Genomic DNA, 56,550 nt, shown 5'->3' on the forward strand with positions numbered 1-56,550 from the left:
CCCTGGGGCGACCCGGGGTTTCTGGGGCCCCGGGTTGTCCCCCGCCACCTGGACCGGGGGGGGGGGGCGGCGCACGCCCGCGCCCCCACCCCACGTCACGCGGGCCTTGCCGTTCGTGTCCCCGCTGATGAGGCCCGCCGACGGAGAGCTGGGCGCGTCGGGCCTGCCATAGGGGACCACCGCGGCGGACTCCGGGCTGGCAGGGGAGCTGCCCGCCTTGTTCGCCGCCGTCACGGTGAACGTGTAGCTCGCCGTCGGGTCCAGGCCGGCGAACCGGGCGGACGTCCCCGTGATCCCGGTGCGCGACTCCGTTCGGCTGCCCCCTCGGTAGACGTCCACCTGGTAGGCGGACACCGGGTCGCCGTTGTTGGCGGGCGCGGTCCAGCTCACGACGACCACGCCACCGTCGGCGGCCGCGTCCGGCGCGCGCGTGGCTGTCGGGGCGGCGGGCTGCGCCGGAGGTGCCGCCGGCGTCTCGGCCGCGGACGGGTCGGACCAGTCCGAGGGGTCCGGGGCCGCGTTCTCGGCCTGCACCCGCACCGTGTAGGCGGTGCCGTTGCGCAGGCCCCGCCACACGACCTGGTTCCCGGGGACGCACGTCTTCTGGATGCGCCCGTCCGCCGGGGCGGGCGAGATCTCCAGGTTCACGCACTCGATCGGCGACCGGTCCGTGTAGGCCCGGTTCACCCACGTCACGGTCAGGCTCGAGTCGCCGAACGTGAGCGTCGCCGGGGCCGGCGCGTCCGGCTTCGCATCGGGACGGGCGGCGGCCGACGCCGGCGAGGCGCCCGACTCCCCCACCTCGTTCGTCGCGGTGACCGTGAAGGTGTAGAACACGTCGTTGGTCAGGCCGGTGACCGTGCAGGTCGTCGTCGGGCAGGAGGTCGGCCCGCCGCGGTCCGAGCGCACCGTGTAGCCGGTGATCTCCGCCCCGTTGTCCACCGGCGGGTCCCACGAGAGCACCACGGTCCCGGAGCGCACCTCCTCCACTCGCGGAACGCCGGGCGCCTCCGGCCGCCCCAGGACGGTGACCTGGACGCGGCCCTCGACCTCCCGGTCCGGGTCCCTCGTCGCGTCCTGCACGCGGTACCGCACCACCATCACGCCGTGGAAGGTGTCCGACGGCGTCAGGGTGACGCCGTCCGGCGACGCCGCCACGGTCCCGTCCCCGGTCTCGACGCTCGCGCTCACGACGGTGAGCGGGTCCTCGGGGAACGGGTTGGCGTCGTTGGCGAGCACGGGTACCCGCGTGCCCTCGCCCTGGTGGGCGTCGGGCACGACGTCGTCGTTCGCCCGGGCGAGCGGCCGCGTCGAGGCGACCACCTCGACGACGACGGTGCCGGGCACGGGCGGGTGCCCGGCGTCGGACACCGCGACTGGGAGGGTGAGGCGCGAGCCCTTGGACAGGCCCGGCTCGGCGCGGACCATGAGGAGCGTGCCTTCCGTCGCGGCGCTGAGACCGTCGGCGCCGCCAGTGACCTCGGCCGTGAGCGGGTCGCCGTCGGGGTCGGTCGCGTAGGCGCCCAGCTCGAGGGCTGCCTCCTCGCCGGCCGCGACGCGCAGCACGGGCGTGCCCTCGAGCACCGGCGGCAGGTTCTCCCGGGCGACCACCGACACCTGCGCCGTCAGCAGCGCCACCTGCGCCTTCGGGTCGTCCGGGCCGGAGGCGTCGGTGACCTCGAAGGTGACCGCGGCCTGGCCCACGTAGCCGGCGGCCGAGGTGTAGACCATCGTGGTGGGCCCCGTGACCTCCCGCGTGCCGTGCAGGGCGGTGACGCGCGACTCCTCGGTCAGGCGCGGCGCGCGCCCCTCGGCGACCACGACGAGCTCGGTGATGTCGATCGCGAGCGGCTCGCCGCTGACGACCTCGAGCGGGTCGAGGCCCGCGCGCAGGTGCGGCGCCGTGCCGTCCGGCGGCACACGCAGGAAGGCGCGCGCCACCAGCCCGTCCATGTCCGTGACGGCGTAGGTGATCAGCTGCGGCTCGGCGCCCAGCGTGACCGTCACCTGGCCGTCCTTGCCCACGACCGCGGTGTCGCCGTCGACGCTCACCTCGAGGTCCGAGGCCAGGCCGTCCGGGTCGGAGTCGTTGCGCAGCACGTCCACCGTGACCGCGCTCCGGGTGACGTCCCCGGCCGCGACCACGTCGTCGCGCGCCACCGGCGGGCGCAGCGGCGCGTCGGCGGCCACCGTGACGGTCACGGCACCGGTCGCCTGTGCGGCGAGCGCGTCCTGGATCCCGTAGTAGAACGCGTACGTCCCGTCCTCGCGCGGCGTGGTGACCACGACGAGGGAGTCGACGGCCTCCGGGCCGAGCTCCTCCGCGCCCTGGAACGCGGAGCCGACCAGCGCGATCTCGTCGCCGTCCGGATCGGAGTCGTTGGCCAGGACGTCGACGGCCACCGTGCGGTCCGGGCGCACGACCGTCTCGTCCGCCGCGGCGAGCGGCGGCTGGTTCTCCTGCGGCGGGGGCGCGATGCCGACGCGCACGACACCCTCCGCTACCGCGCCGCGCGTGTCCACCACCCGGTACGTGAACGTGTCCGCGCCCAGCGAGCCGGGCGCCGCGTGGTAGTCGAGGTAGCCGTCGACCACCTCGGCGGTGCCCTGGACCGGCGCCGAGCCGACGGCGGACAGCGTGACGTGGTCGCCGTCCGGGTCGACGCCGTCGAGCGGCAGCGCGATGCGCACGCTCGAGCCGCTCAGGACGCGCGCCTCGACGTCCGGTGGTTGCGGGGCGCCGTTCTCCTCGCCGTCGACGACAGTGATCGTGAGCTGAGCCGAGTCCTTCTGGCCGTTCGGGTCCCGCACCTCGTAGACGGCGTGGTAGGTGCCCGCGACGGACGGCGCGCGGAACCGGACGGTCTCCTCCGAGACGAAGGCCTCCCCCGCCTCCGGCTGCTCCACGAGCTCCCCCGCGACGGCCAGCTCGAGCCCGTCGGGATGCGTGTCGTTGCGCAGGACGGGGACCGTCACGACGTCCCCGGCCCGGACCGTGGCCTCGTCGGGCGCCGCGTCCGGCGGGCGCAGTCGGTCGGGCGCCGGGACGGGCACCACCCGCACCTGCCCGACGGCGGTCGCCCGCCCGTTCGACACCGTGTACTCCACCGTGACCGGGCCGTCGAGCCGCCGCACCTCGGTCACCCTCAGCACGTGGTGGGCGAGGACCGCGACCGTCACCGGCGCGCCAGCCGGCGCTCGTACGCCCTGCACCACGAGCACGCCGCCCGCGAGATCGGTGTCGTTGGCGAGCACGTCCACCAGCGCCGAACCGCCGGCCGGGAGCAGCACCAGGTCGGGCACGGCGACCGGCGGGCCGTCCACCTCAGGCGGGACCACGACGTCGATCCGCACCAGGCCCGTCGTCGCGTCCGGGCCGTCACTGACCTGGTAGGTGAGGTCGTAGCTGCCGGGCTGCGGGCTCATGAAGCGGAACGTGCCCGCCGCGTAGTTGGGCGTGATCTCGGCGGGAGACTGCTCGGCCACGTTCACGAGCCGCAGCGGGTCGCCGTTCGGGTCCGTGTCGTTCTGCAGCGGGCTCACCGTGACCGGCTGGCCGGCGAGGACCACGACGTGATCGCCCACCGCGACCGGCGGCTCCTGGGCGGCCACGACGTCGACGAGCAGGCGGCCCTCGACGGTCAGCCCCAGGGCGTCGGTCACCGTCAGGCTCACGACCTTGCGACCGGTCGTGGTGCCGCCGTCCCGGAACTCGACCGTGCCGTCCGGCCGGGACCGCACCTCGTCCCCCGCGACCGAGGAGGTTGCCGAGGACAGGACGAGGTCGTCCCCGTCAGGGTCGCGGAACGACGGGAGCACCCGCGTCGTGGCCACGCCGCCCTGGGCCACGCGCAGCACGGGCTCGCCGACCTGTGCGGGCGCGTCGTTCTCCGTCAACGGCACCACGCGCAGGTCGACCTGGGCGGGCGCCTCGCCGCCGCGGCCGTCCGAGACGGTGTAGGTGAAGGACAGCAGGCCGGCGGCCTCGGGCGGGACCGCGGCCTGCAGGGCCTTCCCGCCGAGCACGCGGTCGACCGTGACCGGCCCGTCCGGCGCCTGCGACACCGCGGCCGTCATGACGTCGCCGTCCGGGTCGACGTCGTTCGACAGGACATCGAGCACCGTGGTGCGCCCGGGACGCACGCCGAGCGCGTCGTCGGAGGGCTGCGGCGGCCGGTTGGGCTGCTGCCGGTCCACGACGAGCTGGTCCACCTGCTCCGGCGTCGTGGTCTCCGAATCCTGTCGTTCGCCCTCGGCGTCCTCGGGCAGCTTCAGGTCCCAGTCGTCGACCTTCTCGTACTCGTCCGCGGCGAGCCACAGGGTCCCGGCCGACAGGTCGTTCAGCACGATGACCTTCCGGTTCACCCGGTAGGCGAGCACCGTGCTCGGGTCGACCCCGTCGAGCCGCGTGTCGACGTCCCGGTCGGTGCCCGGGCAGTCACGCAGCACCTGGCCCGTGCTGGACCATGCGCCGTACGTGCAGTCACCGAGCTGGACGGGCGCGGCCGGCGAGCCCTCGGCGCGGCGCACGACGGCGGTCCCGCCGCCCAGCGGCTGCGTCACCAGGCCGTCGGGCGTGGCGACGACGACGGACCCGTACTCGGCGGAAGGCTGCTGCAGCCGCGCGTCCGCGCCGTCCGGCACCTCGACGGTCCGGCCGCCCGGCAGCACCAGCACCGACGCGGTCCGGTCCAGCACCACGGGCACCTCGCCCACCGCGCTGACCTCGATCTCGGCCCGCTCCGACACGGGCAGGTCCAGCGTCTCGACCGCGCCCGGAACGCCCTGCGACGTCGTGGGCACCGTGTACAGGGTCCCGTCGGCGGGCACGCCGACCAGCACCGTGCCGCCCTGGGTGACGGCGAGGGCCCCGCCAGGGGCGAGCTCCGCCGTCGGCTCCGACTCCGCCGGGTCGAACGACGTCGCGCCGTCGAAGGGCAGGACCCAGAGACGGCCCGTGGCCGGGTCGAGCACCGCCGTGGTCGCGGCGCCCGAGGCGACCTGCGCGCCGACGGGGAGGCGCAGGGTGCCGTCGAGTGCCAGGTGCGCCGGGTTCACGGGGCTCGCGGTCCAGCCACCGCCGTCAGCGAGCAGGACGCGCTGGGCCGTCTGTTGCACGTCGAAGTCCGCCGAGCCCGCGAGGAGCGTGCCGTCGAGCGCCTGTGCCTCGTAGTTGAAGCGCCCGAGCAGGCCTGCGGAGGTCTTGGTGACCCACACGCCCGAGTCGTTCAGGTCGACGTCGGCCGTGGGCTCGCCCTCGTACGTGACGGCCAGGACGGCGAGCGCGCCCGCGAAGAGGACGACCACGCACCCGGACACCATGGAGCGCCACTCATCCCGCAGCCATCCCGGCACGTCGACCAGTCCCCCCGACACGCGCGGCCACTCCCCCGGTGGTCGACGGCCCGCGCGTGAACCCTACTCACCAGGCCCGACACGAACCGTCAGCGACACGGGGGAACTGTCCGTCACCCGCGGCCGTCTGCCCGCGACGAACCCGGACCCGTCAGACCGTCCGGTCCGCCAGGGCCGTGGCGAACGCCGCCAGGGCCTCCTTCACCGGCCCGTCGGGCACGGGGTCGAGCTCGGCGGCGGACTGGGCCGCCCACCGCGTCGCGAGCGCGCGCGTCTCGTCCAGCACCGGGTGGGCGCGCAGCGCGGCCAGGGCCGCGGTCAGCGCGTCATCGGACGACAGGTCCCCGTCCAGCTGTGCCAGCAGCTCCCGGTCCGCGTCGGTCGCCTCGGGCGACGCGACGCGAGCCCGGAGCAACAGCACGGGCATGGTGGGCACGTGCTCGCGCAGGTCCGTTCCCGGCGTCTTGCCGGAGGACTCGGACGGCGAGGCGACGTCGAGCACGTCGTCGGCGAGCTGGAACGCCACGCCGAGCTTCTCGCCGTACTGCGTCACGGCCTCGACCACGGGCTCCGGGCACCCGCCGAACATCGCGCCGAACCGCGCCGACGTGGCCAGCAGCGACGCCGTCTTGTCGGAGAGCACCTGCAGGTAGTGCTCCACCGCGTCCTCGCCCTCCCGCGGGCCGAGCGTCTCGTGGAGCTGGCCGAGGCACATGCGCTCGAACGTGCCGGACTGCAGCACGACTGCTTCGGGCCCGAGCCGGGCCACGCGGGACGACGCCCGCGCGAACAGCATGTCGCCCACGAGGATCGCGACCGAGTTGCCCCACACCGAGTGCACGGACGGAGCGCCGCGGCGCAGCGGCGCGGAGTCCATGACGTCGTCGTGGTAGAGCGACGCGACCTGCGTCAGCTCCACCACGACGGCGGCGTCCACGAGCTCGGGCCGCGAGCCGTCGCCGAGCTCGCCCGTGAGCAGGGTCAGCAGCGGCCGGAACCGCTTGCCGCCGGCCGAGACGAGGTGCCGCGACGCGTCGTCCGCGAGTGCGTCCGCGCTGGCCACGGCGTCCGACAGCGCCTCGTCGACCGCCTCCAGCCTGCGCACCAGCCGGGCGGCCAGCTCCGGGTCCGGGACGGGGATCCCGAGGGCAGAGGCGGTCGCGGCCGGGTCGGGGACGGACGCGACCGGCGGCGTCGTCGAAGGCTCGGTCGGCAGGTGCGCAGAGGTCACGGCACGAACTTAATAGCCTGACCCGCAAGTTCGAGAACCGGACCAGGAAGGAGGCCCAGCAGGATCGTCGCCGCAGCGCAGATCGCGACGGCGACAGCCGCCGGCCCACGGGACCCCACGACGGTGACGACGGTGCGGGCTGCTTCCGTCCGGGTCGCCGTCGCAACGCCGCCACCAGTAGTTTCGGCCCCCTCGCCGGCGACCTCCACAGCGGTGCCCGACGCCGGGGCGGCCCCGGGCGCACCTTCACCCGACAGGCGGCGGGTCACCTCGGCGTCGGGCGCCGGTGTGAAGACCATGAGCACGATCACGCGGACGTAGAAGAAGACGGCGACGACGGACGCGAGCACGCCGACCACGGCGAGCCACGTGAGGTCGCCGGAGACGGCCGCGGAGAACGCCGTGAACTTCGCGACGAACCCGGCGGTGAGCGGGATGCCTGCCATCGACAGGAGGAACAGGGCGAAGGCGGCGGTGAGCCACGGGGCCTTTCGTCCGAGACCGGCCCACTGCGACAGGTGGGTCGCCTCACCCAGCACGACGCCGTCGTCGGCAACCTCGCCGTCCGCCCCGGCCGGCTCGGCGGACCCGTCGGCGGACCCCGTCAGCCGGGTCTCCCGCACCAGCGTCACGACACCGAAGGCGCCGATCGTCGCGACGCCGTAGGCGACCAGGTAGAAGACCACGGCCCGCACCGAGAACCCGGTGTACCCGGCGACGGCGACGAGCAGGAAGCCCGCGTGCGCGATCGACGAGTAGGCGAGCAGCCGCTTCACGTCGGTCTGCACGGCACCCGCGACGGTGCCGACCACCATGGTCGCCACGGCCACCGTCACCACCACGACGCGCAGGTCGTTCGCAACGTCCGCCGGGACGCTCACCACCACGGTGTACAGCACCTTCACCATCGCCCCCGCGGCCGCGACCTTGGTGCACGCCGCCATGAAGCCGGTGACCGGCGTGGGCGCACCGGTGTAGACGTCGGGCGTCCACGCGTGGAACGGCACGGCGCCCAGCTTGAACAGGAGGCCCACGAGGACGAGCAGCACGCCGCCCACGAGCAGCACCGTCATGCCCTCGAGCGGGGCGGCTCCCGACGCGATGTTCTGCCGCAGCACGTCGAGGCGCACGGTCCCAGCGAACCCGTAGATCAGGGCCACGCCGAAGATGAACAGGGCGGACGCGAACGCGCCGAGCAGGAAGTACTTCGCGGCGGCCTCCTGCGACAGGAGCCGGCGCCGCCGCGCCGTCGCGCAGAGGACGTACAGCGGCAGGGACAGCACCTCGAGGGCCACGAACAGCATGAGCAGGTCGTCCGTCCCGACGAACAGCATCATGCCGCCCGTCGCGAACAGCAGGAGCGGGTAGATCTCCGTCTGCTGCAGCCCGGCCCGCCGGGCCAGGTCCTCGTAGGAGGTGCCGGGCACGGCGGCGGCAGTGGGCGCGAACGCGTCCTGCCCGGTCGACGTGCGGTCGGCCACGACGAGGACGCCCAGGAACGCCAGCGCCGCGATCGTGCCCTGCAGCGCGAGCGCGAAGGGCGTCACCATGACCGTGCCGCCCACCAGCACGTCGGACACGCCCGCGGTCTCGGGCGTGCCGACGACGACGGGCCAGCGCAGGACCACGAGCGCCAGCGCCCCGGCGAGCGCCACGAGCGTGAGCACGACCTGGACGGCGCGCCGGACGGCGTCAGGCACGAAGGCCTCGACGAGGACGCCGGCCACGCCGGCCCCGAGCACCACGAGGAGCGGCGCGAGCGCCGCCCAGTCGATCAGCGGCACGACGAACCCGGTCACTGGTTGCTCCCTTCGACCGCCGCGACCGTCCGGTCGGCGGGCGAGTCCACGTAGGTGAGGGCGAGCTGCGGTACGAGGCCCAGCACGAGCAGGGCCGCGACCAGGACGCCGGCCACGGCGCGCTCGCGGCCACCGACGTCGGGCAGTGCGCCGAGCCCCTCAGCAGGCTTCCCGGTGAAGATCCGCTGGTACGTGAGGAGCACGTACACCGCGGCGAGGACCACGCCCAGGATCGCGACGAGCGCCGCGGCGGGGGAGCCCTCGAAGGAGCCGACGAGCACCATGATCTCGCTGGCGAACGTCGCCAGGCCCGGCAGGGACAGCGTCGCGAGGCCCGCGACGAGGAACATCCCGGCGAGCACGGGCGTGACCGTGCGCAGCCCCGAGTACTCGCTGATGAGCTGCGAGCGCGCGGGGTGCCGCGCGATGAGGAAGCCGGCCACCAGGAACAGCGCCCCGGTCGCGAGGCCGTGGTTGAGCATCATGAAGCTCGACCCGGCGGTCCCGAGCGGGCTGAACGTGAAGATGCCCAGGATGATGAACCCGAAGTGCGACACCGACGTGTATCCGATCAGGCGCAGCAGGTCGTCCTGCCCGATCGCCATGATCGCGCCGTACAGCACGCTGACCACCGCGAGCGCCACGATCACGGGGGCTGCCCAGCGGGACGCCTCCGGGAACAGCGGCAGGCACAGCGTGAGCATGCCGAAGGTGCCGACCTTGTCGAGCACGCAGATCAGCAGCGTGGAGGTGCCGACGGGCGCGTTCTCCGCGACGTCGGGCAGCCAGGTGTGCACGGGGAAGAGCGGCGCCTTGATCGCGAACGCGAGGAAGAAGCCGCAGAAGATCAGCCGCTCCGTCACCGGGTCGATCGCCAGGCCGGTCAGGTTGTCGGTGAGGAACGCGTCGCCGGCACGCAGGCCCGTCGTCGGGTCCGCCGGTGCCTGGAAGTAGAGCGCGAGCACCGCCGCGAGCATGATCAGGCCGCCCGCGAGGGAGAAGATCAGGAACTTCACCGCGGCGTACCGGCGCTGCGGCCCGTGGCCGAACGCGCCGATCATGAAGTACGCCGGGATCAGCATGGCCTCGAACAGGACGTAGAAGAGGAACACGTCCCGGGCGGAGAACACGGCCACCATGAACGCCTCGAGGATCAGCACGAGGACGAGGTAACGGCGCAGGCGCGTCATGTCGCCGCCCTGCTCGCGCCACGCCGCCGCGATCACGAGCGGCACCAGCACCACCGACAGCGCCACGAGCAGCAGGCCGACGCCGTCCACGCCGACGGCGTACGACGCCCCGATCTGCGGGATCCACGAGTACGTCTCGGCGAGCTGGTGCTCGGCGGCGGCGCCGGTCTCGAACTGGGCGAACGCGCCCACGAGGAGCGCGACCTCGACGAGCGCGCCCGTCAGGGCGGTCGCCCGCGGCCCGGGGATGCCGGAGCGGGATCGCCCGCTCGCCGCCACGGCGGCCGCCGCGACGAGCGGCCACGCGATGAGGGCGGTCAGCCAGGGGAACATCTCTCCTCCGTTCACTGGGTCACCGCCGCGGCGATGCCGGCGACACCCGCGATGACGAGCACGCCGGCCAGGGTCATGGCCGCGTAGGACCGGGCGTACCCGTTCTGCGCCTTGCGGATCTGGTCACCCGCGCGGGTGACGGAGCCCGCGAGGCCCAGCCAGCCGCCGTCGACCACCGCCTTGTCGGCGTAGACCGCGGTGCGGGTCAGGACCTGGCCGGGGAGCATCACGAGCGCCTCGTTCGCCGGGTCCTGGTAGAGGTCGCGGCGGGCGGCGCGGGTGAGCGCGGAGCCGTGCGGCGCCCGCGCGGGCACACGGCGCGCCGCGTACTGCAGGAACGCCAGCGCGGCGCCGCCCAGGACGAGGACGAGCGTGAGGGTCGTGATGACCCAGACCGGCAGCACGGGCTCGTGGTGCTCCACGTGCCCGGTGACGGGCTCGAGCCACGTCGTGAAGGTGCCGCCGATCGCGAGCAGCCCGCCGAGGGCGACGGAGCCGACGGCGAGCACGATCATCGGCGCCGTCATGAGGAAGGGCGACTCGTGCGGGTGGTGGTCGTCGTCCCACCGGCGCGTGCCCGCGAAGGTCATGAAGAACAGGCGGGACATGTAGAAGGCCGTGATGCCGGCGCCCACCAGCGTGACGGTGCCGAAGACCCACGGCTGCCAGCCCTCGCCCACGAACGCCGCCTCGATGATCCGGTCCTTCGACCAGAAGCCCGAGAACGGCGGGACGCCGAGGATCGCGAGCCAGCCCAGGCCCATCGTCACGGCCGTGACGGGCAGGAAGCGCGAGAGGCCGCCGTAGCCGCGCATGTCGACGTTGTCGTCCATCCCGTGCATCACCGAGCCCGCACCGAGGAACAGGCCCGCCTTGAAGAAGCCGTGCGTCAGCAGGTGGAAGATCGCGAACGCGTAGCCGACCGGGCCGAGGCCCGCCGCGAGCATCATGTAGCCGATCTGCGACATCGTGGAGGCGGCCAGCGCCTTCTTGATGTCGTCCTTCGCGCAGCCGACGATCGCCCCGAACAGGAGCGTGATCCCACCGACGAGCACCACGACGAGCTGCGCCGTCGGCGCGGCCTCGAGGATCGTCGCGCTGCGCACCATGAGGTACACGCCCGCGGTGACCATCGTGGCCGCGTGGATGAGGGCGCTGACCGGGGTGGGGCCCGCCATGGCGTCGCCGAGCCACGCCTGCAGCGGGAACTGGGCCGACTTGCCGCAGGCCGCCAGGAGCAGGAGGAGGGCGATCGCCGTCCACGTGCCCGTGGACGGTTCGAGCCGGCCCGCCGGCCCGGCCTCGCCGGCCGCCGCGGGCAGCACGTCCGCGAAGCTCACCGAGCCGACCGTCGCGAACATCAGCGCCATCGCCGCGATGAGTCCCATGTCGCCCACGCGGTTCATGACGAACGCCTTCTTCGCCGCCACCGCGTTGGTCCGCTCGTGGTCCCAGAACCCGATGAGCAGGTAGGACGCCAGGCCCACGCCCTCCCAGCCGACGAACAGCAGCAGGTAGGAGTTCGCCAGCACCAGCGTGAGCATCGCCGCGACGAACAGGTTGAGGTAGGCGAAGAACCGGCGGCGGTGCGGGTCGTGCGCCATGTACGCCACCGAGTACACGTGGATGAGCGTGCCGACGAACGTCACGAGCATCACGAACGTCACCGACAGCGGGTCCAGGCGGATCCCGAGGTCAACGTCCAGGCCGCCGGCGGACAGCCACGTCCACAGGTGGTGGTCCAGGACGCGTCCGTCGTCGGGCAGCCCGAGCATGGCGGCCAGGAGGATGAAGCCGACCACTCCTGAGGCCGCCGAGGCCGCGACGCCGAGCCAGTGCCCCCACCGGTCGGCGGCCTTGCCGCCGAGGAGCAGGATCGCCGCGCCGAGCAGGGGGAACCCCACGAGCCAGGGCGCCAGCCCTATCACGTTGTCCATGTGCCTCAGCCCTTGAGGAGATTGACGTCGTCGACCGAGGCCGAGCGGCGGGTACGGAAGATCGTCACGATGATCGCGAGCCCGACGACGACCTCGGCGGCGGCCACGACCATGACGAAGAACGCGAGCACCTGCCCCGTGAGGTCGCCGTGGAGGCGGGCGAACGTCACGAAGGCCAGGTTGGTGGCGTTGAGCATCAGCTCCACGCCCATGAAGACGACGATCGCGTTGCGGCGCAGCAGCACCGTCGTGGCGCCGATCGCGAACAGGACGGACGCCAGGACGGCGTAGTTGGTGACCTCCATGTCACTCCCCCTCGACCGTTGCGCGCTCCGACTCGAGCAGGGCGCCCACCGAGCGCTGCTGCCCGCGGATGCGCAGGACGCGCGGCACCGACGCCTCGACGGGCTCGCCCGCCGGGTCGAGCGCGGGCGTGTCCATCGCGTTGTTCAGGGCGTAGACGCCGGGCGTGGGCTGCGGCGTGAGCGACACGCCCCGCGGGAGGGCGCGGACCCGAGACTCGGCCATGGTCCGCTGCGTGCGCCGCGGCTCCAGACGGCGCCGGTGCGTCAGCACGAGCGCCCCCATCGCGGCCGTGACGAGCAGGACGCCGACGGCCTCCATGGCCAGGACGTAGTCGCCGAACAGGATGCGCGCCAGCCCCACCGGGTTGGTGACCTCGTTCGCGAGCCCGAGGCCCGCCGCGGGCGGGAACGCCGCCTGCGCGACGACGCCCGCCAGCACGATCCCGAGGCCCAGGCCGAGCAGCAGGCCGATCCCGCGCTGACCCTTGATGGTCTCGGTCAGCGAGTCCGACGCGTCCACGCCGACGAGCATGAGCACGAAGAGGAACAGCATCATCACGGCGCCCGTGTAGACAACGACCTGGACGACGCCGAGGAACGCCGCCTCCTGCGCGATGTACATGATCGCCAGGCTGACCATGACGAACACGAGGCACATCGCCGCGTGCACCGCCCGCCGCACGAACAGCAGGCCCAGCGCGGCGAGCACCATGAGCGGTGCCAGCACCCAGAACAGGGCGGCCTCGCCACCGGTCGCGGTCATGCCCTCACCCCCGCCGGCCTCGTCGCGGTGCCGCGGCCCGCCGACCGCGGCCGCCCGGTCGTCGCGACCTTCTCCGCGGCCGGCAGGGTCGGGTCGTCCGGCCGGTGCTCCGCCACCCAGGAGACCTGCACGGGCGTGGGGCCCGTGACGTCTCCGCGGTAGTAGTCCGTGTCGGTGGTGCCCTCGACCATGGGGTGCGGCGCGGCGAGCATGCCCTCCCCCAGCGGCGCGAGCAGGTCCTGCTTCTCGTAGATCAGCCCGGCCCGCGTAGGCCCGGCCAGCTCGTACTCGTTGGTCATGGTCAGAGCGCGCGTGGGGCAGGCCTCGATGCACAGCCCGCAGAAGATGCACCGCAGGTAGTTGATCTGGTAGACGGCGCCGTACCGCTCGCCGGGGCTCATGTGCGCACCGCCGGAGTCGTCCGCCGTCACGACGCGGTCCGCGTTCTCCGGCAGGGCCGAGTTGTCCGCGCCCTCGACGTAGATCGCGTCCGCCGGGCACGCCCAGGCACACAGCTCGCAGCCGATGCACTTCTCGAGCCCGTCCGCGTAGCGGTTGAGCTGGTGGCGGCCGTGGTACCGCTTCTGCGGCGGCACCTTCTGGCGCGGGTACTGCTCCGTGACGGTCGGCCGGAACATCGACGACAGCGTCACCCCGAAGCCCGCGACGGGCGCGAACAGCTCCTTGATCGGCCCCGCCTGCGGGCGCAGGGGCTTGTACTCGTCACTCACCGGTGACCCGTCCCTTCTTCTGGAGGACGCCGCCGGTCTCGGTCGCCGCGGAGCCTGGTCCGGCTCCGGCGGCGTCCGCAACGGCTCCGGCGGCGTCATGCTCGATCGGCGTACGGCGGCCGCGCGGCGACGGCGGCAGGGTCTGGCCGGGCAGCGGCGGGACGGGGTAGCCGTCCGCGAAGGCGTCCAGCACGGCCTCCTCGCCGCCCTTCCGGCCGATGGGCCTCGGCTTCTCCGGCCAGAACCACACCAGAGCGAGCAGCACCGCGAAGACGCCGCCGATCACCCACAGGGTCGCCGTGAACGGCAGCTCGACGACGCGGTTCGCCCACTGGATGAGGGCGACCACGACGGCGAACGAGAGAGCCACCGGGATGAGGACCTTCCAGCCGAACACCATGAACTGGTCGTAGCGCAGGCGCAGCAGCGTGCCGCGGACCCACACGAACACGAACATGACGGCCCAGAGCTTCACGAGGAACCAGAGGACCGCCCACCAGCCCTCGTTGAGCATCCCGGCGCCGACGGCGGACAGCGGCCAGGGTGCGCGCCACCCGCCGAGGAAGAGCGTGACGGCCACCGCGGAGACGTTGAGCATGTTGATGTACTCGGCGAGGAAGAACCAGGCGAACTTCATCGAGGAGTACTCGGTCATGTAGCCGGAGACGAGCTCGCCCTCGGCCTCGGGCAGGTCGAACGGGAGGCGGTTCGTCTCGCCGACCATCGAGATCACGTAGACGACGAACGCCGGCAGCAGCGGGATGAACCACCACAGCCGCGTCTGCGAGTCCACGATCTGCGACGTCGACATCGAGCCCGCCATGAGGAACACGCTGACGAGCGACAGGCCCATGGCGAGCTCGTACGAGATCACCTGGGCGGTGGACCGCACCGCGCCGAGCAGCGGGTACGTCGAGCCGGACGACCAGCCGCCGAGCACGATCCCGTACACGCCGAGCGACGCGCACGCCAGGACGTACAGCACCGCGACCGGGAAGTCGGTGAGCTGCGCCGGGGTCGAGTAGTCGGTGAACGGGATCGTCACCTCGGGCCCGAACGGCACCACCGCGAACACGAGCAGCGAGCAGAACACCGAGATCATCGGCGCCAGCAGGTAGGTGAACTTGTCCGCCGCGGTGACGGTCAGGTCCTCCTTGAGCAGCAGCTTCATCGCGTCGGCGAGCGACTGGAGCAGGCCGAAGGGACCGTGCCAGTTGGGGCCGGGGCGCACCTGCATGCGCGCCACGACCTTGCGCTCGAACCAGATCGCGAACAGCACGCTGGTCAGGAGGAACACGACGATGAGGACGGCCTTGACCACCGTCGTCCAGATCGTGTCCTGCGAGAAGTCCGCAGCGATCCCGGGGATCATGCGTCGCTCCTTCCGGCGGCGGCCTCGCCGTCCTGGCCAGCAGGCCCGCCCGGCACCGCGGGCACGACCCGCACCAGGTCGCCGGGTGCCGCGCCCAGGGTGTCGTGGACCCGGCAGCCCGCCGACTTCAGCGGGAGCCACACGACGCCGTCCACCATGTCGGTCACGGCGACGGGCACCGTCACCGAGCCGCGGTCGGTCGAGACGGTCACGGCGTCGCCGTCGTACGCGTCGAAGGACGCCGCCGTGGCGGCGGACATCCGTGCCAGGGCCCGCTTCGCCGTCCCGGCGAGGAACCGCTCGCCGTCCTGGCCGCGGGCGTCGTCCAGCAGCAGGCGCCAGCCCGCCAGCACGGCCAGTCCCGGCCCGACGACGGGCGGTCCCGCGGGAGCACCGTCGGGGGCGGGCACACGGTTGCCGGCCCAGCGGCCGAGCGCCGCGATCGCGAGGTGCGCCTGCTGCGGGGTGGCGGCGGAGAGGTCGGCCCCGAGCTCCGCGGCGAGGGCGTGCAGCACACGGTGGTCCGGGAGCGCGGTCGACTCGATCGCCTGGCCGAAGGCCCGCACGCGGCCCTCCCAGTTCCAGTACGAGCCGGCCCGCTCCTGCGGGGGCGCGACCGGCAGCACGACGTCGGCGAGCTGAGCGGCCTCGGACAGCCGGACCTCGAGGCTCACGACGAAGCCGGCACCCGACAGGGCGCGGCGGGCGTGCGCGGGGTCGGGCAGGTCGGCGAGCTCGACCCCGCCGACCAGCGCGGCGCCGAGCTGACCCACCGAGAGGGCGTCGAGGATCTCGCCCGTGTCCCGGCCGGGGGCCTCGGGGACGGAGCCCCAGGCGGCGGCGACCTCGGCGCGGGCCGCGGGGTCCACGACCGGGCGGCCACCCGGGAGCAGTCCGGGCAGCAGCCCGGCCTCGACGCCGCCGCGCTCACCGGCGCGGCGCGGGATCCACGCGAGCCGTGCGCCGGTGGCCTGCGCGAGGGCGAGCGCCGCGGCGTAGGCACCGGGCGAGGTCGCCAGGCGCTCGCCGACGAGGATCACCGAGCCGGCCTGCGCGAGTGCGTCGATGCCCTCGTCGAGCACCGCCGGGGCGGCGTCCGCGGGGAGCAGCCCGCCGGTGAGGCGGGTGCGCAGGCCGTCGAGCCACTCGGCCTCCGTGCCGGGCGCGGCCGGGAGCAGCGTCCCGGACAGGCGCTCGAGCCCACGCGAGGCGTACGGCGCGACGGCGAACACCCTGACGCGGCCCTTCGCGACGCCCTTGCGCAGCCGCAGGAACGTGACACCGGCCTCCTCCTCGGCCTCCAGGCCGACGAGCAGCACGGCGGGCGCGCTCTCCAGGTCGGAGAACGTGACGCCCACTCCGCTACCGGCGACAGCGTGCCCGAGGAACGCCTCCTCCTCCAGGGAGTGCACGCGCACACGCTGGTCGACGTCGTTCGTGCCGAGCACCGCCCGCGCGAACCGCGACCACGCGAACGCGTCCTCGACGGTGAGCCGGCCGCCCGGAAGCACGCCGACGCCGCCGTCGGCCGTCGCTGCGGCCAGGCCTGCCGCCGCCACCCCGAGGGCCTCCGCCCAGGAGGCGGGCCGGAGCTCGCCCTTCGTGCCGTCCTCGGCCACGTCCCGCACCAGCGGGGTCGTGACGCGGTCCGGCGCGGTCTGCCACGTGAACGCGAACCGGTCCTTGTCGGTGATCCACTCCTCGTTGACCAGCGGGTCGTCGCCGGACAGGCGGCGCAGCACGACGCCGCGGCGGTGGTCGATCCGGATGGCGGACCCGCACGCGTCGTGCTCCCCGACCGCCGGCGTGCTCACCAGGTCGAACGGCCGCGACCGGAACCGGTAGCCGGCCCCCGTCAGGGCGCCGACCGGGCAGATCTGAACCGTGTTGCCGGAGAAGTACGAGGCGAAGGGCTGCCCCGACGTGTCGGGGTAGGCCTCACCGACCGGGCGGTCCACGGGCCCCGGCGTCGCCGGCTCGTCCGCCGGCTCGGCGAAGCCGAGAACAGACTGGTCGAAGCGGCCGATCTGCTGCCCGGCCCCGCGATCCTGCAACGCGATGAACGCGTCGCCCGCGATCTCCTCGCTGAACCGCGTGCAGCGCTGGCACAGGACGCAGCGCTCGCGGTCGAGCAGGATCTGCGTGGACAGGGCGATGGGCTTGGGGAACGTGCGCTTGACGTCGATGAACCGCGTGTCCGCGCGCCCGTTCGTCATCGCCTGGTTCTGCAGGGGGCACTCGCCGCCCTTGTCGCACACCGGGCAGTCGAGCGGGTGGTTCATGAGCAGCAGCTCCATCACCCCCTGCTGCGCCTTGTCGGCGACGGGCGAGGTCAGCTGCGTCTTCACGACCATGCCGGGCGTGGCCTCCAGCGTGCACGAGGCCTGCGGCTTCGGCATCGGCCGGACGTTGCCCTCCCGGTCCGGGGTGGCCACCTCGACGAGGCACTGCCGGCACGCGCCCGCGGGCGCCAGCAGTGGGTGGTCGCAGAACCGCGGGATCTGGATGCCGGCCTGCTCGGCGGCCCGGATCACGAGGGTGCCCTTGGGGACCGACATCTCGATGCCGTCGACGGTGAAGGTCACCAGGTCGACGGGCTTCTCGACCGGTCCGGACCCGGTCTTGGGGGTGGTGACGGTCATCGGTGACCTCCCGCGCCGGCTCCGGCCAGGGCGGCCGCCGGGCGCGTCTTCGGGGTGTAGGGGAACAGCGCCGACGCCACCGGGTCGAACGGGCACCCGCGGGAGTCGATGTGCGCCTGGTACTCCTCGCGGAACAGCTTCACGGAGGACGTGATCGGCGAGGTGGCTCCGTCGCCGAGCGCACAGAACGCCCGGCCCAGGATGTTGTCGCACAGGTCGAGGAGGAGCTCCAGGTCTCCGTCCTGGCCCTGCCCCGCCTCGATGCGGTGCAGCACCTGCTTGAGCCAGTACGTGCCCTCCCGGCACGGGGTGCACTTGCCGCACGACTCGTGCGCGTAGAAGTCGGTCCACCGGCTGACCGCCCGGACCACGCACACCGTCTCGTCGAAGATCTGCAGCGCGCGCGTGCCGAGCATCGACCCCGCCGCGCCCACGGACTCGTAGTCGAGGGGGGTGTCGAGATGGTCCGCCGTGAACAGCGGCGTCGAGGAGCCACCGGGCGTCCAGAACTTCAGCTCGTGGCCCCTGCGGACGCCGCCCGCCAGGTCGAGGAGGGTACGGAGCGTGATGCCCAGCGGCGCCTCGTACTGCCCGGGCCGCTTGACGTGCCCGGACAGCGAGAACAGGCCGTGGCCCTGCGAACGCTCGGTGCCCATGGACGCGAACCAGTCCGCCCCGCGCGCAAGGATGCCCGGCACCGACGCGATCGACTCGACGTTGTTGACCACCGTGGGCCGCGCGTACAGGCCTGCGACGGCGGGGAACGGCGGCTTGAGACGCGGCTGCCCGCGCAAGCCCTCGAGCGAGTCGAGCAGCGCCGTCTCCTCGCCGCAGATGTACGCCCCGGCGCCGGCGTGCACGGTGACCTCGAGGTCGAACCCGGAGCCCTGGACGTCCTTGCCCAGGTAGCCCGCCGCATACGCTTCCTCGACGGCCTTGATCAGGCGCCGGTACACGTGCAGCACCTCGCCGCGCACGTAGATGAACGCGTGGTGGCAGCCGATCGCGTAGCTCGTGATCACGATGCCCTCGATCAGGTGCTGCGGGCTCGCGAGCATGAGCGGGATGTCCTTGCAGGTGCCCGGCTCGGACTCGTCCGCGTTGACGACGAGGTAGCGGGGACCGCCGTCGGGCGGCGGCAGGAAGCCCCACTTCATGCCCGTGGGGAAGCCTGCGCCGCCGCGGCCGCGCAGGCCGGAGTCCTTCACGGCCTGGACGACCGCGCCGGGGTCCATGCCCAGGGCGGCGCGCAGGCCGTCGTAGCCGCCGCGGGACTCGTAGGCCTCGAGCGTCCAGGACCGCTCGGCGTCCCAGGTGTCGGTGAGGACCGGGGTGAGCGTCACTTCTCGGCTCCCTTCGAGGCGCCCGGGGCCGCGCCGGGCGTGCCCGGCTTGCCCCCGGGCAACGCGTCGGACGGCGTGGTGGGCGTACGGGCCGCGCTCGACCCGGGCTCGCCGGGCTTCGGCGCGGTGGCACCTGCCGGACCGCCGGAAGCCGCACCCGCAGGTGCTCCTTCGGCAGGTTCCTTCTCGGCGGGAGACGGAGCGGTCCACATGTTCTCGCGCGCGATCCGCAGCCCGATCAGCGTCGGGTCGCCCGCGCCCGTCCCCTCGTCGGCCCGGCCGTCGGAGAACCCGGCCAGGACCCGGCTCATCTGCTTGAACGTGCACACCGACGCCGCGCCGCGCGTCGGCGCGACCGCCTCGCCGGCGCGCAGCCGGTCCGCGAGCGCCGTGGCCGACTCCGGCGTCTGGTTGTCGAAGAACTCCCAGTTGACCATCACGACGGGCGCGTAGTCGCAGGCCGCGTTGCACTCGATGTGCTCGAGCGTGATCGCGCCGTCCTCCGTCGTCTCGTCGTGGCCGACGCCGAGGTGCTCCGACAGCTCGTCGAAGATCGCGTCGCCGCCCATGACGGCGCACAGCGTGTTCGTGCACACCCCGACCGTGTAGGTGCCGTTGGGGTGGCGCTTGTACTGGGTGTAGAAGGTCGCGACGGCAGAGACCTCGGCGGCCGTGATCCCGAGCTGCTCGGCGCAGAACAGGATGCCGTCGCGGCTGACGTACCCGTCGACGGACTGCACGAGGTGCAGCATCGGCAGGAGGCCGGAGCGCGGGTCGGGGTAACGCGCCACGATCGCAGCGGCGTCGGCCGTCAGGGACGCGAGCGTCGCGGCGTCGTACCTGGTCCGGGTCGGCGGGGCCGGGATGGGCATCGTCGGCACCGGGGCGCCCATGGGTTCGGCGGTCATCGGTCCACACCTCCGAGGACGGGGTCCAGGGACGCGACGGCGACGACGACGTCGGCCACCTGGCCGCCCTCGCACATCACCGACACGGCCTGGAGGTTGTTGAACGAGGGGTCGCGGAAGTGCGCGCGGTAGGGGCGCGTGCCGCCGTCGGACACGACGTGCACGCCGAGCTCGCCGCGCGGGTGCTCCACGGTCTGCCACGCCTGGCCGGCGGGGACGCGGAAGCCCTCCGTGACCAGCTTGAAGTGGTGGATCAGGGCCTCCATGGAGGTGCCCATGATCTTCTTGATGTGCTCCAGGGAGTTGCCCTGGCCGTCGGCGCCGACGGCCAGCTGAGCCGGCCAGGCGATCTTCCGGTCGGCCACCATGACCGGCGCCCCGGCCGTCGCGTCGAGGCGGGCGAGCGCCTGCTCCACGATCCGCAGCGACTGGTAGCACTCCTCGAGGCGGAGCACGGCGCGGGTGTAGCAGTCGGCACCCGTGCCGGTCGGCACGTCGAACTCGTACGTCTCGTAGCCGCAGTAGGGCGCGGCCTTGCGCACGTCGTACGGCAGGCCGGTCGAGCGCAGCACCGGGCCCGTGATCCCGAGGGCCATGCAGCCCGCGAGGTTCAGCGCGCCGACGTCGGTCAGCCGCGCCTTGAAGATCGGGTTGGCGAGCATGAGGTCGCCCAGCTGGCCCAGGTAGTGCCGCACGTTCTCGAGCGCGTCGCGCGCCTGGGCGGTGAAGCCCTCGGGGACGTCCACCGCCACGCCGCCCGGGCGGATGTACGCGTGGTTCATGCGCAGGCCGGTGACGGCCTCGAAGAGCCGCAGGATCTCCTCGCGGGCGGTGAACCCGACGGTCATCACCGTGGTGGCGCCCATCTCGTTGCCGCCGGTGCCGAGGCACACGAGGTGGGAGGTGATCCGGTTGAGCTCCATCATCAGGACGCGGATCACGGACGCGCGCTCCGGCACGTCGTCCGTGATGCCGAGCAGGCGCTCGGTCGCCAGGCAGAACCCGGCCTCCTGGAAGAAGGGCGCCACGTAGTCCATGCGGGTGCAGAACGTGGTGCCCTGCGTCCACGTCCGGAACTCCATGTTCTTCTCGATGCCCGTGTGCAGGTAGCCGATGCCGGCGCGGGCCTCGGTGACGGTCTCGCCGTCGATCTCCAGCATCAGGCGCAGCACCCCGTGGGTGGACGGGTGCTGCGGGCCCATGTTGACGACGATCCGCTCCTCGCCCACGGCCTCGCGGGCGATGTCGTCCCAGTCGCCGTCGCCGTAGGCCTCGAAGGCGCGGACGGTGGCGGCGAGGCCGTCGTCGGCGGGCAGGGTGGCGTGCGGCACGGAAGCAGTGGCGCTCACGAGTACGACCTCCTCGTGTCCGGCGGGGGAATGGTGGCCCCCTTGTACTCGACGGGGATGCCGCCGAGGGGGTAGTCCTTGCGCTGCGGGTGCCCCACCCAGTCGTCGGGCATCTCGATGCGCGTCAGAGCGGGGTGACCGTCGAAGACGATCCCGAAGAAGTCGTACGTCTCGCGCTCGTGCCAGTCGTTCGTCGGGTACACGCTCACCGTGGACGGCAGGTGCGGGTCCTCGTCGGGCGCCACGGTCTCCAGGCGCAGCCGGCGGCCGTGCGTCACCGAGACCAGGTGGTAGACGGCGTGCAGCTCGCGGCCCGTCTCGTACGGGAAGTGCACGCCGGAGACCCCGAGGGACAGCTCGAAGCGCAGGTCCTGGTCGTCGCGCAGCGCCTGGCACACCGGCACCAGGTGCTCGCGCCGCACGTACAGGGTCAGCTCCGCCTGCGGCGCGTCGGCGGTGGCGGCGCCGTGCAGGTCCACCACGACCTTCTCGACCGCGTCGTCGAACGCGAGCCCGCCGTCGGCGAGCACCTCCCCGAGGATGTCCACGACGTCGTCGAACCAGCTCCCGTACGGGCGGGCCGACGGGCCGGGCATCACCACGGGGCGGACGAGGCCGCCGTAGCCGGACGTGTCGCCGGAGTCGCCCGCGCCGAACATGCCGCGGCGCACCTCGGTCACCTCGAGCTGCGTCGCCGAGGCGGGGGCGGCGGGGCCCTTCGAGACCTCGCTCATCGCAGCAGACCCTTCATCTCGAAGGTGGGGGTCGCCTCCAGGGCGGCGGCCTCGGCGGCGGTGGCCGCCTCACGGCGGTTGGCGCCGAGCGGCGCCTGCTGGATCTGGTCGTGCAGCGCCAGGATCGCGTTGATCAGCATCTCCGGGCGCGGCGGGCAGCCGGGCAGGTAGATGTCGACCGGGACGATGTGGTCCACGCCCTGCACGATCGCGTAGTTGTTGAACATGCCGCCGCTGCTGGCGCAGACCCCCATGGAGAGCACCCACTTGGGCTCGCTCATCTGGTCGTAGACCTGGCGCACCACGGGCGCCATCTTCTGGCTGACGCGCCCCGCCACGATCATGAGGTCCGCCTGGCGCGGCGAGGCCCGGAACACCTCCATGCCGAACCGCGACAGGTCGAACCGCGACGCGCCCGCCGCCATCATCTCGATGGCGCAGCACGCCAGGCCGAACGTCACCGGCCACAACGACGCCTTGCGCAGATACCCCGCAAGGTCCTCGATCGTCGTCAGCAGGAAACCTGACGGCGCCTCCTCGAGCCCCATGCCTCCTCCTTCCGCCCGGTCACCCGGGCGCTACCGCCCGGGCCGGGGCCCGGGCACGAGAGTCACACCCAGTCGAACCCGCCCCGCCGCCACTCGTAGACGAACGGCACCGTGATCAGCGCCAGGAACGTCAGCGACGCCACCAGGCCGAACGTGGCCAGAGTCGTGAAGTCGACGGCCCACGGGTAGAGGAACACGATCTCGATGTCGAACACGATGAACGTCATCGCGACCAGGTAGTACTTGATCGGCAGGCGGCCGCCGCCCGACGCGTGCGGCGTCGGCTCGATGCCGCACTCGTAGGCATCGAGCTTCGCCCGGTTGTAGCGCTTCGGGCCGATCACGGCGCTCGCCGCGACGCCGCCCAGCGCGAGGACTGCCGCCACGGCCATCAGGACCAGGACGGGCAGGTACGGGTTGGTCATGCTCGGATCTCCCTCATGAACGAGGCACCACCCTGGTGAGCCCCGCGATGACGCGGTCCACCCAGTCGCCTCCGCGGGGCTCGTAGCAGTCGGACAGGAGCTTGAGAGTGAACTGCATGACGACCTTCCGGGGAAGGCCGTACCGGACGCACACCCGCATCACCTCGGGGTGCTCGATGAGCCGCACGAACCAGCGGCCCAAGGTGTAGTAGCCGCCCAGGTCGTCGCGCATGCGCGCGCCGTACGTGGCGAGCGTGGCCTCGCGGGCCGTGTCGGTACGGCGCGCACGGGCCTGGCTGATCGCGTCCGCCGCGACCCGGCCGGCCTGCAGCGCGTACGCGATGCCCTCGCCGTTGAAGGGGCTGACCATGCCTGCCGCGTCGCCGGCGAGGATCACGCCGTCGGCGTACAGCGGACCACGGTTGAAGCCCATCGGGAGGGCGGCGCCGCGGATGGTCGCGCGCTCCTCGTCGGGGACGAGGTCCCAGCCCTCCGGGGCGCTGTTGGCCAGCCAGGTCTCCTGCAGGCGGCGGTAGTCGATGCCGGCGGCGGACTGGCGGGCGGGCGTGCTGTGCACCGACCCGAGGCCCACGTTCGCCGTGCCGTCGCCCAGCGGGAAAACCCAGCCGTAGCCGGGGAGCAGGTCGCTCTTGCCCGGGGCGCCGGACCACAGCTCCAGGTGGGACTCCATGAACGGGTCCTCGTGCCGCGGCGTGCGGTAGTAGGCGCGCACCGCGGTGCCCATCGGGCGGTCGTCCCGGCGCTCGCGCCCGACCCCGAGCCCGAAGCGGGAGCTCACGCCGTCCGCGGCGACGACGACCGGGGCGCGGAACGTGCGCTCCGGGCCCTCGGCCCGGCCGCGGCCGTCCAGCGGCTGGGCTGTCACGCCCAGGACGCGCCCGGTGCGCTCGTCCCGGACCGCGCCCGTCACCTTGGTGCGCTCGAGCAGCTTGGCTCCGTTGGCCTGCGCGTGCTGTGCCAGCGTCTGGTCGAGGGACGTCCGGGCGCGGGCCATGCCGTAGCCGGGGTAGCTCGTCAGGTTCGGCCAGTCCAGCTCGTAGGCGCGACCGCCGCCGTGGACGCGCAGACCGCGGTTGCGGATCCAGCCGTCGTCCTCGCGGGTGCTCACGCCCATGCGGACCAGCTCGGCGACCGCGCGCGGCGTCAGGCCGTCGCCGCACACCTTGTCCCGCGGGAACTCGCCCTTCTCGAGCAGCAGCACGTCGAGCCCCGCGGACGCGCACCAGTGCGCGGCGGACGCGCCGGCAGGGCCGGCTCCCACCACGATGACGTCTGCGTCGTCGCGTACGTCGTTGTGCACGTGCTCACCCCCAGGTCGTGAACTCGCTGCATTGTCACAGGGCCTTGTGAACCCTGTCACAACACCGTCACCCTAGCCACACATGCGGTGATCCGACTAGCAAGGCATACCTAACCCCGGGGGTGCCTCGGGACGGTCTTTACGCAGGTCGCAGCCGACCCGGCCCGCTCAGGCCGGGCGGACCGCGCGGTGCAGGGCGACGACGCCGCCCGTGACGTTGCGGTAGGCGACGTGCGACCACCCGGCGCCGAGCATGAGGCGGGCCAGCTCCACCTGGGTGGGCCACGCGCGGATCGACTCGGCGAGGTAGTCGTAGGAGCCGCGGTCCTTCGTGATGGCGCCCGCGACCGGGGGCAGCGCCCGCATGAGGTACTCCTGGTACAGGGTGCGGAACGGGCCCCACGTCGGCGTGGAGAACTCGCAGATGACGACGCGGCCGCCCGGGCGGACCACGCGCAGCATCTCCCGCAGCGCCGCGCTCGTGTCGACCACGTTCCGCAGGCCGAAGCTGATCGTCACCGCGTCGAAGCTCTCGTCGGCGAAGGGCAGCCGCGTGGCGTCGCCCGCCACGAACGGGAGGTCGGGGCGGCGCCGCTTGCCCACCTGGAGCATGCCGAACGAGAAGTCCGACGGGACCACGTAGGCGCCGCCGTCGGCGAACGGTTCGCTGCTCGTGCCTGTCCCGGCCGCCAGGTCGAGGACACGCTCGCCCGGCATCGCCGCGACCGCGTCGACCGTGAGACGGCGCCAGCGGCGGTCCTGGCCCAGGGAGATCAGGTCGTTCGTCAGGTCGTAGTGTCGGGCGATGCCGTCGAACATCGACGCGACCTCTGCGGGGTTCTTCTCCAGGCTTGCGCGAGACATGGCTCGATCTTTCCACGTGTGACCCGGATGGGTGACGGGCGGATCCGTGCCGTGTGAGGTGAGCCACGGGCGTCCGATCACGGGGCGGCGCGCGCATATCCTGAGGCTGATGACCGCACTACCCACGGGCGCCGCACTGCGTCACGACGTGCCCGCCCCGAGCGCCGCCCTCGTGGTCCGCACGGTGCCCCTCGCCCTCGAGGGCCCGCTCGTGGACCTCCTGCCCGACACCCGGCCGCTCGCCTGGGTGCGGCGCGGCGACGGGCTCGTCGGCTGGGGTGAGGCGCTGCGGTTCGAGACGTACGGTCCCGGCCGGTTCGCCGACGCCGACGAGGCGTGGCGCTCCGTCCTCGCCCAGGCCGTCGTGCGCGACGAGGTGGGCCTGCCCGGCAGCGGCCCGGTCGCGTTCGGCTCCTTCGCGTTCGACGACGTCGAGCCGGGCGACGAGGCCGAGGACCCCGCGCGCGCGGGTGGCGTGCTCGTGGTGCCGCGCGTCGTCGTCGGGCGCCGCGGCGGTGCCACCTGGATGACCACGATCTCGCTGTCCGGCGACCTGTCCGCGCCGCCGGGGGCGGCGCTGCTCGGCGCCACCCGCCGCACCCCCGTGGCGTCGCCCGGTGCGGTCACGCTGCACGACGGCGCCGTGGCCGCCACGGACTGGCCGGCGGTGGTCGCGGAAGGGGTGGCCCGGATCCGGGCCGGCGAGCTGGAGAAGGTCGTCCTCGCGCGGGACGTCGTCGCCTCGACGGAGCGGCCCGTGGACCCGCGGTACCTGCTCGGGCGGCTGTCGACCGGGTACGAGGCCTGCTGGACCTTCAGCGTCGACGGCATGGTCGGGGCCACCCCCGAGCTGCTGGTCCGCAGCGAGAAGGGGCTCGTGACGTCGCGGGTGCTCGCCGGGACCATCCGCCGGTCCAACTCCCCGCACGCCGGGTCGCCAGAGGCTCTTGTGGGCGGAGCAGGTGCCGGGTCGCGGCGCGCGAACCCGGCACCTACTCCGCCCACAGCGCCTTCGGAAAGCCGCGACGACGCCGACCTGCTGCGCGCCGCCCAGCTCGCGCGGTCCTCGAAGGACCTCGAGGAGCACGAGTACGCCGTGGCGTCCGTCGCCGCGGCCCTCGAGCCGTTCTGCTCGTCGACGAACGTGCCCGAGTCGCCCTTCGTCCTGCACCTGCCGAACGTGATGCACCTGGCGACCGACGTCACCGGCGTGCTCGACACGTCGCGCGACGCGCCGCCGTCGTCGCTGTCCCTGGCGGCCGCGCTGCACCCCTCGGCCGCGGTGTGCGGCACCCCGACCGTGGCGGCCCGGGCGCTCATCCGCGAGATCGAGGGCCTCGACCGGTCCCGGTACGCCGGCCCCGTGGGCTGGCTCGGCGCCGACGGCGACGGCGAGTGGGGCATCGCCCTGCGCTCGGCGGAGCTGTCGGAGCGCGACCCTCGCCACGTGCGGCTGTTCGCGGGGTGCGGGATCGTCGCGGCGTCGGACCCGCTCGCCGAGCTCGCAGAGTCCGAGGCAAAGCTCGAACCGATGCGCCACGCCCTCGGCGCCTGACGCGAGGTACCTGCCGGAGCAGCACGGCCGGGCCGCCGGGCCGCGGCACGTCCTGCTCCGGCAGGTTCTACCTCGGCGGGGAGGCCGGGTCGCCCCAGACCTGCTCGCGGAAGCCGGTCCACACCTGCTGGTCGGACGTCGCCCCGAGGAGGCCGATCGTCGGGTCCACGAGGGCGAGCAGCGCCGCCGTGATCGACTGCGGCGGGCTCTCGGCGTCGAGCTGCAGGTCGTCCTCGCCCGGCAGGTCCGCGGAGATCGACGAGATGTACATCTGCACGTTCCCGTCGAGCGTGACCCGCTGGGCGTGCGTCTCGGTCCCGCCGCCGATCAGCCCCTCCTGGTAGACGTACGTCTTGAGCCAGAAGCCGGGCAGCTCGGCGCGGTCGCACACGATCTTGAGCGCGTTGCGCCGCCCCGACGGGGTGGCCGCCGGCACGGAGACGATCGAGATCGACCGCAGCCCGCTGAGCGTGAGGTCGTCGCTGCGCAGCTCGGCGGGGACCGAGAACACCGAGACGTTCTCGGTCCCGCCCAGGAACACCGGCAGCTCCTCCTCGCCGGGCGCGCCGTCGCCCGGGACCGGCACGGTCACGTCGGGGTCGGCGACGCCGCCGGTGGACGAGTTGTCGTCGGTGCCGGGGGCCGCGCCAGGGTCCTCGACGGGGCCCTCGCCGAGACCGTCGACGACGCCCCCGATCAGGTCGCTCGGGAAGGGGCTCGGGGACGACGACGGACCGGGCGTCGCGCCGGGCTCGCTGCAGGTGACGCCGAACATCCAGCACAGGATCGGCTCGCTGGTCACCCCGGAGCCGACCGTGGGCGCCGCGGCGGGTGCGATCAGCGCGGCGGCGAGGACCACGGCGGCGCTCTTGCTCGGGTTGCCGAGCGGCTTGCTCGGGGTCGTCGCGGCGCCGTCGGGCGCCCCATCCAGGAGACGACGATCACCCCTCCGACGATACCGAGGAGCATGCCGACCACGAACCCGCCGAGGTTCACGAAGACCAGCGACGACACGGCCACGACGAGCGAGACGATCCCGTAGAACAGGTGCTGGACGGGGTGCGCGATCGCCAGCGCGCCGAGCACGATCAGCACCGTCGGCAGCACGGTGGCCTGTGACCCGGCGAAGCCGACCTGGAGCTGGATGTGCTCCAGGTCGATGGGCCCGGAGAACAGCATCTCGACCCCCGCGAGGATCGTCAGCACTCCCCCGAGGAACGGCCTCCGGCGCCGCCACGGGCCGAAGCCCCGCAGCGCGGCGTCGGACCGGGCTCGTGCGGCGGCCCAGAGCGTGCGGACCCGACCGGGGAGGCCGGCGCTCGGGCCGTCCCCGCTCAGAAGCACTCCTGACCGTCCGTGACCTTGAGGCTGAGGTCCGTCAGCTGGAAGACGGACGCCTGCGTCGACCACGAGACCTGCTTGAGGTTGTCGATCGTGATGGAGTCGGAGTCCATGGCGAAGTCGCCGGCGTCGCCCTTGGCGCCGGTGCTGACCGTCGAGGCGTCCACGCCGATGCGGATGTTGCTGAACACGGCGGTGCCCTGCAGGTCGTTCATGCCGATCTGCAGGTCGGTCGCGGTGGCCGGGGCGCCCTCGGCGGTGCCGGCGGAGATGAGCAGGCCGACCTTGCCGAGCGGGGTGTCCTGCACGACCGACTGGCACAGGTTGTAGAGGTTCGCCTGGCCGATGTTCGCGATGGCGGTGGGGTGCTGGCTGCCGTCCTCCGCGGTGGCGAGCCCGGCGTACTGCGAGAAGCCGGTGCCCTCCAGGAGGTCGGCGGAGATCTTGAACTGGCTGCCCGAGATCGCGAACGACACGGGCACGGCACCCTGAGCGACACCGCCCAGGAGCACGCTGATCGCCACCGTGACCGGGATGACGGCTAGCGCCACGCGACCCTTGCGCGACGCCGTGAGCTGACTGAGCTTCATGGTGTTCCCCCTCAAAGGCGCACGAGACGACCTCGATGTCGTCACCGGAGACCCTAGGACAATTACTGACCTGCGGTCAATTGGGCGCGCGTGGTGCTCACCGACCGTCCGGGCCGTCCGGGCTTCAGCAGCCGCCCGATATGCTCACGTCATGGCTACTGGTCGCCGCACACGGCTCCGTCCCGAGGAGCGCCGCAACCAGCTCGTCGCGCTCGGAGTGGCAACCCTCGCGGACCGCCCCCTGGCCGAGGTGACCGTCGAGGAGATCGCCGCCGAGGCAGGCGTGTCGACGGGCCTCGTGTACTACTACTTCGGCTCCAAGAACGGGCTGCACCACGAGATCGTGCGCCGGGCGCGCGACTCGATGCTGCACGCCTCCGAGCCCCGGCCGGAGCTGCCGCCGATCGAGCGCCTACGCGACACGCTGGCCCGGCTCGTCCAGTACGTGCGCGAGCACGGCCCCACGTTCTACTCGCTCGTGCGCGGCGCGGCCAGCGGCGACGAGGAGGTCCGCGGCGTCATCGAGGGTGCGCGGCGCGAGCAGACGGAGCGCGCCCTCGCCGGCATGGTCGAGCTCGGCACGCCCGACACGCCGCTCGTGCGGATCGCCGTGCGGTCCTGGGTCGCGTTCGCGGAGCAGACGCTCGTCGACGGCGCCCTGGGTACGGACCTGCCGGCCGGCGAGCTCGTGGCCTTCCTCGAGCGCAGCCTCCTCGGCGCCGTCGCCGCGGCGTCCGCGACGCCGGCCGGTACGCCGGAACCGGCGGTGACCGGGGCCTGACCCCGGCGTCGGCCCCCGCGCCGTCCCCCCGCGTGGCTCAAGGCCCCGGCCGCGACGGCCGCGCCGCCCTCGGTCAGAGCACCTTGACCATGAGCAGGCAGGGGTCGTTCGGCCACAGGTCCGGGAACTCCTCGACCGGCAGGAAGCCGCACGCCTCGTAGAACGCGCGCGTCTGGTCGTAGCCGTCCGGGTCCGGCCGCGACGGGCCGAGGGTCTTGACGCTGAGCAGGCGGACGCCCCGCGCCCGCAGGTCCGCCTCGACCTGGCCGAGCAGCGCCCGCCCGATGCCCGCGCGGTGGTGCGCCCGGCGCACCGCCAGCAGGTGCACCTCCGCCGACGTGGGGAAACGCTGGCGCAGCAGCAGGATCCCGAGGGCGTCGGGCAGCTTCAGCTCCGGCTCACCGACCGACGGCGGACGGAAGCCCGCGAGGACCTTGTCGGCGCTCGCGGCGACGTAGTTGGCATACGAGTCCGCGGCCTCGACGTACTCGGACGTGTACTTCTCGAGGCCGAACCACTCGGGCAGCTCAGCGAGGATGTCGTGGGCGACGTCCGACCGGCCGAGCGTCCGGACGACGGTGAGGGACGCAGTCACCGCGCAACCGTAACCCCCGTTCACGGACCTCACCCGGCGGAAGTGGCTTTCGGCAGGAATGCACCTTTCCGCAGGTCAGAGCCCTGCGGTCCGCGCGGGAGGGGCTTTACGGCGGGTCGCCGGGCGTGTCGGCGCCGAGGCCCCGGGGGCAACGGCCCCGGGACATGAGGACGGCCCGCGCGTGCCTGGAGGCGAGCACGCGCGGGCCGTCGGGACCCCGCGCGACAAGGGGAGGGACGCGCGGGGTGTCCCGCCGGACGCACCGGGCCCGTGACGGGGCCCGTGAGGGAGGGGTGAGCGCCCGGCGAGAGGTCTGTCAGCCCTGGCCGAGGAGGTCCTGGAGCCACTCGGGGATGTTGTTCGGCTGCGTCGGGTCGCTCGAGCCGTCCTGGCTGTCGCCCTGGTCTCTGCCGCTCCCCTGGTCCTCGGGCTGCTGGGTGGTCGGGGTCTCCTCGCGCACCGCCAGGGTCACGTCCACCTGGGTGGCCTTGCCGTCCCGCACGAGGGTGATCGTCGCGTCGTCGCCGGCGGCGCGCTCGCGGACGAAGGCCGTGAGCGACTCGGCGCCGTTCACGGCGTCGCCGTCGATCGCGACGATGACGTCGCCCGCCTGGATGCCCGCGTCGGCGGCCGGGGAGCCGTCCGTGACCTCCTCGACCTTCGCGCCGCGGCGCGTGACGCCGTCGGCGGTCGCGGTGCCGTCGGAGAGCGCGACGCCCAGGAAGGCGTGCTCGGCGGTGCCGTCGGCGATGAGCTGGTCGCTGACCGACGTCGCCAGGGCGGCGGGGATCGCGAAGCCCAGGCCGATCGAGCCGGACTGGCTCGACAGCCCGCTCGAGAGCGTCGCGATGGACGACGTGATGCCGATGACCTCACCTGACGCGTTGAACAGCGGACCGCCGGAGTTGCCCGGGTTGATGGCCGCGTCGATCTGGATCGCGTTCGTCACCACCTGGTCCGAGCCGTCCTCTCCGCTCGCCGTGACGGGGCGGTCGAGGGCGGAGACGATGCCCGTCGTGGCGGTGTTGGCCAGGCCGAGGGGGTTGCCGACCGCCAGGACCGCCTCGCCGACCTCGACCGCGTCGGAGTCGCCGAACGTGGCGGGCTGCAGGTCGTCGGGTGCTTCGTCGAGCTGCACGACGGCGAGGTCGCTGGTGGCGTCCGTCCCGACGATCGTCGCGTCGAACAGGCGGCCGTCGCTGAGGGTGACCTGGACCTTGCCGTCCGTCGCGCCCGAAACGACGTGGTTGTTGGTGAGCACATGGCCCTCGGCGTCGAGGATGACGCCCGAACCCTCGGCGCCGCCCGAGGAACTGGCCACCTGGATCGCGACGACCGACGGCGCGACCGCCGCCGTCACGGCCGGCCAGTCCGGGTTCGTGACCGTCGAGCTCTTGACCGGCGCGCTCTCCTGCTGCGTGGTGTCGACGTCCGCGAGGCTCACGCTGCTCGGGTCGTCGCCGGTCGCGACGAGCACGCCCGCGGTGCCCGCGCTCGCCAGGACCGCGGCGATGGCGGCGGCGCTCACGACCGGAACCCAGGTCCGGTTCTGGCGCTTCGGCTGCTGCGGCGGGGATACGGGGAGCCCGTAGGGGTTCGTGTACGACGACGTCCCGGCCGGGCCGGTCCCGGCAGGCACCTCGGCGGCGGGCGCGCCGGGCGCGCCGACCGTCTGCAGGACGTGCGCCGGCTGCGCGGCCTCAGCGTGCGCCGGGGCAGCGGCGTGGGCCGGGGCTGCGGGCGCCGAGGCCGCGGCGGCGGGGGCCGGGGCTGCGGGCGCCGGGGCCGCGGCGGAGTAGACCGGGGCGACGGCAGGGGCGGCCGCAGCGGGCGCCGGCACCTGGGCCGGGAGCTGCTGCGTGGCCTCGGCGGGGGCCGGGGTGGCCGGTTCGTCGGCGGGCCGGGGCTCGGGGTTCTGCTCTGTAGTCATTGGTGTCCTCCTCGGTGACTGAGACCAGTGGACACCCCCAGACTTGCGGACCCCTTGAGTGTTGCTGTGAGTTCGCTGCGACCGACCGGCACTACCGATCCGACGAGATCCCCACCGCGCGGACCGCAGCCACCACGCGCGCCGCCAGGTCGCGCGACTCGGCCAGGCGGGCCGCGCGCGGGACGTGCACCTCGATCACCTGGATGCCGTGGCTCGGTGCCTGCAGGGCGTGCCGCAGGCTCGGGACGTCCAGCACGAGCTGGTGATCCACCCCGTAGCCCGCGCAGAGCTGACCGAGGTTCGCACCGTGCGGCGTGCCGAAGACCCGCTCGAACGCGGCGGCTCCCGCCGGTGAGGCCGCCGCCAGCGCCCCGTGCTCGAGGGTCGCGAAGATGGAGCCGCCGTCGTCGTTGACCACGATGACCTGGAGGTTCGCGTGCGGCTCGTCGGGGCCGCACAGGAGGCCGCCGGCGTCGTGCAAGAACGTGAGGTCCCCGAGCAGGGCGCGGGTGCGGCGCCCGTCGCGGGCCGCGGCGAGCGCGACCCCCGTCGCGGTGGACACCATCCCGTCGATCCCGGCGAGCCCGCGGTTGGCGAGGATCGTGGGGGCGGCGCCGTCGAGCCCGAGCACGAGGTCCAGGTCCCGTACGGGGTTGGACGAGCCGACGACGAGCAGGTCGCCCTCCCCGAGCGTCGCAGCGACCGCCCGGGCGACCGCGAGCGCCGCATACGGGGCGCTGAGCAGACCAGCAGCGACCGCCTCGTCGGCCGTCACGGAGCCGAGGACCCCGGCGGCAGCGCGGCCCGCCTCCCGCCAGGCGGCCAGGAACCCCGGCGGATCAGGAGTGACCCCGCCGGTCTCTGCGGTCGCCGGTCCCTCGAACCACGACGGCGCCAGCCCCGGGACGACGAGCGCGGCGTTACGGGCGGGGTCCGGCCACGGCCCGCCTCCGGGCGTCACCACCGTCACCGCCACGTCCTCGCGGCCGAGCAGGCGCTGCACCGGCCGGGACAGCGTCGGCCGGCCGAGGACGACAACCTGCTCGATCGTCGCCGCCAGCTCGTGCGCGCCGAGCACGAGCCGGTACCCGGCGACGGCGTTCGGGCCGCCGCACGCGCCCGACGACGGCTCCGCGAACAGTGGCCAGCCGTGCGCCTCGGCGAGCCGGCGTGCCTGGGGTCCAGCGCCGTCACCCGCGACGACGACGGTGCGCGGCGGGTCGCCCGGGAGCGCGGGCGCGTCGGTGTACCGGGGGACCGCACGGCCGACGACGGGCTGCGACCACGCACCTGACGCCGGCGATGCCGCGCGTTCGCCCCCGGGAGCAGCGGATGTACCGCCCTGGTGAGTCCCGGCCGAGGCGCGGTCGGCCGCCCGGGGCGAGCGACCGGCGTCGGGCACGAGGGGCGAGGAGGGCTGCAGCGGCTCGCGAAACGAGATGTTGAGGTGCACCGGGCCGGGGTGACCCGTGCGCGCGCCGACGGCCGCCGCGACCGCGCGCGCGGCGACGGCGACCAGGTCGCGGTGCTCGCCGGCGCGGCCGTCGGGTGCGGGGACGTCGGCGGCGAACCGGAGGGCTCCGGCGAAGATGCCGACCTGGTCGGTGGTCTGCGACGCGCCGGTGCCGCGCAGCTCGTGGGGCCGGTCCGCCGTGAGGACGAGCAGCGGCACGCCCGTGTGGTGCGCTTCCAGCACCGCGGGGTGCAGGTTGGCCACGGCCGTCCCGGACGTGGTCACCACGGCCACGGGGACGACGGTTCCCCCGGGGCCGGGGACGGCGTCGGTCCCCCGCGCCGGGGCGGCCTCGAGAACACCATCCGTCCCGACGGCCCTCTGACCGTGACTGATGGTGTTCTCGAGGCGGACCAGCTCCGACCCCCGGGCGAGCCCGAGGGCGAGGAAGCCGGCGGTCCGCTCGTCGACCCGGACATGGAGCGTGAGCTCTCCGGCTGCGTCGGCCTCGGCGAGCGCATAGGCGAGCGGCGCGGAGCGGGAGCCGGGTGCGAGGACGACGTCGCGCACCCCGCGGGCGGCGAGGTCCCGGACGAGCACGCGGGCGGCCGCGATGGCGGGGGGCAGGCCGCGGTCTCTCGGGTTCCCGGAGGCCGTCGTGCGACCCGTCGCGGAACCGGACCCCGGGCCCGTCGCGGAACCGGACCCCGGGCCCGTCGCGGAACCGGACCCCGGGCCCGTCGCGGAACCCTCCGCCGCCGTCACTTCGTACCGTCCAGGATCGCCGCGAGCCGGTCGTACCGCGCGAGCCAGGCGTCCCGCGTCGCGTCGGGCGGGGCAGCGGACGCGAGCGCCGCCGGGTCGGGCACCGGCCGGCGCACGGGCAGGGCCCCGGCGACGGGCAGGAGCGGCTCGGCGACGACGTCGTGCACGAGGAGCTGCGACGTCGCGAGGCCGCACGCGTACGGGAGCGACGGCAGTGCGGCCGCGAGCGCCACGCCCGCGGCGAGCCCCACGGACGACTCGAGCGCGGACGACACCACGACCGGCAGCCCCACCTGCTCCGCGAGGTCGAGGCACGCCCGCACCCCGCCGAGGGGCTGGACCTTGAGGACGACGATGTCGGCGGCCTCCTCGCGGACCACGCGCATCGGGTCACCCGCCCGCCGGATCGACTCGTCGGCGGCGACGAGGACGTCCTGCTTGCGGCGCAGGAACGCGAGGTCCTCGACGGCGGCGCACGGCTGCTCGGCGTACTCCAGCCCGCCGGCGGCTCGGTCGAGGACCGGCAGCCGGTCGAGCGCCTCCTCCAGGGTCCAGCCGCCGTTCGCGTCGACGCGGATGCGGCCGCCGGGGCCGCCGGCGTCGAGCGCCTCACGCACGGCCTCCAGGCGCGCCGCCTCGGCCACGAGCGGCTCCAGCTCGCCGGACGACGACCGCTGAGCCACCTTCACCTTGGCGGTGCGGCACCCGCCGGACGCGAGCACGATCTCCCGGGCACGCGCGGGCGCGACGGCCGGGACGGTCACGTTGACGGGCACCTCGTCGCGGACCGGATCGGGAAAGCCGAGCTCGGCCGCCTCGCGGGTGGCGCGCAGCCACGTCGCGGACTCGGCATCGTCGTAGTCCCAGAACGGCGACAGCTCGCCCCAGCCGGCGTCGCCGCGGACGAGCAGCCCGTCGCGGACGTCGATCCCGCGGAACCGGGTGCGCAGGGGCGAGGACCAGACGACGGGATCGCGCAGCACCCCTCCAGGCTAACCGCGCGCCGGAACCTCGCCCGACGCGACCCCGGCGTGACCCCGCCCGGCGAGGGTGCGCCGGGGGCGACGCCCCGCCGTCGGTCGGGACGCCGACGCGCCTCTCCGACGCTACTGCTATCTACCTACTTTCATAAAGTGAATGCTAGCGTTCAGTTTATGAAAGTAGCTTCACCCACACTGCTTCCTCTGCTGAGGTCCCGGACGCAGGGCGACGTGATGGCCGAGGTGCTGCTCAATCCAGACCGCGAGCACAGCATCAGCGCGATCGCCGCACGCGTCGGGGCGTCGAGCCCCACCGCGCTCCGTGAGGTCGAACGCCTCGAAGCCGCAGGCCTCGTGGTCACGAGGAAGCGCGGGAACACCCGCCTTGCACGTGCAGTCACGGACGGTCCGGTCTACGGTCCTCTAGTACAACTACTGGCCGTCACATTCGGACCCCTTGCCGTGCTCAGGGACCTCCTGACCGAGGTCGGCGGTGTCGAGCGCGCCTTCATCTATGGCTCATGGGCAGCCCGATACCACGAGGTGCCGGGCGCTGTCCCCGGCGACATCGATGTTCTCGTCATCGGCGCACCGGATCGCGACACGCTCGCCGACGCCATCGAGTCGGCCGAGCACACCTTGCACCGTGAGGTCAACGTACGAGGCGTCTCGTCCCAGGCATGGGCCGATGACAACGGCCCCTTCAAGCGGACGGTCATGAGTTCGCCGATCGTGGAGCTCGTCGACGACAGAGGAGAGACAGATGGACGGGAGCACGCCAAGGAGGACCCGCTGGCCGGTCGGTGAGGCGGAGGTGCAGAACCTCATCGACGAGGGCGAGCTCCAGGAGATCGCCCCCTCCACCGATCACGCGCAACTCCTCCTGTCCCAGGCCGAGGCCCATCTGCGGTCGGCCTCGAAGCTCCTCGACGAGGACCCGTACGGAGCCCTTGCCCTCCTGTACGACGGCGCACGGAAGGGCGATGACCTCTGTGCTGGCGCAGCAAGGTCTCCGCCCGACGAACAAGAACGGCTACCGCGCGGTCCAGGAAGCCCTTGAGGCTCAGCTCGGGCCGAACGCGCGCAAGGTCGTCCGACCGTTCAGGACGCTGCGGCTACGCCGTCATGACTCCGAGTACCCGGGCGTTCAGACGCCGCCGGTTACGACCGACGAGGCGGGTCTGGCGCTCGAGGACTCCCAGGGGATCGTCGACGCGATGCAGCGCTTCCTGCCAAGCGTGGGTCCGTGGAGAGCGTGACGAGGTGCACCCAGGCGAGCCTCTCCGTCGTCGGGCAGCGGCATCCAAGGGCCCAACTAGGCTGGCGCCCGTGAACGCTGAACTCCCCCGCAAGGTCTCCGAGACGTTCGACCCGACGCAGTGGCGCGACGTCGCGGGCTTTGGCGACCTCACGGACATGACGTACCACCGCGGGGTGGAGCGCGGGCCCGAGGGCTCTCGCGACCTGCCCGTCGTCCGCGTTGCCTTCGACCGCGCCGACGTGCGCAACGCCTTCCGCCCGCACACGGTGGACGAGCTGTACCGGGTGCTGGACCACGCGCGCATGACGAGTGACGTCGGCACGGTCCTGCTCACGGGCAACGGCCCGTCGTCGAAGGACGGCGGCTGGGCGTTCTGCAGCGGCGGCGACCAGCGCATCCGCGGCCGCGACGGCTACCGCTACACCACGGACACCGACGCCGAGACCGCCGACGCGATCGACCCGGCGCGCGCCGGACGGCTGCACATCCTCGAGGTGCAGCGCCTGATCCGGACCATGCCGAAGGTCGTCGTCGCGGTGGTGGACGGCTGGGCTGCGGGCGGCGGGCACTCCCTGCACGTCGTCGCGGACCTGTCGATCGCCTGCCGCGAGCACGGGAGGTTCAAGCAGACGGACGCGAACGTCGGGTCGTTCGACGCCGGCTACGGCAGCGCCTACTTCGCCCGCCAGGTGGGCCAGAAGCGCGCCCGCGAGGTGTTCTTCCTGGCCCGCGAGTACTCCGCGGACGACGCGGAGAGCTGGGGTGCCGTGAACGAGGTCGCGTCCCACGAGGACGTCGAGTCCCTCGCGCTGGAGTACGCACGGACGATCGCGACGAAGTCCCCGCAGGCGATCCGCATGCTCAAGTTCGCGTTCAACCTCGCCGACGACGGCATCGCCGGCCAGCAGGTCTTCGCCGGCGAGGCCACCCGTCTGGCGTACATGACGGACGAGGCCGTCGAGGGCCGCGACGCGTTCCTCCAGCGCCGCGACCCGGACTGGTCGGGCTTCCCGTACTACTACTGACGCACGCGCTGCCCGGACGGCGGCCCGGCGCGCAGCTCAGCCGATCGCCCAGCTCCCCGACCCCGCCGGCACCAGCTCGATCCACGTATTGCCCGGGTCGAGCAGCGCCGGCTTCCCGTCACCCAGGGTGACCACGAGCAGGTCCCCGACCGATGCCTTCGACCAGTTCACCGGCACCGACTTCCCCCCGGTCGCGAGCACGCCCGTGCCGGCGGCGACGAGCTTCGTCTCCGGCACCGGCGCCCCCGACGGGTCGAGGAACGGCGTGTTCACCACCTCGACCGAGAGGAGCAGCACGTTCCTGGCGGACAGCCGCGTGCCGGCGGTCGACACGGCCGGTGTGCCGCCGTCGCTGCGCAGGTAGGTGCCGGAACCGGCGTCCCAGTCCCACACCGTGCGCTGCGTCCGGGAGAGGGTGATGTCGAGCCGGTTCGCGGGCGTCCCGGCCGTCGCGGCGCTCCCCTTGCCGACCTCCCGCGCGTACCGGAGCTGAGCCGGCGGCGGGACAGCGCGGTTCCCGTCGGCCTGCCCCCAGAACGCGGCCATGTTGCCGATGACGTTGTGCGGAGCGGCACGACGGCGGTCGCGGCTGAAGCCGGCGTGGCCCTTGTCCATGATGATCGACTGGATGCCCGCCGCGTTCACCGCGTCGATGAAGGGCTGCTGCGCCCCGGAGTACGCGAGGAGCCCGCGCAGCGGCGCCACGATCGCCGGGTCCATCGGCCGCACCGACCGCACCGGCTCCACGACCTCCGGCGCCTGCGAGTGGTACACCGCGACGAAGCGCGTGATGCCGCCCTCGACGACTTCCTCCCACACCATGTCGGCCTGCTCCAGGCCGGTCTGCGGACGGGAGACGGTGGAGTTCTCGATCTTGACGGCGAGCGCGGGCCGGGCCGCGACCTCTGCGGTCTCGACGCCGGTGAGCGGCCAGGTCAACGGCACGACGGGCGCCGGCGGGGCGGCCTTCGCCGCGGTGACCTCGGACTCTGCCGTCGTGGTGGGGGCGGGGCCCGGCGGCTCGGCGCTCGCGCACGCGCTCAGACCGAGCACGAGGGCGAGGGCTACGCCCGAGGCGCGTGCCGCCGTCGTCCACCGCGAGCTGCGGCCGGCAGTGCTGGACATCGTTTCCTCCGGTTTCCGACACCTGTGACCGCGCACACCTTACCGAGCCCCGCGGGGCGGCGCCCTCACCGCGTCTACCCTGGCGAGGTGAGCACGGACCTCCTCGCGATCATCGCCGCCGTGCGCGACGCGCTCGACGGCGGGCGGGCGTTCGCACCACGGAGTCGCCTCGGCGACCGCCCCCTCCCTGACGGTACCGCGCTGGTCCTTCGTACCTCTGGCTCAACGGGGGTGCCGCGCGAGGTGGCCCTCGGCGCGGCGGCGCTGCGTGCCTCCGCAGACGCGACGCACGCGCGCCTCGGCGGCCCGGGGCGCTGGCTCCTCGTGCTGCCGCCCACGCACGTGGCCGGGGTCCAGGTGGTGACGCGGTCGGTCGTCGCGCGGACGCCGCTCACCGCGGCACCCGACGGCCCGTTCACGGCCGAGGGCTTCGCCCGCCTCGCCTCGGACTTCCTCGACGCGCAGCCCGCGCTGCCCGACGGCGGCCCGGGCGGTCGCGTCGCCCGGGCGTACGTGTCCCTCGTGCCGACGCAGCTCCACCGCCTGGTCGACGCGGCCGCCGCCGGGTCGCCCGCCGGTCTGGCCGCCCTCGCCCGGTTCGACGCCGTGCTCGTCGGCGGCGCGGCGACTCCGGCGCCGCTGCTCGCGGAGGCCCGGGGGGCGCGGGTCCGGGTCGTCACGACCTACGGGATGTCCGAGACGAGCGGCGGCTGCGTGTACGACGGCGTGCCGCTGCCCGGTGTCCGCGTGCGCCTGGTGCGGGGTGACGGGACGGGTGCGGAACCCGCGGGCGCGTCCGGCGCCGGGGCGGGCGCCGTCGGGGTGATCGAGCTGTCCGGGCCGGTGCTGGCGCTCGGGTACGCGGGCGACCCCGCCGCGACCCGCGCCGCCTTCCGGACGGACCCCGACGGCACGAGGTGGTTCCGCACGTCCGACCTCGGACGGCTCGACGAGGGCCGGCTCACCGTCCTGGGTCGCGCCGACGACGTCGTCGTGACCGGCGGGGTCAACGTGGCCCCGGCCGCCGTCGAGGCCGTCCTGGCCGAGGTGCTGCCGGGCGTCCTCGGCCTGCCCGCCGAGGCGTGCGTGGTGGGCGTTCCGGACCCGGAGTGGGGTCAGGCGGTCGTGGCGGTCATCGCACTCGCGGGCGAGGGCCCCGGCCTGACGTCGGTGGACGACGACGTCCTTGTGCGCGTCCGGACGGCCGTCGCGGAACGGCTGGGCACTGCGGCTGCCCCCCGTCGCCTGTACGTCACGGGCGCACTGCCGACCCGCGGACCGGGCAAGACGGACCGCAGGGCGGTGGCGGACGCCGCCCGTGCCGCCGTCGGGTAGCGATCGCCCCCGCTGTCCCCGGGCTTTCAAAGCTCTCGGGGAACTGCTCATGTCTGCCGGAGGCCGTTGGGGTTGGGGCCGCATTCGGCGCCGGGGGCGGGTCCCGCGTACGGTGACGTCGGTGCCGGGGCGAGGATCCGGCGTCGGGCACGAGGATCGAGGAGCGAGCAGATGGCGACAGGCGCCGAGTGGATCTCCGGGGCGCGCCCCCGCACGCTGCCGGCGGCCGCCGCGCCGGTGCTGGTCGGTACAGGCGCCGCGGCACAGGTCGGTTCGGCGGCGTGGCTGCCCGCCCTGCTCGCGCTCGGCGTCGCGCTCGCGCTGCAGGTGGGCGTCAACTACGCGAACGACTACTCGGACGGCGTGCGCGGCACGGACCTCGACCGTGTCGGCCCGATGCGGCTCACGGCCTCCGGCGCGGCGCGGCCGGGCCTCGTCAGGAACGCGGCCTTCGGGGCGTTCGGCGTCGCCGGCGTGCTCGGGCTCGCGCTCTGCGCCGTGAGCGGGCACTGGTGGCTGCTGGCCGTCGGGGCGCTGTGCGTGCTCGCGGCCTGGTTCTACACCGGCGGGCGGCGGCCCTACGGGTACCTGGGGCTGGGCGAGGTCGGCGTGTTCGTGTTCTTCGGGCTCGTGGCGGTGCTCGGCACCACGTACACACAGGCCGACCGGGTGACGTGGCCGTCCGTCCTGGGCGCCGTCGGCGTCGGGCTGATCGCCTGCGCGCTGCTCATGGTGAACAACCTGCGCGACATCCCCACCGACGTGCTCGCCGGGAAGCGGACGCTCGCCGTCCGGCTCGGCGACCACCGCGCGCGGCGCTGGTACGTCGCCATGGTCTGGGTGCCGGTCCTGCTCGGCGCGGCGTGCGTGTTCTGGGCGCCGTGGACGCTGGCCGTGCTCCTGCTCCTCGGCCCGGCGGCGTTGCTGTCGCTGCCCGTCGTGGCCGGTGCGCGCGGGCGGCTCCTCGTGCCGGTGCTCGCCGGGACGGGGCTCTTCGAGCTCGGCTACGGGATCCTGCTGGGTGGCACGCTGGCGCTCTGAGCCCTACGTCGAGGCCCTACTTCGGGGTGTCCAGGGTGGCGTCGACCGCCGCGTCCTCGACGTCGGCGTCGGCCACGGCATCGCGGCTGAAACCCCGCGCCTCCGGGTCGCCGGCACGCGCGCGTGCGCCGCGTTCGGCAAGCCACTTCGCGGCGGCGTCACGCGGGCCACGCAGCAGCAGATACGACAGCGTGAACGCGACCACGGCGGCGACCAGGACGAGGAGCCAGCCGCGCATGCCCATCACGTAGAGCGCGCCGAGGGCGCCCGCGAGGAGCGCGAGCCGCAGGAGGGTGTAGGTCACGAGAGGCACCCCTCCAGGGTAGGTGCCGCGCAGGGATGGTTGCCGCCGTCCCGCTGGGTCGGTTCGCCCGCCCTCTCTCGAACACCGTGGCGCGGACGCCCTACGCTGGAGGCATGTTCGTTCGCGTGATCCTGCCCCTCCTGCTCATCGGCCTGCTCGTGTACGCGCTGGTCGACGTCGCCGGTGCGGACGAGGACGAGCTGGGCGGTCTGCCGAAGTGGCTCTGGGTGATTCTCATCATCTTCCTGCCGCTGGCCGGCTCGGTCGCGTGGATCCTGGTCCGGACCTCGTCGCGCCGCCGCTACGCCGGTGGGCGCACCACCGGCCACCGGCCGGCCGGGCCGGCAGCGCCCTCGGCACCGGGCCCGAGCCGCCCCGCGGAGGGTCCGGTCGCGCCGGACGACGACCCGGAGTTTCTCTGGCTCCTGGAGCAGGCCCGCCGCAAGCGTGAGCGCGAGGCGAAGCAGCGCGGCGGCACCCAGGACGACACCTCGGACGACGTCAGCGATCGCCCCGACGACGCGACGCCGCCCGACGACGGCACGACCCGCTGACCACACCCCGCTGACGCGCGAACAGGGCAGCGCCGCGTCGGCTCGCAGGCCCCGTCACAGCCCCGAGTACGAGTGCTTCCCGTTGAAGATCAGGTTCACGCCCGTGAAGTTGAACAGGACGCACGCGTACCCGACGACGACGAACCACGCCGCCGGGCGCCCGGACCACCCGCGCGTCGTGCGCGCGTGCAGGTAGGCGGCGTACACGACCCAGATCACGAAGCTCCAGACCTCCTTGGGGTCCCAGCCCCAGTAGCGGCCCCAGGCGTCCTCGGCCCAGATGGCGCCGCCGATGATCGTGAAGGTCCACAGCACGAATCCGACGGCGTTGAGCCGGAACGACTGCGCTTCGAGCGCGGTGGGCGTGGGCAGCGAGTCGAGCCAGCGCCACGACGCGAGGTAGGGCGAGCCGGAGTCGCGCCCGTCACGCAGGAGCTGCAGCGCGGAGGCCACGAACGACACCGTGAAGATGCCGGTGGCGGAGATGGCCACGCCGACGTGGATGACGAGCCAGTACTTCTGCAGCGCGGGCTGGACGCCCATGGCCTCGATGTAGAACACGTTGACCCCGAGCACGAGGAACAGCGTGCCGAGGCCGGCGACGAACGCGCCGAGGAACCTGGCGTCGCGGCGCAGGTTGACGCCGAGGAACACCGCGAGGGCCACGAACGTGCCGACCAGCGTGAACTCGTACATGTTGGCCCAGGGCGTGCGGCCCGCGGCGATACCGCGCAGCACGATCGCTGCGAGCAGCAGCAGGGCGCCGAGCCACGTCGTCGACATCCCGATCCCGGCGGCCCGGCGTCGGACCGGCGTCGGACCGGCGTCGGACGTGCCCGGCCCGTACGCGGCCCCGGCGGAGGTCGGTCCCGCCCCGACGGCCACGGCCTCCCGCGCCGCGCGCGCGACAGCGCGCGCTTCGGACCGCGTGCCCGACAGGCGCGCGAGGTCCGTCGCGAACGCGACGAGCGCGATGGCGAGCGCCGTCGCGGCAGCCCAGACGAGCAGCACGCTCAGCTCGGCGATCTGCATGGTCAGCCTTCCTGATGTGTTCCAGGGACCGCGGCGAGCACCCGGTCCACCTCGGGCTGCAGCCCGGCGTCGTCCCCGCGTGCGAGGCCCGCGACGCGCACCACCGTACTCCCGCCGTCCGACACGGTGGCGCGCACCCAGACGCGCCGCCGCGGCGTGAACAGCGACACCGTGAGCCCGCCGAGCGCGAGCAGCGCGAAGACCAGCACGTACGCCAGCGAGGGGTCGTGACGCAGGTCGAGCGCGACGTACCGGGGGATCTCCGCGCCGAGCGAGACGGTCCCGAGGCCGTCGGGCAGCTCGACGGTCTCGCCGGGTCGCACGAGGAGCCGCACCCGCTCGCCGGTCTCGTCCACGGACGTCGTGAGGGAGGCGGTGTCGAGGCGGTAGACGTTCTGCGGCACGCCCTCGTCGAGGCCGAGGTCGCCGCGGTAGACCTCGAGCACGAGCAGCGGGTCGGTGGGCTGCGGGAACCCTGACCGGACGGTGCCGTCCTCCTCGAACACGGCGGTCGGCAGGAAGTACCCGACGAGCCCGATCTGCTCGAGCCCGGCCGACACGTCCGGCACCTTCACGACGCCGCGCGAGGTGTACATCGTGTCCTCGGGCAGGAACGGCACGCGCCCGCTGAACGCCACCTCGCCGTCGGCGTCGGTCACGGTGATGTCGGGCGCGAACCCGTTGCCCTGCAGGTAGATCTTTGCGCCGTCGACCACGAGCGGGTGGTTGACCTTGACGGTCTCCGCGTGCGAGTCGCCGGCGGGCTCGGTGACGGTGACGTACGCCGTGAAGTCCCTGGCCTGCCCGAACGCGACCGTGTCACTGGCAAAGTCCGACTCGAACGCGTCGAGCGTCATCGAGAACGGCGACAGCGACGACGCCTGGAACCAGGCGCCCTTCTCGAAGGTGTCGTAGTCGACGACGGCGTTCGCGAACCCGCGCCCCTCCGTCACGATCGCCTGGCCGCGGTAGTGCAGCAGCTGCCCGGTCGCGACGGACACGAGGAGCCCGACGAGCGCCAGGTGGAACACGAGGTTCCCGCTCTCGCGCAGGTAGCCGCGCTCGGCGCTGACGGTCGCCGCGGCGGGACGCGTGTCCGTCGCCTGCTCGGCGGCGACGTCCACCCGGAACGTGGGCAGCCACGGCCGCCCGCGCAGGTGATCCGCCACGGCGGCGACCACCTCGTCCGGCGTCGCGGAGCTCGTCACCGTCCCCGTGGCGGGGAATCGCCCGAAGCGCGAGGGCACGCGGGGCGGCCGGCCGCGCAGCGCGCGCCAGTGCGCCGCCGACCGCGGCAGGATGCACCCGACGAGCGACACGAACAGCAGCAGGTAGATCGCCGAGAACCAGGCCGACGAGTACACGTCGAAGAAGCCGAACCGGTCGAGCCACTCGCCCGCCGTCGGATTGTCGGCGAGGTACTCGAGCACCTTGGCCTGGTCCTGGTTGCGCTGCGGGAGCACCGACCCGGGCACCGCAGCGACCGCCAGCAGCATGAGCAGCATGAGCGCGACGCGCATCGAGGTGAGCTGCCGCCAGATCCAGCGCAGCGCCCCCACCCAGCCGAGGGAGGGCAGGCTCGGGCCGCCCGACGGCGGTCGCCCGCCTCCGGCCGCCGGCTCGCGGACACCACGGGCGCCCTCGGCGAAGGCGTCGGAGATGCCCTCCGGCACGTAGCCGCCGGCGGCGCGCCCGGCCTCACGCGGTTCGCGTTCCACCTCGGCACCTTCTGCCTCGGCACGTTCTGCCTCGCGCATCAGAGCACCGTCTCGAAGCCGGCGATCCAGCCCTGCATCAGCCCGGTCACCTGGCCCCACAGGCCGGTCACGAGCGCGAGGCCGACCAGGACGAGCAGCCCGCCGCCGACCCGCAGCATCGCGAGCCGGTGCCGGCGCAGGAAGCCCATCATCCGGTCGGACGCCCCGAGGCCCAGAGCCACGAGGAGGAACGGCACGCCGAGGCCCAGGCAGTACGCGACGCCGAGCACGGCACCACGGCCGGCGGACGCCTCGTCGAGGGCGAGCACCTGGACGGCGCCCAGGGTCGGGCCGATGCAGGGCGTCCAGCCGAGGCCGAACACGACACCGAGCAACGGCGCGCCCCAGAGCCCGGCGCGCGGGGTCGCATGGAACCGGGCCTCGCGCTGCAGGAACGGCAGCAGGCCGAGGAACCCGAGGCCCAGCAGGATCACGACCACGCCCAGCACGCGGCTGATGACGTCCGCCCACTGCACGAGGTGGACGCCCACGGCCCCGGCGACGGTCATGAGGCCGACGAACACGACGGTGAAGCCGAGCACGAAGAGTGCGACGCCCGCGACGATCGTCCCGCGGCCCGGGTCACTCCCTGCGACCGAGCCGCGGTCCCGCCCGGCCGTGGCGGCCGCCATGCCGCTCACGTAGCCGACATAGCCCGGGACGAGGGGCAGGACGCACGGGGAGGCGAACGACACGAGCCCGGCGAGGAGCGCGACCGGGATCGCCAGGACCATCGAGCCGCTGAACGCCGTGGCGGCGAAGCCGTCGCCGACGGACGTCACGAGGGACGGGGCCATCAGGCCTCCCCCGCGAGGACGTCCTCGATCAGCGCCTCGAGGGTGGACGACTCGACCTCGCCGACGACGCGCGCGGCGACCATGCCCTCGCCGTCGAGCACGACGGTCGACGGGACGGCCTGCAGCGGCACGATCCCCGACAGGCTCGCGATGATGCTGCCCGTCGTGTCCTGCACCGAGGGATACGGCACGGAGTAGGTGCGCTGGAACGCCTGTGCCGTCGGCGCCTCGTCCTCGGTGTTGATGCCGAGGAAGCGGACGCCGTCGTCGGCGAAGGCTCCGGAGAGCTCGACGAGGCCCGGCGCCTCGGCCCGGCACGGCGCGCACCCGGCGTACCAGGTGTTGACGACGACGACGTCGCCCGCCCAGTCGGCCGTGTCGACGGCGGAGCCCTCGAAGTCGGTGCCCGCGATCGTCACGGGACCCTCGCGGTCGCCCGCGTCCCACGTCCGCACGGACCCGTCACCGGAGACGAAGCCCTGGTCGACGGCGTCGGTGTCCGCGCCGGAGTCGGCCGCGCAGCCCGCGAGCGCCACGAGGCCCACGCCGAGCCCGGCGCCGAGCGCGAGCGCCCGTCGGGTGAAGGTCGTGCCCACGGTCACGCTCCGGCGACCTGGCTCGCGCCCGGGAGGAGCTCGGCGGCGGGCTCGGTGTAGTGCAGGCCGACGAAGCGGCCGTCCTCGAAGCGCAGCGACGTCAGCGAGGCGAGGCTGCACTGGCGCTTGCGCGGGTCGTGCCAGAGCCGGCGCCCCTCGAAGCTGCTGCGGGTCAGCCAGACCGGGAGCTGGTGGCTGACCAGCACGGTCTCGTGCCCCTCGGCGGCGGCACGCGCGTCCTCGACGGCGGCGCGCATGCGCGCGACCTGCTCGACGTAGGGCTCGCCCCACGACGGCCGGAACGGGTTCCACAGGTACTTCCAGTGCTCGGGGTGGCCCAGCGAGCCGTCACCCACGCCGAAGGTCAGACCCTGGAAGTGGTTCTCCGCCTCGATCAGCCGGTCGTCCGTGGCGAGGTCGAGCCCGAAGCCGGCGGCGATCGGCTCGGCCGTCTCCTGGGCGCGCTGCAGGGGCGAGGCGACGACGCGGACCACGTCCCGTCCCTGCTCGACGAGGTGCTTCGCCACACGCTGCGCCATCTCTTGGCCGCGGTCTGAGAGCCGGTAGCCGGGAATGCGGCCGTAGAGGACGCCTTCCGGGTTGAAGACCTCGCCGTGACGGAGCAGGTGGACCGTGGTGGAGACCATGCCGCCCAGTGTCCCATCAGAGCCTGGGTGCTCGCGTCCGTCCAGGCGCGGTCAGCGGCAGCTCCGCATCACGTCACATCGCGCCGAGGTCCCGGTCGAACACGACCTCCGGGCACGCGGGCTCGTCGTCACCGTCCGGCCCTGAGCTGGTGACGGCACCGGACGTCGGGGTGGTGTCCACCGGGGTCGTCGCGGCCTTCGAGGCTGCGGCCACCTTCGCCATGGCGCGGCCGAGGACCGCGAACTCCTCCGGGTCGAGAACGTCCACCATGAGCCGGCGCACGGCCATCACGTGCCCGGGAGCAGCATCGACGATCGCGGCCCAGCCGGCCTCGGTCATGGTGCAGTTGACACCCCGGCGGTCTCGCTCGGCCGCACAGCGCGTCACGAGCCCGCGGGCCTCCATGCGCTCGACCGTGTGGCTGAGCCGGCTGCGGGAGAGGGCGAGCCTCTCGGCGAGCGTCGACATGCGCAGCGTGCGGCCAGGCGCCTCGGAGAGGATCACGAGCACGGTGTAGTCCCCGAGCGAGAGCGGGAGCTCCGTGGCGTGGAGGTGACCGAGCGCCTCGACGAACCGGTTCGTCCCCTCGAGGTAGCTGCGCCAGGCCCGTTGCTGGGCGTCGTCCAGCCAGGGCACGTCGCCCGTCGTGCGGGACGTCGTCGCACCGGAGTTCGTCGCACCAGATTTCGTCATAGCCGCCTTCGTCACGGTCGTTCACAACGAGCCGCCGACCTGCTGCGTTCCCGCGACCCGTTCTCCCGACGCCTGGGAATACCGTACGGGACCCGCATGTTGGGCGAGGGGAAGGTAGTTGACTCCTCAACTACCTCGCCCCAGAACGGACCGTCAGGTCCGGCAGACCGACACCAAGGAGATCACTCATGGCCACCCCTCTGCCCGCAGGCCTGACCGCCGGCGCCTACGAGATCGACCCGTCGCACAGCACGGCCTCCTTCACGGTGCGCCACGCGGGCATCGCGAAGGTCCGCGGCACCATCGCCCTCACGACCGGCAGCATCAGCGTCGGCGACGACCTCGAGTCGTCGTCCGTCAGCGCCGAGCTCGACGCCGCGTCCGTCAACACGGGCGACGCCAACCGCGACGGCCACCTCAAGAGCGCCGACTTCTGGCACGCCGAGGAGCGCCCGGTCTGGTCGTTCATCTCCAGCTCCATCACCGCCGACGGCGACGACTACGCGATCACCGGCGACCTGACGATCAACGGCGTCACCAAGACGGTCGAGCTCGAGACCGAGTTCGAGGGCACCGCGGTGGACCCGTTCGGCAACCCGCGCGCCGGCTTCTCGGCCGAGGTCGAGATCTCCCGCAAGGAGTTCGGCCTGACCTGGAACGCCGCCATCGAGGGCGGCGGCGTCCTGGTGGGCGACAAGGTCAAGATCGCGCTGGACATCTCCGCGATCAAGAAGGGCTGACCTCAGCCCCACCCCACCCGCAAACGCTGTGGGCGGAGTAAGTGCCGGGTTCCGCGCTCCGGACCCGGCACTTACTCCGCCCACAGCGGTCGGGGGTGGTGCGGGCGGTCACGGGGGCCCCATCAGCCGCGTTCGTGGGTCGTGCGGCCGGTCACGGGTGCACGATCAGCCACGTCGCGACGGCCGGCCGCGGGCCCGCGTTGCGGATCCGGTGCGGCACCGAGCACGGGTAGCTGATCGAGTCGCCGGCCGCGAGCACGACGACGTCCTGGTCCAGCTCGACGGTGAGCTCGCCCGAGACGACGTTCCCGATCTCGTAGCCCTCGTGCTTGAAGAGGCCGACGTCGCCGATCGTGGCCGTCACCCCGGGCGGGTACACCGACTCGAAGAAGTCGAGGCCCTGCGTGCGGTGCGGGGAGAGCCTCCGGAACGTGACCCCGCCGTCGAGCGTCACGGGCGACGACTCCCAGGCCCGCGTGAGCGCGATGCCGGCGTGCTCCAGCTCGGACGCCCCTGTCCGCCGCTCGGACGTGGCGCCGGGCGCCTCGAAGACCTCGGCCAGCGGCACGCCGAGCGCGTCGGTGATGGCGATCAGGCGGGCGACCGACGGCCGCATCACGTCCCGCTCGATCTGCGAGACGGCGCTCGCCGAGATGCCGAGCGCTTCGGCGAGGCTGCGTGCGGACATGCCGCGCGACTCGCGCAGGGCGCGAAGGCGGGCACCCAGGGACTGCTCCGTGGTCACGGGCCGATCCTACGAGCCCTTCGGAGCGCGACATGGCTGTTTACACGCGTGAAGTCATCACTGAACAAGAGCCTTACAGCCTGGTTACACGGGAGAAACCGGAGCCCAGGAGTTAACCCATAACTTCATGGCTACCACGGTCCCCTCTTCCGGAAGGCATCGCTCATGACCGAGAACACCGAGGTCGCGGCCGCCACGGCGGCCGCCTCGCCCGCATCCCCGTCCGGCACGGCCGGCGACGACTTCTCCGCGCGCGAGGCCGACCTCGTCGAGGCCGCCGGGCATCCGGTGGGATCCGGCAACGTCAAGCCCGGCTACGACCCGCGCCTCGCCAACGAGGACCTCGCTCCGCTGCGCAAGCAGACCTGGTCCTCCTACAACATCTTCGCCTTCTGGATGTCCGACGTGCACAGCGTCGGCGGCTACATCACCGCGGGCAGCCTCTTCGCGCTCGGCATCGCGAGCTGGCAGGTCCTCCTTGCCCTGCTCGTCGGCATCGTGATCGTGCAGGTCTTCACCAACCTGGTCGCCAAGCCGAGCCAGAGCACCGGCGTGCCCTACCCCGTGATCAACCGGGCCGTGTTCGGCATCAAGGGCGCCAACATCCCGGCGATCATCCGCGGTCTCATCGCCGTCGCCTGGTACGGCGTCCAGACCTTCCTCGCGGCCGAGTCGCTCAACATCGTCTTCCTCAAGTTCGTGCCGGGCGCCGAGAACCTCATCGAGCCGTCCTTCCTCGGGCTGAGCGCCCTCGGGTGGATCTCGTACGCGATCCTCTGGTTCGCCCAGGCCGCGCTCTTCTGGAACGGGATGGAGACCATCCGCAAGTTCATCGACTGGGCCGGCCCCGCGGTCTACGTCGTCATGATCGCGCTCGCCGTCTACCTGGTCTCCGAGGCCGGCTGGTCGAACATCAGCCTGAGCCTCGCGGAGGGGCCGGCGCTCAGCGGGTGGGAGCAGGTGGGCGTGTTCTTCACCGCCGTCGCGATCGTGGTCTCGTACTTCTCCGGGCCCATGCTGAACTTCGGCGACTTCGCGCGGTACGGCCGCTCGTTCTCCGCGGTGAAGAAGGGCAACCTGCTCGGGCTGCCGGTCAACTTCCTGTTCTTCTCGCTGCTGACCGTGATCACGGCCTCCGCGACGGTGCCCGTGTTCGGCGAGCTCCTCACCGACCCCATCAGCACGGTCGAGCGGATCGACACCCCGTTCGCGATCCTCCTCGGGGGCCTGACCTTCGTCACGGCCACCGTGGGCATCAACATCGTCGCCAACTTCATCTCGCCCGCGTTCGACTTCTCCAACGTGGCGCCGCAGAAGATCAGCTGGCGGGCCGGAGGCATGATCGCCGCCGTCGGCTCCGTGGTGCTGCTGCCGTGGAACTGGTACAACAACGCGGACGCGATCCACTACACGCTCGGCGTGCTCGGCGCCCTCATCGGCCCGCTGTTCGGCATCCTCATCGCCGGCTACTACGTCGCGGCCCGTCAGCGCGTGCTCGTGGACGACATGTTCACCATGTCGGAGTCCGGCGCCTACTGGTACTCGAAGGGGTACAACCGCAACAGCGTGCTCGCCATCGTCCTGGCGGGCGTGCCGACGGTGCTGCTCGCCATCGTGCCCAAGCTCGTCGCCGACCTCGGGTACCCGGACGTCTCGTGGATCGGCAACTTCACCTGGTTCATCGGGTGCGGCCTCGGCTTCCTCCTGTTCTGGTGGCTCGAGCGCCTGAGCCCGCAGGTCCCGAACCTCGAGGGAATCACCGAGGGCGTCGCCGACGGCGCCACGGGCACCGGCGCGTGAGGCGGGCGCGACAGTGCTGATCCGCGTGATCAACCCCAACACCTCCCGGGCGATGACCGGCAAGATCGGTCGCACGGCCCGGGAGGTGGCGGGGCCCGGCGTCGAGATCGAGGCGACGTGCCCCGCCCCCGGCGACGGCCCCGCCGCCGTCGAGAGCCACACCGACGAGGCGTGGGCCGCGCTCGCCGTGGCCCGCCAGGTCGCGGCGTCCCGCGCCGACGGGTTCGTCCTCGCCTGCTTCGGCGACCCGGGCCTGGACGCGGCCCGCGAGCTCACCCCGGCGCCCGTCGTGGGCATCGCCGAGGCGGCGATGCACGTCGCGACGCTGTCCGGCCGCACGTTCGCCGTCGTCACGACGCTCTCCCGGACGCTGGGCCGCGCTCACGACCTGGTGCGGCGCTACGGCTTCGATGACGCGTGCGTCGCGGCCTACGCCGCCGACGTGCCCGTGCTCGCCCTCGAGGACGCCGGCTCGGACGCCCACGAGGCGATCGCCGTGCTCTGCGAGCGCGCGGTCCGCGACGACGGCGCCGACACCGTGGTGCTCGGCTGCGCCGGCATGACCGACCTGTGCGCGGACCTCACGAAGCGCGCCGGGGTGCCGGTGATCGACGGCGTCGCCGCGGCCGTCGGCCTGGTCTCCGGGATGGTCCGCATGGGGGTCGGGACGAGCAAGCGCGACGAGTACGCGAGGCCGCCGCGGCTCCCGCCGGGCGTGCCGGGGACCTAGGCGGCTACAGCGCCGCGGCGCGGGCCGCCGCGTGGAAGGCGAGGATCTGCAGCTCGCCGCCGACGTCGACCGAGCGGACCACGACGTCGTCGGGCACCTGGAGCGCCAGCGGCGCGAAGTTGAGGATCTCCCGCACCCCGGCCCCGACCACGCGGTCCGCGACGTCCTGGGCCACGTGTGCCGGGGTCGCGAGCACCACCATCGAGACATCGTCGCGCGAGATCACCGCGGCCAGGTCGTCCACGTGCTCGACGACGTGCCCCGCGACACGCGTCCCCACGACCTCGGGCGAGGCGTCGAGCAGGGCCGCCACCTGGAAGCCGCGCGCCTCGTACCCGGAGTAGTTCGCGAGGGCATGCCCGAGGTTGCCGATGCCCACGATCGCGAGCCGGTGCTCGGTCTCGAGGCCGAGGGCGACCGTGATGTAGGAGGCGAGCGACTCGACGTCGTACCCCACGCCGCGCGTGCCGAAGGACCCCAGGTAGGACAGGTCCTTGCGGAGCTGGGCGGAGCTGACACCCGACCGTTCGGCCAGCTCGGACGACGACGTCGTCGTCACCCCCTGGGCCGCGAGGTCGCGCAGTGCGCGCAGGTAGTAGGGCAGTCTCGCGACCGTTGCTCCCGGCACTGCGGCATCACTCGGCTCGCTCACCATGCGCACTCCCTCCCCATGACGACGTCGTCCGGGCGACCCGTACACACACTCGTGGACAGATCATGCCAGGCGGCGTGCCAGCCGCGCTGCATCCACGCGCCAGAAGCCCTGCTGGACGCCGTCGACCTCGACGACGGGGACGTACTCGCCGTACTTCTCCACGAGCGCCGGGTCGGTGTCGACGTCGACCTCGCGCCACGCGGTCCCCGCCGCAGCGCACACCGAGGCCACGACCACGCGCGCGTCCTCGCACAGGTGGCAGCCCTCCCGCGTGTACAGCACCACTCTCTCCACCGGGCCAGCGTACGTAACGGTGGCGGGAGCCCGGAGCGCGCGACCGACCGGCGGTCACCGTGGCGCGCGAAGCGCGTCCGCCGCGCGGATATCGTGTACCGCATGTCGACGCCTACTCCGTCCGCCACCGCGGCGTTCTTCGACGTCGACAACACGATCATCCGCGGCGCGAGCGCCTTCCACCTGGCCCGCGCCGCCTACCAGCGCCGGTTCTTCGGCACGCGGGACCTCCTCAAGTTCGCCGTGATCCAGGCCCGCTACCTGCTGTTCGGGGAGTCGAGGGAGCAGATCGACGTGGTGCGCGAGCGCGCCCTGTCCCTCATCGCGGGCCGCTCGGTCGCCGAGGTCACCACGCTCGGCGAGGAGGTGTACGACACCGTCCTCGCGCTGCGGATCTTCCCCGGCACGCGCCGCCTGCTCGAGGAGCACCTCGCCGCCGGCCACCAGGTGTGGCTCGTGACCGCGACGCCGGTCGAGATCGGCGCCCTCATCGCGCGACGCCTCGGCGCGACCGGCTGCCTCGGCACGATCCCCGAGCACCGGGACGGCTTCTACACCGGCCGGCTCATGGGCGACCTCATGCACGGGGCCGCGAAGGGGCAGGCGGTGCGCGAGCTCGCCAAGAGGGAGGACCTCGACCTCACCGGGAGCTACGCCTACGGCGACTCGCTCAACGACCTGCCGATGATGCACTCCGTGGGGCACCCCTGCCCCATCAACCCGGACGGCCGGCTGCGCCGGCACGCACAGGAGGTGGGCTGGCCCATCCGCGAATTCCGGGGCCGAGGGCAGCGGAACGCCGGGCGCGGCCTGCGCACGGCCTCGTGGGCGGGCGCGGCGTGGGTGGCGGGGTTGGTGCTGCGGGCTCTGCGCCGTCGCCTCCGGGGGCGCTGAGCCCGACGAGCCCGGACGAACCGCGAGGGCCCGGCTCCTTGCGGAGTCCGGGCCCTCGGCGGGTCACTTCTTGTTGCGGCGCTGGTGACGCGTCTTGCGAAGCAGCTTGCGGTGCTTCTTCTTGGCCATACGCTTGCGGCGCTTCTTGATGACGGAGCCCATAGGTCCTCACATTGTTCGATCGGTCGGCGGCGGCCCTGCTCCGGGCCGCTCGGCGAGATTGGTCCGCGGTTGGTCCGGGACGATGACATCGAGACGACGTCGGCCGACCAACACGAGAGGGAGTCCGTCCGCCAGAATACCCGCTCCGGCAGTCGGGCCAGTAATCGAGCGGCTCAGTCGTGTGGTCGGTCGCCTGAGCCTGCGACTCCGCTCCGGGCGGGTGCCTCGTTCCTCGGCCCCCACCCTGCGCTGCGCCTCCGGCTCAGTCGTGTGGTCGGTCGCCTGAGCCTGCGACTCCGCTCCGGGCGGGTGCCTCGTTCCTCGGCCCCCACCCTGCGCTGCGCCTCCGGCTCAGTCGTGCAACGGGTCCAGGCCCAGGAGCGGGAACACCGCCCGGCGGGTTGCGGCGACTGCGCGGTCCACCGGGTCGGCCGGGTCGTACCCGTCCCGCCAGGGCCGCCAGTCCGGCGCGGCGACGCCGAGCGTCGCGGCAGGCTCGAGGCCCGACATCGCCTCGGCCACCGCGCGCCACGCCTCCGGCAGGGCCATGCCGTGCTCGAGGGGAGCGTGCGCCGCCTCGGCGACGAGCGCGGCCCAGGCGAGCGGGACGACGTCGACCACGGCGTAGCCGCCTCCGCCCAGCGCCACCCAGCGGCCCTGCGCGACGTCGTGCGCGAGCCTGTGCACCCAGGCCGCGGCGGTCCGCTGGGCGTCGACGTCGACGTCGAGGTGGGCCAGCGGGTCCAGCCCGTGCGTGTCGCACCCGTGCTGCGACACGACGGCCTGCGGCTCGAACGCACGCACCGCCGGCAGCACGACGGCGTCGATCGCCCGTAGCCACTGCCCGCCGTCGGTCCGGGCGGGCAGCGCGACGTTCACCGCGGTGCCTTCTGCGAGCCCCGCGCCGCCGATGTCCGAGGCGTGCCCCGTCCCCGGGAACAGCGTGCGGCCCTCCTCGTGCACGGACACCGTGAGGACGCGCGGGTCGTCCCAGAACAGAGCCTCCACGCCGTCGCCGTGGTGCGCGTCGAGGTCCACGTAGGCGACGCGCTCGGCGCCGAGGTCGAGCAGGCGGCGGACCGCCGCCGCCGCGTCGTTGTAGATGCAGAAGCCCGACGCGGAGCCGCGCTGCGCGTGGTGCATGCCGCCCGCGACGTTGACGCCGTGCTGCACGTCCCCGGACCAGACGGCGTCGGCGAGGTCGACGGAGCCCCCGAGCTGCCGCGCGGCCGCATCGTGCATCCCCAGGAAGATCGGGTTGTCCTCGGTGCCGAGGCCACGGGACTCGTCCGGGACGAGGCGCGTGCCGGCGGCGCGGACCGCGGCCACGTACTCGGGGTCGTGGACGGTCTGCACGACGGCGTCGCTCGCCACGGGCGCGCCCGTCACCTCGATCCCCGGCGCGTCCAGGAGGCCGAGCTCCCGGACCAGCCGCATCGTGAGGTCGAGGCGGGCGGGTGCCATGGGATGCCCGGGCCCGAAGTCGTACTCGAGCAGCTCGGGGCTCCACACCAGCCGGGCGACGCGCATGCCGTCACGGTATCCGACGCGTGGCGTGGCAGGCTGGGGCACCGTGAGCCGTGAGACAGGAGGCACGATGGCGTCCGAGGTGCGGGAGTGGGGCTTCGGCCTGCGCGACCTCCTGGACCGGGTGGCGCGGCGGTCGCCGGCAAGGCTCGCCGTCTCGGTGTTCGCGCTCGTCATCGCCGTGTTCACGGTGCTCCTCCTGGCACCCTGGGCAACGGCGTCAGGCGAGTCCGCCCGGTTCGTCGACGCCCTCTTCACCGCGGTCTCGGCGGTGTGCGTGACCGGGCTGGTCATCGCGGACACGGCGACCTACTGGTCCATCTGGGGGCAGGTCGTCATCCTGCTCGGCATCAAGATCGGCGGGCTCGGCATCATGACGCTCGCCTCGCTGCTGGGCCTGGCCGTGTCCCGCCGGCTCGGGCTCACGCAGAAGCTGCTCACGGCGACGGAGGTGAAGACCGAGCGCCTGGGCGAGGTCGGGTCGCTGCTGCGCGTCGTCATCGTCACGACGACCGCGCTGGAGCTGACGGTCGCCGCGGTGCTCTTCCCCCGCTTCCTGGTGCTCGGGGAGAGCGTCGGCGAGGCTACCTGGCAGGCCGTCTTCTACGGGATCTCATCCTTCAACAACGCGGGCTTCATCCCCACCCCAGAGGGCCTCGTGCCGCACGCGGGCGACTGGTGGCTGTGCCTGCCCATCGCGATCGGCGTGTTCCTGGGCTCCCTCGGCTTCCCGGTGATCCTCAACCTCATGCGGACCCGGCGCACCCGGCCGCGGCGCACCTGGCGGGCCTTGTCGCTGCACTCCAAGCTCACGCTCGTCATGAGCCTGTGGCTCGTGGCTGCCGGGACGGTGCTCTTCGCGCTCCTCGAGTGGACCAACCCGCGCACGCTGGGCGCCCTCGACACGGACGACAAGATCCTGGCCGCGCTCTTCGCGGGCGTCATGCCCCGGTCGGGCGGCTTCTCGACGATCGACATCGGGCAGATGCACGAGTCGTCGTGGCTGATCACCGACGCCCTGATGTTCGTCGGCGGCGGATCCGCATCCACCGCCGGCGGCATCAAGGTGACCACGCTGGCGGTGATGCTGCTCGCGATCCTCGCCGAGGCCCGGGGCGACCGCGACATCGAGGTCTACGGCCGCCGCATCCCGCGCGACACGCTGCGCCTGTCCGTCGCCGTGGTGTTCGTCGGCGCGACGGCGGTGCTCGTGTCGAGCCTGCTGCTGCTGGAGATCACCGGGCTGTCGCTCGACGTGGTGCTGTTCGAGGTGATCTCGGCGTTCGCCACGGTGGGGTTGTCCACAGGGATCACACCAGGGCTCCCTGATGCGGGTAAGTTCGTGCTCTGCGCCCTCATGTTCGTGGGGCGCACCGGCACGATGACGTTCGCGGCCGCGCTCGCGCTGCGCGACCGCAGGCGCATCGTGCGCTACCCGGAGGAACGGCCGATCATCGGCTGAGGCATCGGCTGAGACCGAAGCTGAAGGCCACCCACAGACGAGAAGGTGACATGTCGGATCGAGGCGACCGCCCGGCGTCGGGCACAACTCCCGCGGCGCATGCCGCTGAGCGCAAGGGCCCGGACCGCGACGCGGGCGTGCTGGTGATCGGCCTGGGCCGGTTCGGGTCGGCCATCGCGTCGACCCTCGACCGACTCGGCCAGGACGTGCTGGCCGTCGAGCAGGACGCGCGC

General features: G+C 73.3%; 52 protein-coding genes (1 of these 52 only partly in view). 14 read left to right on the plus strand and 38 right to left on the minus strand.

The window, feature by feature from the left end:
- The 18 genes from L1785_RS00015 to L1785_RS00100 form a co-directional block, all read right to left on the minus strand.
- Nucleotides 1-5,376: Ig-like domain-containing protein (locus L1785_RS00015; RefSeq protein WP_236087062.1), on the minus strand; the 5,376-nt coding region annotated here is incomplete at its 3' end.
- Between the two features lie 130 nt (nt 5,377-5,506).
- The gene (locus L1785_RS00020; RefSeq protein ID WP_372461760.1) at nt 5,507-6,586 is read right to left on the minus strand and encodes a polyprenyl synthetase family protein; all 1,080 of its coding nucleotides are present in this window, start codon (nt 6,584-6,586) and stop codon (nt 5,507-5,509) included.
- On the minus strand, nt 6,583-8,385 hold the full coding sequence (gene nuoN / locus L1785_RS00025) for an NADH-quinone oxidoreductase subunit NuoN (RefSeq protein WP_236087063.1): 1,803 nt from the start codon (nt 8,383-8,385) through the stop codon (nt 6,583-6,585). The genes L1785_RS00020 and nuoN overlap by 4 nt, the downstream gene beginning before the upstream one ends.
- A complete protein-coding gene (locus L1785_RS00030) occupies nt 8,382-9,908 on the minus strand; it encodes an NADH-quinone oxidoreductase subunit M (RefSeq protein WP_236087064.1) in 1,527 nt (508 codons plus the stop codon). Before L1785_RS00030 ends, nuoN begins: the two co-directional genes overlap by 4 nt.
- A gap of 11 nt (nt 9,909-9,919) precedes the next feature.
- Nucleotides 9,920-11,845: an NADH-quinone oxidoreductase subunit L gene (gene nuoL, locus L1785_RS00035; protein WP_236087065.1), complete on the minus strand. Its 1,926-nt coding sequence runs from the start codon at nt 11,843-11,845 to the stop codon at nt 9,920-9,922.
- 5 nt (nt 11,846-11,850) lie between these two features.
- The gene (nuoK, locus tag L1785_RS00040; protein ID WP_236087066.1) at nt 11,851-12,150 is read right to left on the minus strand and encodes an NADH-quinone oxidoreductase subunit NuoK; all 300 of its coding nucleotides are present in this window, start codon (nt 12,148-12,150) and stop codon (nt 11,851-11,853) included.
- A gap of 1 nt (nt 12,151) precedes the next feature.
- Entirely contained in the window at nt 12,152-12,913 is a 762-nt protein-coding gene (locus L1785_RS00045) for an NADH-quinone oxidoreductase subunit J (protein ID WP_236087067.1), read from the minus strand.
- Nucleotides 12,910-13,743 (minus strand): NADH-quinone oxidoreductase subunit NuoI, encoded by an 834-nt coding sequence (gene nuoI / locus L1785_RS00050; protein WP_268914642.1) that lies wholly within the window; start codon nt 13,741-13,743, stop codon nt 12,910-12,912. The genes L1785_RS00045 and nuoI overlap by 4 nt, the downstream gene beginning before the upstream one ends.
- The gene (nuoH, locus tag L1785_RS00055; protein ID WP_236087069.1) at nt 13,637-15,016 is read right to left on the minus strand and encodes an NADH-quinone oxidoreductase subunit NuoH; all 1,380 of its coding nucleotides are present in this window, start codon (nt 15,014-15,016) and stop codon (nt 13,637-13,639) included. The genes nuoI and nuoH overlap by 107 nt, the downstream gene beginning before the upstream one ends.
- Nucleotides 15,013-17,658: an NADH-quinone oxidoreductase subunit G gene (locus L1785_RS00060; RefSeq protein ID WP_236087070.1), complete on the minus strand. Its 2,646-nt coding sequence runs from the start codon at nt 17,656-17,658 to the stop codon at nt 15,013-15,015. Before L1785_RS00060 ends, nuoH begins: the two co-directional genes overlap by 4 nt.
- Nucleotides 17,655-19,001 (minus strand): NADH-quinone oxidoreductase subunit NuoF, encoded by a 1,347-nt coding sequence (nuoF, locus tag L1785_RS00065; protein ID WP_236087071.1) that lies wholly within the window; start codon nt 18,999-19,001, stop codon nt 17,655-17,657. The genes L1785_RS00060 and nuoF overlap by 4 nt, the downstream gene beginning before the upstream one ends.
- Nucleotides 18,998-19,909: an NADH-quinone oxidoreductase subunit NuoE gene (nuoE, locus tag L1785_RS00070; protein ID WP_372461761.1), complete on the minus strand. Its 912-nt coding sequence runs from the start codon at nt 19,907-19,909 to the stop codon at nt 18,998-19,000. The genes nuoF and nuoE overlap by 4 nt, the downstream gene beginning before the upstream one ends.
- A complete protein-coding gene (locus L1785_RS00075) occupies nt 19,906-21,258 on the minus strand; it encodes an NADH-quinone oxidoreductase subunit D (protein ID WP_372461762.1) in 1,353 nt (450 codons plus the stop codon). Before L1785_RS00075 ends, nuoE begins: the two co-directional genes overlap by 4 nt.
- Nucleotides 21,255-21,992 carry an NADH-quinone oxidoreductase subunit C gene (locus L1785_RS00080; RefSeq protein ID WP_236087072.1) on the minus strand — a complete coding sequence of 246 codons (738 nt, stop codon included), beginning with the start codon at nt 21,990-21,992 and terminating at the stop codon, nt 21,255-21,257. Before L1785_RS00080 ends, L1785_RS00075 begins: the two co-directional genes overlap by 4 nt.
- Nucleotides 21,989-22,540 carry a NuoB/complex I 20 kDa subunit family protein gene (locus L1785_RS00085; protein WP_236087073.1) on the minus strand — a complete coding sequence of 184 codons (552 nt, stop codon included), beginning with the start codon at nt 22,538-22,540 and terminating at the stop codon, nt 21,989-21,991. Before L1785_RS00085 ends, L1785_RS00080 begins: the two co-directional genes overlap by 4 nt.
- A gap of 62 nt (nt 22,541-22,602) precedes the next feature.
- Nucleotides 22,603-22,965 carry an NADH-quinone oxidoreductase subunit A gene (locus L1785_RS00090; RefSeq protein ID WP_236087074.1) on the minus strand — a complete coding sequence of 121 codons (363 nt, stop codon included), beginning with the start codon at nt 22,963-22,965 and terminating at the stop codon, nt 22,603-22,605.
- A gap of 13 nt (nt 22,966-22,978) precedes the next feature.
- Entirely contained in the window at nt 22,979-24,286 is a 1,308-nt protein-coding gene (locus tag L1785_RS00095) for a geranylgeranyl reductase family protein (protein WP_236087075.1), read from the minus strand.
- Between the two features lie 168 nt (nt 24,287-24,454).
- A complete protein-coding gene (locus L1785_RS00100) occupies nt 24,455-25,150 on the minus strand; it encodes a demethylmenaquinone methyltransferase (RefSeq protein ID WP_236087076.1) in 696 nt (231 codons plus the stop codon).
- Between the two features lie 109 nt (nt 25,151-25,259).
- Between L1785_RS00100 and L1785_RS00105 the strand changes: the two genes are divergently transcribed.
- Nucleotides 25,260-26,705, plus strand: coding sequence for an isochorismate synthase (locus tag L1785_RS00105; protein WP_236087077.1), 1,446 nt, complete (start codon nt 25,260-25,262; stop codon nt 26,703-26,705).
- Between the two features lie 67 nt (nt 26,706-26,772).
- Here the strand turns inward: L1785_RS00105 and L1785_RS00110 are convergent, their stop codons facing one another.
- From L1785_RS00110 to L1785_RS00120, 3 genes are read right to left on the minus strand one after another with little or no spacing between them, the layout of a single operon-like run.
- The gene (locus tag L1785_RS00110) at nt 26,773-27,564 is read right to left on the minus strand and encodes a hypothetical protein (RefSeq protein ID WP_236087078.1); all 792 of its coding nucleotides are present in this window, start codon (nt 27,562-27,564) and stop codon (nt 26,773-26,775) included.
- The gene (locus L1785_RS00115) at nt 27,543-28,049 is read right to left on the minus strand and encodes a DUF6114 domain-containing protein (protein WP_236087079.1); all 507 of its coding nucleotides are present in this window, start codon (nt 28,047-28,049) and stop codon (nt 27,543-27,545) included. The genes L1785_RS00110 and L1785_RS00115 overlap by 22 nt, the downstream gene beginning before the upstream one ends.
- On the minus strand, nt 28,040-28,636 hold the full coding sequence (locus tag L1785_RS00120) for a DUF6230 family protein (protein WP_236087080.1): 597 nt from the start codon (nt 28,634-28,636) through the stop codon (nt 28,040-28,042). The genes L1785_RS00115 and L1785_RS00120 overlap by 10 nt, the downstream gene beginning before the upstream one ends.
- Before the next feature lie 151 nt (nt 28,637-28,787).
- On the opposite strand from L1785_RS00120, the gene L1785_RS00125 reads away from it, so the two are divergent.
- The gene (locus L1785_RS00125) at nt 28,788-29,417 is read left to right on the plus strand and encodes a TetR/AcrR family transcriptional regulator (RefSeq protein WP_236087081.1); all 630 of its coding nucleotides are present in this window, start codon (nt 28,788-28,790) and stop codon (nt 29,415-29,417) included.
- Nucleotides 29,418-29,490: 73 nt separating this feature from the next.
- Here the strand turns inward: L1785_RS00125 and L1785_RS00130 are convergent, their stop codons facing one another.
- The 4 genes from L1785_RS00130 to L1785_RS00145 form a co-directional block, all read right to left on the minus strand.
- On the minus strand, nt 29,491-30,012 hold the full coding sequence (locus L1785_RS00130) for a GNAT family N-acetyltransferase (protein ID WP_236087082.1): 522 nt from the start codon (nt 30,010-30,012) through the stop codon (nt 29,491-29,493).
- A gap of 316 nt (nt 30,013-30,328) precedes the next feature.
- Nucleotides 30,329-31,942 (minus strand): S1C family serine protease, encoded by a 1,614-nt coding sequence (locus L1785_RS00135; RefSeq protein WP_236087083.1) that lies wholly within the window; start codon nt 31,940-31,942, stop codon nt 30,329-30,331.
- 91 nt (nt 31,943-32,033) lie between these two features.
- Entirely contained in the window at nt 32,034-33,995 is a 1,962-nt protein-coding gene (gene menD, locus L1785_RS00140; protein ID WP_308113210.1) for a 2-succinyl-5-enolpyruvyl-6-hydroxy-3-cyclohexene-1-carboxylic-acid synthase, read from the minus strand.
- A gap of 161 nt (nt 33,996-34,156) precedes the next feature.
- Nucleotides 34,157-35,143, minus strand: coding sequence for an o-succinylbenzoate synthase (locus L1785_RS00145; RefSeq protein ID WP_236087084.1), 987 nt, complete (start codon nt 35,141-35,143; stop codon nt 34,157-34,159).
- 231 nt (nt 35,144-35,374) lie between these two features.
- Between L1785_RS00145 and L1785_RS00150 the strand changes: the two genes are divergently transcribed.
- The 3 genes from L1785_RS00150 to L1785_RS00160 all read left to right on the plus strand — a co-directional run bounded on the left by L1785_RS00150 (nt 35,375) and on the right by L1785_RS00160 (nt 37,426).
- Nucleotides 35,375-35,947, plus strand: a complete 573-nt coding sequence (locus L1785_RS00150) for a winged helix-turn-helix domain-containing protein (protein WP_236087085.1) — start codon at nt 35,375-35,377, stop codon at nt 35,945-35,947.
- 176 nt (nt 35,948-36,123) lie between these two features.
- On the plus strand, nt 36,124-36,399 hold the full coding sequence (locus L1785_RS00155; RefSeq protein ID WP_236087086.1) for a hypothetical protein: 276 nt from the start codon (nt 36,124-36,126) through the stop codon (nt 36,397-36,399).
- Nucleotides 36,400-36,469: 70 nt separating this feature from the next.
- Nucleotides 36,470-37,426 (plus strand): 1,4-dihydroxy-2-naphthoyl-CoA synthase, encoded by a 957-nt coding sequence (locus L1785_RS00160; protein ID WP_236087087.1) that lies wholly within the window; start codon nt 36,470-36,472, stop codon nt 37,424-37,426.
- 36 nt (nt 37,427-37,462) lie between these two features.
- On the opposite strand, the gene L1785_RS00165 is transcribed toward L1785_RS00160, so the two are convergent.
- Complete coding sequence (locus L1785_RS00165) at nt 37,463-38,551, minus strand: DUF3048 domain-containing protein (RefSeq protein WP_236087088.1); 1,089 nt, start codon at nt 38,549-38,551, stop codon at nt 37,463-37,465.
- 87 nt (nt 38,552-38,638) lie between these two features.
- On the opposite strand from L1785_RS00165, the gene L1785_RS00170 reads away from it, so the two are divergent.
- Nucleotides 38,639-39,886, plus strand: a complete 1,248-nt coding sequence (locus L1785_RS00170) for an AMP-binding protein (protein WP_236087089.1) — start codon at nt 38,639-38,641, stop codon at nt 39,884-39,886.
- 171 nt (nt 39,887-40,057) lie between these two features.
- Complete coding sequence (locus tag L1785_RS00175) at nt 40,058-40,927, plus strand: 1,4-dihydroxy-2-naphthoate polyprenyltransferase (RefSeq protein WP_236087090.1); 870 nt, start codon at nt 40,058-40,060, stop codon at nt 40,925-40,927.
- A gap of 16 nt (nt 40,928-40,943) precedes the next feature.
- On the opposite strand, the gene L1785_RS00180 is transcribed toward L1785_RS00175, so the two are convergent.
- Entirely contained in the window at nt 40,944-41,240 is a 297-nt protein-coding gene (locus tag L1785_RS00180; RefSeq protein ID WP_236087091.1) for a DUF4229 domain-containing protein, read from the minus strand.
- 104 nt (nt 41,241-41,344) lie between these two features.
- On the opposite strand from L1785_RS00180, the gene L1785_RS00185 reads away from it, so the two are divergent.
- Nucleotides 41,345-41,785, plus strand: coding sequence for a PLD nuclease N-terminal domain-containing protein (locus tag L1785_RS00185; RefSeq protein ID WP_236087092.1), 441 nt, complete (start codon nt 41,345-41,347; stop codon nt 41,783-41,785).
- A gap of 54 nt (nt 41,786-41,839) precedes the next feature.
- On the opposite strand, the gene ccsB is transcribed toward L1785_RS00185, so the two are convergent.
- The 6 genes from ccsB to L1785_RS00215 form a co-directional block, all read right to left on the minus strand.
- Nucleotides 41,840-42,817, minus strand: a complete 978-nt coding sequence (gene ccsB / locus L1785_RS00190) for a c-type cytochrome biogenesis protein CcsB (RefSeq protein ID WP_236087093.1) — start codon at nt 42,815-42,817, stop codon at nt 41,840-41,842.
- Nucleotides 42,818-42,819: 2 nt separating this feature from the next.
- Complete coding sequence (gene resB, locus L1785_RS00195) at nt 42,820-44,535, minus strand: cytochrome c biogenesis protein ResB (protein WP_236087094.1); 1,716 nt, start codon at nt 44,533-44,535, stop codon at nt 42,820-42,822.
- Between the two features lie 38 nt (nt 44,536-44,573).
- On the minus strand, nt 44,574-45,371 hold the full coding sequence (locus L1785_RS00200; protein WP_236087095.1) for a cytochrome c biogenesis CcdA family protein: 798 nt from the start codon (nt 45,369-45,371) through the stop codon (nt 44,574-44,576).
- A complete protein-coding gene (locus L1785_RS00205; RefSeq protein WP_236087096.1) occupies nt 45,371-45,967 on the minus strand; it encodes a TlpA family protein disulfide reductase in 597 nt (198 codons plus the stop codon). The genes L1785_RS00200 and L1785_RS00205 overlap by 1 nt, the downstream gene beginning before the upstream one ends.
- A 2-nt stretch (nt 45,968-45,969) precedes the next feature.
- The gene (locus L1785_RS00210; RefSeq protein WP_236087097.1) at nt 45,970-46,614 is read right to left on the minus strand and encodes a histidine phosphatase family protein; all 645 of its coding nucleotides are present in this window, start codon (nt 46,612-46,614) and stop codon (nt 45,970-45,972) included.
- A gap of 73 nt (nt 46,615-46,687) precedes the next feature.
- On the minus strand, nt 46,688-47,308 hold the full coding sequence (locus L1785_RS00215; protein WP_236087098.1) for a MarR family winged helix-turn-helix transcriptional regulator: 621 nt from the start codon (nt 47,306-47,308) through the stop codon (nt 46,688-46,690).
- A gap of 188 nt (nt 47,309-47,496) precedes the next feature.
- Here L1785_RS00215 and L1785_RS00220 point away from each other — a divergent pair, with 188 nt between their 5' ends.
- On the plus strand, nt 47,497-48,048 hold the full coding sequence (locus L1785_RS00220) for a YceI family protein (protein ID WP_236087099.1): 552 nt from the start codon (nt 47,497-47,499) through the stop codon (nt 48,046-48,048).
- A gap of 151 nt (nt 48,049-48,199) precedes the next feature.
- Here L1785_RS00220 and L1785_RS00225 read toward each other — a convergent pair whose 3' ends face one another.
- On the minus strand, nt 48,200-48,793 hold the full coding sequence (locus tag L1785_RS00225) for a helix-turn-helix domain-containing protein (RefSeq protein ID WP_236087100.1): 594 nt from the start codon (nt 48,791-48,793) through the stop codon (nt 48,200-48,202).
- A 165-nt stretch (nt 48,794-48,958) separates the two neighbouring features.
- On the opposite strand from L1785_RS00225, the gene L1785_RS00230 reads away from it, so the two are divergent.
- Together L1785_RS00230 and L1785_RS00235 are read left to right on the plus strand one after the other, a co-directional pair.
- On the plus strand, nt 48,959-50,593 hold the full coding sequence (locus tag L1785_RS00230; protein WP_236087101.1) for an NCS1 family nucleobase:cation symporter-1: 1,635 nt from the start codon (nt 48,959-48,961) through the stop codon (nt 50,591-50,593).
- A 25-nt stretch (nt 50,594-50,618) separates the two neighbouring features.
- Nucleotides 50,619-51,323, plus strand: coding sequence for an aspartate/glutamate racemase family protein (locus tag L1785_RS00235; RefSeq protein ID WP_236087102.1), 705 nt, complete (start codon nt 50,619-50,621; stop codon nt 51,321-51,323).
- 4 nt (nt 51,324-51,327) lie between these two features.
- Here L1785_RS00235 and L1785_RS00240 read toward each other — a convergent pair whose 3' ends face one another.
- Together L1785_RS00240 and L1785_RS00245 are read right to left on the minus strand one after the other, a co-directional pair.
- Complete coding sequence (locus L1785_RS00240; protein WP_236087103.1) at nt 51,328-51,978, minus strand: redox-sensing transcriptional repressor Rex; 651 nt, start codon at nt 51,976-51,978, stop codon at nt 51,328-51,330.
- 60 nt (nt 51,979-52,038) lie between these two features.
- On the minus strand, nt 52,039-52,263 hold the full coding sequence (locus L1785_RS00245) for a glutaredoxin family protein (RefSeq protein WP_372461763.1): 225 nt from the start codon (nt 52,261-52,263) through the stop codon (nt 52,039-52,041).
- A 111-nt stretch (nt 52,264-52,374) separates the two neighbouring features.
- On the opposite strand from L1785_RS00245, the gene L1785_RS00250 reads away from it, so the two are divergent.
- Complete coding sequence (locus tag L1785_RS00250; protein ID WP_236087105.1) at nt 52,375-53,166, plus strand: HAD family hydrolase; 792 nt, start codon at nt 52,375-52,377, stop codon at nt 53,164-53,166.
- A 63-nt stretch (nt 53,167-53,229) separates the two neighbouring features.
- On the opposite strand, the gene L1785_RS00255 is transcribed toward L1785_RS00250, so the two are convergent.
- Nucleotides 53,230-53,328, minus strand: coding sequence for a 30S ribosomal protein bS22 (locus L1785_RS00255; protein ID WP_003792170.1), 99 nt, complete (start codon nt 53,326-53,328; stop codon nt 53,230-53,232).
- Between the two features lie 351 nt (nt 53,329-53,679).
- Entirely contained in the window at nt 53,680-54,858 is a 1,179-nt protein-coding gene (locus tag L1785_RS00260; RefSeq protein WP_236087106.1) for an acetoin utilization protein AcuC, read from the minus strand.
- Between the two features lie 67 nt (nt 54,859-54,925).
- Here L1785_RS00260 and L1785_RS00265 point away from each other — a divergent pair, with 67 nt between their 5' ends.
- On the plus strand, nt 54,926-56,317 hold the full coding sequence (locus L1785_RS00265) for a TrkH family potassium uptake protein (RefSeq protein ID WP_236087117.1): 1,392 nt from the start codon (nt 54,926-54,928) through the stop codon (nt 56,315-56,317).
- Between the two features lie 50 nt (nt 56,318-56,367).
- On the plus strand, nt 56,368-56,550 hold the beginning of the coding sequence (locus tag L1785_RS00270) for a potassium channel family protein (protein ID WP_236087107.1). The gene runs 540 nt beyond the window's last position; only the first 183 of its 723 coding nucleotides appear in the window; it begins with the start codon at nt 56,368-56,370; its stop codon lies off the right edge, out of view.

Origin of the sequence: Antribacter soli, assembly GCF_021568775.1 — a bacterium.
GTDB lineage: Bacteria > Actinomycetota > Actinomycetes > Actinomycetales > Cellulomonadaceae > Antribacter > Antribacter soli.

Excerpts from the sequence above, each read along its gene's own strand:
- L1785_RS00030 (WP_236087064.1), bottom strand. The coding sequence starts at position 9,908 with ATGTTCCCCTGGCTGACCGCCCTCATCGCGTGGCCGCTCGTCGCGGCG.
- nuoL (WP_236087065.1), bottom strand. The coding sequence starts at position 11,845 with ATGGACAACGTGATAGGGCTGGCGCCCTGGCTCGTGGGGTTCCCCCTG.
- nuoK (WP_236087066.1), bottom strand. The coding sequence starts at position 12,150 with ATGGAGGTCACCAACTACGCCGTCCTGGCGTCCGTCCTGTTCGCGATC.
- L1785_RS00045 (WP_236087067.1), bottom strand. The coding sequence starts at position 12,913 with ATGACCGCGACCGGTGGCGAGGCCGCCCTGTTCTGGGTGCTGGCACCG.
- nuoI (WP_268914642.1), bottom strand. The coding sequence starts at position 13,743 with ATGACGCCGCCGGAGCCGTTGCGGACGCCGCCGGAGCCGGACCAGGCT.
- nuoH (WP_236087069.1), bottom strand. The coding sequence starts at position 15,016 with ATGATCCCCGGGATCGCTGCGGACTTCTCGCAGGACACGATCTGGACG.
- L1785_RS00060 (WP_236087070.1), bottom strand. The coding sequence starts at position 17,658 with ATGACCGTCACCACCCCCAAGACCGGGTCCGGACCGGTCGAGAAGCCC.
- nuoE (WP_372461761.1), bottom strand. The coding sequence starts at position 19,909 with ATGACCGCCGAACCCATGGGCGCCCCGGTGCCGACGATGCCCATCCCG.
- L1785_RS00080 (WP_236087072.1), bottom strand. The coding sequence starts at position 21,992 with ATGAGCGAGGTCTCGAAGGGCCCCGCCGCCCCCGCCTCGGCGACGCAG.
- L1785_RS00085 (WP_236087073.1), bottom strand. The coding sequence starts at position 22,540 with ATGGGGCTCGAGGAGGCGCCGTCAGGTTTCCTGCTGACGACGATCGAG.
- L1785_RS00090 (WP_236087074.1), bottom strand. The coding sequence starts at position 22,965 with ATGACCAACCCGTACCTGCCCGTCCTGGTCCTGATGGCCGTGGCGGCA.
- L1785_RS00100 (WP_236087076.1), bottom strand. The coding sequence starts at position 25,150 with ATGTCTCGCGCAAGCCTGGAGAAGAACCCCGCAGAGGTCGCGTCGATG.
- L1785_RS00105 (WP_236087077.1), top strand. The coding sequence starts at position 25,260 with ATGACCGCACTACCCACGGGCGCCGCACTGCGTCACGACGTGCCCGCC.
- L1785_RS00120 (WP_236087080.1), bottom strand. The coding sequence starts at position 28,636 with ATGAAGCTCAGTCAGCTCACGGCGTCGCGCAAGGGTCGCGTGGCGCTA.
- L1785_RS00125 (WP_236087081.1), top strand. The coding sequence starts at position 28,788 with ATGGCTACTGGTCGCCGCACACGGCTCCGTCCCGAGGAGCGCCGCAAC.
- L1785_RS00135 (WP_236087083.1), bottom strand. The coding sequence starts at position 31,942 with ATGACTACAGAGCAGAACCCCGAGCCCCGGCCCGCCGACGAACCGGCC.
- L1785_RS00150 (WP_236087085.1), top strand. The coding sequence starts at position 35,375 with ATGGCCGAGGTGCTGCTCAATCCAGACCGCGAGCACAGCATCAGCGCG.
- L1785_RS00155 (WP_236087086.1), top strand. The coding sequence starts at position 36,124 with ATGACCTCTGTGCTGGCGCAGCAAGGTCTCCGCCCGACGAACAAGAAC.
- L1785_RS00165 (WP_236087088.1), bottom strand. The coding sequence starts at position 38,551 with ATGTCCAGCACTGCCGGCCGCAGCTCGCGGTGGACGACGGCGGCACGC.
- L1785_RS00175 (WP_236087090.1), top strand. The coding sequence starts at position 40,058 with ATGGCGACAGGCGCCGAGTGGATCTCCGGGGCGCGCCCCCGCACGCTG.
- L1785_RS00185 (WP_236087092.1), top strand. The coding sequence starts at position 41,345 with ATGTTCGTTCGCGTGATCCTGCCCCTCCTGCTCATCGGCCTGCTCGTG.
- ccsB (WP_236087093.1), bottom strand. The coding sequence starts at position 42,817 with ATGCAGATCGCCGAGCTGAGCGTGCTGCTCGTCTGGGCTGCCGCGACG.
- L1785_RS00200 (WP_236087095.1), bottom strand. The coding sequence starts at position 45,371 with ATGGCCCCGTCCCTCGTGACGTCCGTCGGCGACGGCTTCGCCGCCACG.
- L1785_RS00210 (WP_236087097.1), bottom strand. The coding sequence starts at position 46,614 with ATGGTCTCCACCACGGTCCACCTGCTCCGTCACGGCGAGGTCTTCAAC.
- L1785_RS00215 (WP_236087098.1), bottom strand. The coding sequence starts at position 47,308 with ATGACGAAATCTGGTGCGACGAACTCCGGTGCGACGACGTCCCGCACG.
- L1785_RS00220 (WP_236087099.1), top strand. The coding sequence starts at position 47,497 with ATGGCCACCCCTCTGCCCGCAGGCCTGACCGCCGGCGCCTACGAGATC.
- L1785_RS00230 (WP_236087101.1), top strand. The coding sequence starts at position 48,959 with ATGACCGAGAACACCGAGGTCGCGGCCGCCACGGCGGCCGCCTCGCCC.
- L1785_RS00240 (WP_236087103.1), bottom strand. The coding sequence starts at position 51,978 with ATGGTGAGCGAGCCGAGTGATGCCGCAGTGCCGGGAGCAACGGTCGCG.
- L1785_RS00250 (WP_236087105.1), top strand. The coding sequence starts at position 52,375 with ATGTCGACGCCTACTCCGTCCGCCACCGCGGCGTTCTTCGACGTCGAC.
- L1785_RS00255 (WP_003792170.1), bottom strand. The coding sequence starts at position 53,328 with ATGGGCTCCGTCATCAAGAAGCGCCGCAAGCGTATGGCCAAGAAGAAG.
- L1785_RS00260 (WP_236087106.1), bottom strand. The coding sequence starts at position 54,858 with ATGCGCGTCGCCCGGCTGGTGTGGAGCCCCGAGCTGCTCGAGTACGAC.
- L1785_RS00265 (WP_236087117.1), top strand. The coding sequence starts at position 54,926 with ATGGCGTCCGAGGTGCGGGAGTGGGGCTTCGGCCTGCGCGACCTCCTG.